Origin of the sequence: Pseudoalteromonas sp. SCSIO 43101 (assembly GCF_023650775.1) — a bacterium.
GTDB lineage: Bacteria > Pseudomonadota > Gammaproteobacteria > Enterobacterales > Alteromonadaceae > Pseudoalteromonas > Pseudoalteromonas apostichopi.
In genome coordinates, this window is sequence record NZ_CP072673.1 from 2,732,622 (window position 1) to 2,790,292 (window position 57,671).

Annotated in this window: 49 protein-coding genes and 1 tRNA gene (2 of these 50 cut by a window edge); 18 read left to right on the forward strand and 32 right to left on the reverse strand. The window is 41.2% G+C overall.

Features of this window, described 5'->3' with window-relative positions; all coding sequences use genetic code 11:
- A protein-coding gene (dsbC, locus tag J8Z25_RS12705) for a bifunctional protein-disulfide isomerase/oxidoreductase DsbC (protein ID WP_130050791.1) crosses the window boundary here: on the reverse strand, window positions 1–534 show its 5' portion. The gene continues 201 nt to the left of window position 1, outside the view; 534 of the gene's 735 nt are visible here — the first part of the coding sequence; its start codon is at window positions 532–534; its stop codon lies off the left edge, out of view.
- A 59-nt stretch (window positions 535–593) separates the two neighbouring features.
- A complete protein-coding gene (xerD, locus tag J8Z25_RS12710) occupies window positions 594–1,481 on the reverse strand; it encodes a site-specific tyrosine recombinase XerD (protein ID WP_233786810.1) in 888 nt (295 codons plus the stop codon).
- Window positions 1,482–1,609: 128 nt separating this feature from the next.
- Between xerD and fldB the strand changes: the two genes are divergently transcribed.
- Window positions 1,610–2,131 carry a flavodoxin FldB gene (fldB, locus tag J8Z25_RS12715; protein ID WP_130050789.1) on the forward strand — a complete coding sequence of 174 codons (522 nt, stop codon included), beginning with the start codon at window positions 1,610–1,612 and terminating at the stop codon, window positions 2,129–2,131.
- A 47-nt stretch (window positions 2,132–2,178) separates the two neighbouring features.
- Here fldB and J8Z25_RS12720 read toward each other — a convergent pair whose 3' ends face one another.
- Window positions 2,179–2,607 (reverse strand): DUF2147 domain-containing protein, encoded by a 429-nt coding sequence (locus J8Z25_RS12720; RefSeq protein WP_130050788.1) that lies wholly within the window; start codon window positions 2,605–2,607, stop codon window positions 2,179–2,181.
- 104 nt (window positions 2,608–2,711) lie between these two features.
- Between J8Z25_RS12720 and J8Z25_RS12725 the strand changes: the two genes are divergently transcribed.
- Window positions 2,712–3,149 carry a hypothetical protein gene (locus J8Z25_RS12725; protein WP_130050787.1) on the forward strand — a complete coding sequence of 146 codons (438 nt, stop codon included), beginning with the start codon at window positions 2,712–2,714 and terminating at the stop codon, window positions 3,147–3,149.
- Here J8Z25_RS12725 and J8Z25_RS12730 read toward each other — a convergent pair whose 3' ends face one another.
- A complete protein-coding gene (locus J8Z25_RS12730) occupies window positions 3,150–3,848 on the reverse strand; it encodes a tRNA1(Val) (adenine(37)-N6)-methyltransferase (protein ID WP_130050786.1) in 699 nt (232 codons plus the stop codon).
- 76 nt (window positions 3,849–3,924) lie between these two features.
- On the opposite strand from J8Z25_RS12730, the gene srmB reads away from it, so the two are divergent.
- Entirely contained in the window at window positions 3,925–5,157 is a 1,233-nt protein-coding gene (gene srmB, locus J8Z25_RS12735; RefSeq protein WP_250661157.1) for an ATP-dependent RNA helicase SrmB, read from the forward strand.
- 215 nt (window positions 5,158–5,372) lie between these two features.
- Window positions 5,373–5,711: a BON domain-containing protein gene (locus tag J8Z25_RS12740; RefSeq protein ID WP_250661158.1), complete on the forward strand. Its 339-nt coding sequence runs from the start codon at window positions 5,373–5,375 to the stop codon at window positions 5,709–5,711.
- A gap of 25 nt (window positions 5,712–5,736) precedes the next feature.
- On the opposite strand, the gene J8Z25_RS12745 is transcribed toward J8Z25_RS12740, so the two are convergent.
- Both J8Z25_RS12745 and radA read right to left on the reverse strand, forming a co-directional pair.
- Entirely contained in the window at window positions 5,737–6,669 is a 933-nt protein-coding gene (locus tag J8Z25_RS12745; RefSeq protein ID WP_130050783.1) for an aq_1923 C-terminal domain, read from the reverse strand.
- A gap of 50 nt (window positions 6,670–6,719) precedes the next feature.
- Window positions 6,720–8,105 (reverse strand): DNA repair protein RadA, encoded by a 1,386-nt coding sequence (gene radA, locus J8Z25_RS12750; RefSeq protein ID WP_167658776.1) that lies wholly within the window; start codon window positions 8,103–8,105, stop codon window positions 6,720–6,722.
- Between the two features lie 351 nt (window positions 8,106–8,456).
- Here radA and J8Z25_RS12755 point away from each other — a divergent pair, with 351 nt between their 5' ends.
- Window positions 8,457–10,937 carry a PilZ domain-containing protein gene (locus J8Z25_RS12755; RefSeq protein ID WP_250661159.1) on the forward strand — a complete coding sequence of 827 codons (2,481 nt, stop codon included), beginning with the start codon at window positions 8,457–8,459 and terminating at the stop codon, window positions 10,935–10,937.
- Here the strand turns inward: J8Z25_RS12755 and serB are convergent.
- Window positions 10,920–11,939, reverse strand: a complete 1,020-nt coding sequence (serB, locus tag J8Z25_RS12760; protein WP_250661160.1) for a phosphoserine phosphatase SerB — start codon at window positions 11,937–11,939, stop codon at window positions 10,920–10,922. The genes J8Z25_RS12755 and serB overlap by 18 nt on opposite strands.
- 125 nt (window positions 11,940–12,064) lie before the next feature.
- On the opposite strand from serB, the gene J8Z25_RS12765 reads away from it, so the two are divergent.
- Complete coding sequence (locus J8Z25_RS12765) at window positions 12,065–12,685, forward strand: AhpA/YtjB family protein (RefSeq protein WP_239976542.1); 621 nt, start codon at window positions 12,065–12,067, stop codon at window positions 12,683–12,685.
- Here the strand turns inward: J8Z25_RS12765 and J8Z25_RS12770 are convergent.
- The 4 genes from J8Z25_RS12770 to prfC all read right to left on the reverse strand — a co-directional run bounded on the left by J8Z25_RS12770 (window position 12,652) and on the right by prfC (window position 17,735).
- Window positions 12,652–13,425 carry a TatD family hydrolase gene (locus J8Z25_RS12770; protein WP_130050778.1) on the reverse strand — a complete coding sequence of 258 codons (774 nt, stop codon included), beginning with the start codon at window positions 13,423–13,425 and terminating at the stop codon, window positions 12,652–12,654. The two genes, J8Z25_RS12765 and J8Z25_RS12770, sit on opposite strands and share 34 nt — an antisense overlap.
- Complete coding sequence (gene pdxH, locus J8Z25_RS12775; RefSeq protein ID WP_130050777.1) at window positions 13,426–14,064, reverse strand: pyridoxamine 5'-phosphate oxidase; 639 nt, start codon at window positions 14,062–14,064, stop codon at window positions 13,426–13,428.
- Between the two features lie 283 nt (window positions 14,065–14,347).
- Window positions 14,348–16,090 carry an arginine--tRNA ligase gene (argS, locus tag J8Z25_RS12780; RefSeq protein ID WP_130050776.1) on the reverse strand — a complete coding sequence of 581 codons (1,743 nt, stop codon included), beginning with the start codon at window positions 16,088–16,090 and terminating at the stop codon, window positions 14,348–14,350.
- A 61-nt stretch (window positions 16,091–16,151) separates the two neighbouring features.
- Window positions 16,152–17,735: a peptide chain release factor 3 gene (prfC, locus tag J8Z25_RS12785; protein ID WP_178927336.1), complete on the reverse strand. Its 1,584-nt coding sequence runs from the start codon at window positions 17,733–17,735 to the stop codon at window positions 16,152–16,154.
- Window positions 17,736–17,986: 251 nt separating this feature from the next.
- On the opposite strand from prfC, the gene J8Z25_RS12790 reads away from it, so the two are divergent.
- A complete protein-coding gene (locus tag J8Z25_RS12790) occupies window positions 17,987–20,641 on the forward strand; it encodes a hybrid sensor histidine kinase/response regulator (protein WP_130050774.1) in 2,655 nt (884 codons plus the stop codon).
- Here the strand turns inward: J8Z25_RS12790 and rimI are convergent.
- The 5 genes from rimI to guaB all read right to left on the reverse strand — a co-directional run bounded on the left by rimI (window position 20,638) and on the right by guaB (window position 24,812).
- Window positions 20,638–21,084: a ribosomal protein S18-alanine N-acetyltransferase gene (rimI, locus tag J8Z25_RS12795; RefSeq protein WP_175580473.1), complete on the reverse strand. Its 447-nt coding sequence runs from the start codon at window positions 21,082–21,084 to the stop codon at window positions 20,638–20,640. The two genes, J8Z25_RS12790 and rimI, sit on opposite strands and share 4 nt — an antisense overlap.
- Window positions 21,071–21,373, reverse strand: coding sequence for a hypothetical protein (locus tag J8Z25_RS12800; protein WP_130050773.1), 303 nt, complete (start codon window positions 21,371–21,373; stop codon window positions 21,071–21,073). Before J8Z25_RS12800 ends, rimI begins: the two co-directional genes overlap by 14 nt.
- A gap of 68 nt (window positions 21,374–21,441) precedes the next feature.
- A tRNA-Trp gene (locus J8Z25_RS12805) sits at window positions 21,442–21,518 on the reverse strand.
- A gap of 146 nt (window positions 21,519–21,664) precedes the next feature.
- Window positions 21,665–23,242 (reverse strand): glutamine-hydrolyzing GMP synthase, encoded by a 1,578-nt coding sequence (gene guaA, locus J8Z25_RS12810; RefSeq protein WP_130050772.1) that lies wholly within the window; start codon window positions 23,240–23,242, stop codon window positions 21,665–21,667.
- Window positions 23,243–23,342: 100 nt separating this feature from the next.
- The gene (gene guaB, locus J8Z25_RS12815) at window positions 23,343–24,812 is read right to left on the reverse strand and encodes an IMP dehydrogenase (protein WP_054551225.1); all 1,470 of its coding nucleotides are present in this window, start codon (window positions 24,810–24,812) and stop codon (window positions 23,343–23,345) included.
- 134 nt (window positions 24,813–24,946) lie between these two features.
- On the opposite strand from guaB, the gene xseA reads away from it, so the two are divergent.
- Window positions 24,947–26,281, forward strand: a complete 1,335-nt coding sequence (gene xseA, locus J8Z25_RS12820) for an exodeoxyribonuclease VII large subunit (protein WP_178927337.1) — start codon at window positions 24,947–24,949, stop codon at window positions 26,279–26,281.
- A gap of 2 nt (window positions 26,282–26,283) precedes the next feature.
- Here xseA and J8Z25_RS12825 read toward each other — a convergent pair whose 3' ends face one another.
- On the reverse strand, window positions 26,284–26,871 hold the full coding sequence (locus tag J8Z25_RS12825) for a hypothetical protein (RefSeq protein WP_239976539.1): 588 nt from the start codon (window positions 26,869–26,871) through the stop codon (window positions 26,284–26,286).
- 86 nt (window positions 26,872–26,957) lie between these two features.
- Window positions 26,958–27,782 carry a serine O-acetyltransferase gene (cysE, locus tag J8Z25_RS12830; protein WP_167658768.1) on the reverse strand — a complete coding sequence of 275 codons (825 nt, stop codon included), beginning with the start codon at window positions 27,780–27,782 and terminating at the stop codon, window positions 26,958–26,960.
- A 338-nt stretch (window positions 27,783–28,120) separates the two neighbouring features.
- On the opposite strand from cysE, the gene J8Z25_RS12835 reads away from it, so the two are divergent.
- The 3 genes from J8Z25_RS12835 to J8Z25_RS12845 all read left to right on the forward strand — a co-directional run bounded on the left by J8Z25_RS12835 (window position 28,121) and on the right by J8Z25_RS12845 (window position 30,111).
- Window positions 28,121–28,525, forward strand: coding sequence for a hypothetical protein (locus tag J8Z25_RS12835; RefSeq protein WP_130050768.1), 405 nt, complete (start codon window positions 28,121–28,123; stop codon window positions 28,523–28,525).
- Between the two features lie 3 nt (window positions 28,526–28,528).
- On the forward strand, window positions 28,529–28,846 hold the full coding sequence (locus J8Z25_RS12840; RefSeq protein WP_130050767.1) for a helix-turn-helix transcriptional regulator: 318 nt from the start codon (window positions 28,529–28,531) through the stop codon (window positions 28,844–28,846).
- Window positions 28,847–29,169: 323 nt separating this feature from the next.
- A complete protein-coding gene (locus J8Z25_RS12845) occupies window positions 29,170–30,111 on the forward strand; it encodes a sensor domain-containing diguanylate cyclase (RefSeq protein WP_130050766.1) in 942 nt (313 codons plus the stop codon).
- Window positions 30,112–30,139: 28 nt separating this feature from the next.
- Here the strand turns inward: J8Z25_RS12845 and J8Z25_RS12850 are convergent, their stop codons facing one another.
- Entirely contained in the window at window positions 30,140–33,025 is a 2,886-nt protein-coding gene (locus tag J8Z25_RS12850; RefSeq protein ID WP_130050765.1) for a M16 family metallopeptidase, read from the reverse strand.
- A gap of 246 nt (window positions 33,026–33,271) precedes the next feature.
- On the opposite strand from J8Z25_RS12850, the gene J8Z25_RS12855 reads away from it, so the two are divergent.
- Window positions 33,272–34,228 carry a methylenetetrahydrofolate reductase gene (locus tag J8Z25_RS12855; RefSeq protein ID WP_130050764.1) on the forward strand — a complete coding sequence of 319 codons (957 nt, stop codon included), beginning with the start codon at window positions 33,272–33,274 and terminating at the stop codon, window positions 34,226–34,228.
- Here J8Z25_RS12855 and J8Z25_RS12860 read toward each other — a convergent pair.
- From J8Z25_RS12860 to J8Z25_RS12875, 4 genes are all read right to left on the reverse strand, one after another.
- Window positions 34,225–34,695 (reverse strand): GGDEF domain-containing protein, encoded by a 471-nt coding sequence (locus J8Z25_RS12860; RefSeq protein ID WP_250661161.1) that lies wholly within the window; start codon window positions 34,693–34,695, stop codon window positions 34,225–34,227. The two genes, J8Z25_RS12855 and J8Z25_RS12860, sit on opposite strands and share 4 nt — an antisense overlap.
- Window positions 34,696–34,701: 6 nt before the next feature.
- Complete coding sequence (locus J8Z25_RS12865) at window positions 34,702–35,193, reverse strand: GAF domain-containing protein (protein WP_250661162.1); 492 nt, start codon at window positions 35,191–35,193, stop codon at window positions 34,702–34,704.
- A 48-nt stretch (window positions 35,194–35,241) separates the two neighbouring features.
- A complete protein-coding gene (locus tag J8Z25_RS12870) occupies window positions 35,242–36,477 on the reverse strand; it encodes a DEAD/DEAH box helicase (RefSeq protein WP_167658765.1) in 1,236 nt (411 codons plus the stop codon).
- Between the two features lie 95 nt (window positions 36,478–36,572).
- On the reverse strand, window positions 36,573–37,274 hold the full coding sequence (locus tag J8Z25_RS12875; protein WP_250661163.1) for a DUF3581 domain-containing protein: 702 nt from the start codon (window positions 37,272–37,274) through the stop codon (window positions 36,573–36,575).
- Between the two features lie 538 nt (window positions 37,275–37,812).
- Here J8Z25_RS12875 and J8Z25_RS20860 point away from each other — a divergent pair.
- The 3 genes from J8Z25_RS20860 to J8Z25_RS12885 are packed head-to-tail and all read left to right on the forward strand — an operon-like array spanning window position 37,813 to window position 40,090.
- Window positions 37,813–38,214, forward strand: a complete 402-nt coding sequence (locus tag J8Z25_RS20860) for a DUF3019 domain-containing protein (RefSeq protein ID WP_130050760.1) — start codon at window positions 37,813–37,815, stop codon at window positions 38,212–38,214.
- Window positions 38,214–38,903, forward strand: a complete 690-nt coding sequence (locus J8Z25_RS12880; protein WP_130050759.1) for a response regulator transcription factor — start codon at window positions 38,214–38,216, stop codon at window positions 38,901–38,903. The genes J8Z25_RS20860 and J8Z25_RS12880 overlap by 1 nt, the downstream gene beginning before the upstream one ends.
- A complete protein-coding gene (locus J8Z25_RS12885) occupies window positions 38,900–40,090 on the forward strand; it encodes an ATP-binding protein (RefSeq protein ID WP_130050758.1) in 1,191 nt (396 codons plus the stop codon). The genes J8Z25_RS12880 and J8Z25_RS12885 overlap by 4 nt, the downstream gene beginning before the upstream one ends.
- Here J8Z25_RS12885 and J8Z25_RS12890 read toward each other — a convergent pair.
- The 6 genes from J8Z25_RS12890 to proB form a co-directional block, all read right to left on the reverse strand.
- Complete coding sequence (locus J8Z25_RS12890; RefSeq protein ID WP_167658762.1) at window positions 40,074–40,916, reverse strand: MipA/OmpV family protein; 843 nt, start codon at window positions 40,914–40,916, stop codon at window positions 40,074–40,076. The two genes, J8Z25_RS12885 and J8Z25_RS12890, sit on opposite strands and share 17 nt — an antisense overlap.
- Window positions 40,917–41,248: 332 nt before the next feature.
- On the reverse strand, window positions 41,249–46,570 hold the full coding sequence (locus J8Z25_RS20805) for a S8 family serine peptidase (protein ID WP_284693401.1): 5,322 nt from the start codon (window positions 46,568–46,570) through the stop codon (window positions 41,249–41,251).
- A 394-nt stretch (window positions 46,571–46,964) separates the two neighbouring features.
- Entirely contained in the window at window positions 46,965–48,449 is a 1,485-nt protein-coding gene (gene gltX / locus J8Z25_RS12905) for a glutamate--tRNA ligase (RefSeq protein ID WP_130050755.1), read from the reverse strand.
- An 80-nt stretch (window positions 48,450–48,529) separates the two neighbouring features.
- Window positions 48,530–48,889 (reverse strand): glutathione S-transferase N-terminal domain-containing protein, encoded by a 360-nt coding sequence (locus J8Z25_RS12910; protein WP_054560852.1) that lies wholly within the window; start codon window positions 48,887–48,889, stop codon window positions 48,530–48,532.
- A 66-nt stretch (window positions 48,890–48,955) separates the two neighbouring features.
- Window positions 48,956–49,930, reverse strand: coding sequence for a GGDEF domain-containing protein (locus tag J8Z25_RS12915; protein WP_178927344.1), 975 nt, complete (start codon window positions 49,928–49,930; stop codon window positions 48,956–48,958).
- 65 nt (window positions 49,931–49,995) lie between these two features.
- The gene (proB, locus tag J8Z25_RS12920; RefSeq protein ID WP_250661164.1) at window positions 49,996–51,099 is read right to left on the reverse strand and encodes a glutamate 5-kinase; all 1,104 of its coding nucleotides are present in this window, start codon (window positions 51,097–51,099) and stop codon (window positions 49,996–49,998) included.
- A gap of 125 nt (window positions 51,100–51,224) precedes the next feature.
- Here proB and J8Z25_RS12925 point away from each other — a divergent pair, with 125 nt between their 5' ends.
- Window positions 51,225–52,169 (forward strand): DMT family transporter, encoded by a 945-nt coding sequence (locus J8Z25_RS12925; protein ID WP_130050752.1) that lies wholly within the window; start codon window positions 51,225–51,227, stop codon window positions 52,167–52,169.
- On the opposite strand, the gene J8Z25_RS12930 is transcribed toward J8Z25_RS12925, so the two are convergent.
- Genes J8Z25_RS12930 through pdsO form a run of 3 tightly spaced genes read right to left on the reverse strand, consistent with a single transcriptional unit; the run spans window position 52,079 to window position 55,400 of the window.
- Window positions 52,079–52,663 carry a class GN sortase gene (locus tag J8Z25_RS12930; protein ID WP_250661165.1) on the reverse strand — a complete coding sequence of 195 codons (585 nt, stop codon included), beginning with the start codon at window positions 52,661–52,663 and terminating at the stop codon, window positions 52,079–52,081. The genes J8Z25_RS12925 and J8Z25_RS12930 overlap by 91 nt on opposite strands.
- Window positions 52,651–54,636, reverse strand: a complete 1,986-nt coding sequence (locus tag J8Z25_RS12935) for a marine proteobacterial sortase target protein (protein WP_250661166.1) — start codon at window positions 54,634–54,636, stop codon at window positions 52,651–52,653. The genes J8Z25_RS12930 and J8Z25_RS12935 overlap by 13 nt, the downstream gene beginning before the upstream one ends.
- A gap of 26 nt (window positions 54,637–54,662) precedes the next feature.
- Entirely contained in the window at window positions 54,663–55,400 is a 738-nt protein-coding gene (gene pdsO, locus J8Z25_RS12940) for a sortase-associated OmpA-like protein PdsO (RefSeq protein WP_250661167.1), read from the reverse strand.
- 219 nt (window positions 55,401–55,619) lie between these two features.
- On the opposite strand from pdsO, the gene pdsR reads away from it, so the two are divergent.
- Window positions 55,620–56,309, forward strand: coding sequence for a proteobacterial dedicated sortase system response regulator (gene pdsR, locus J8Z25_RS12945; protein ID WP_063527939.1), 690 nt, complete (start codon window positions 55,620–55,622; stop codon window positions 56,307–56,309).
- Window positions 56,309–57,671, forward strand: partial view of a proteobacterial dedicated sortase system histidine kinase gene (gene pdsS / locus J8Z25_RS12950; RefSeq protein WP_250661168.1) — the 5' portion only. 764 nt of this gene lie beyond the right edge of the window; only the first 1,363 of its 2,127 coding nucleotides appear in the window; its start codon is at window positions 56,309–56,311; the stop codon falls past the right edge of the window. The genes pdsR and pdsS overlap by 1 nt, the downstream gene beginning before the upstream one ends.

Sequence of the window (57,671 nt, forward strand, 5' to 3'; positions counted from 1 at the left end):
TAACGCTTCAGCTGGATCTTTAGCACACCATACATTCATTAAATCTTGATACCCTTTACCACGTAAACCACCACGTGGGAAAGCAAGGTATTTAACTGTGATACCCGCTTCTAAGAAATCATCAAGTTCACGGTGTAACTTACGGCAATAACCACAGCTAATATCAGTAAACACCGTGATTGAATGCTTTTCGTTTTTCGCTTTGTAAACGATCATCGAATCTTCGTATTCAGCTATACCTTCTTTACGTACATCGCTCAGTGCATGCTCTGTTAGGTTAACTCGGTTATTAAGGTCAATCAGTGTTCCTTGCATAAGAAATTGACCGTCAGGGCTTGCATACAGCACGCCTTTGTCAGTAATTAGTTCTTTAAGGCCTGCCACTGGGCTTGGATTGATTTGCTTAACGGTTACGCCTAATTCGGCAAACTTAGCAATAATTGGGGCATCAGCAGCGTCTGTTGTTGATACGCCATTGGCAAACACATTTAAGCTTGTGCCTAGTAGTGCTGTGGCTAAAACTAACTTTTTCATAAATATCCTATATCCTGATCATTTTTTATATAGACCGGTACATCTTTAAAAATCTTGCACTAAGCTCGTGGATGATGTTGCTCGTGTACCGACTTCAATCTTTCATTCGCTACATGGGTATAAATTTGTGTTGTTGATAAGTCACTGTGACCTAACATCATTTGCACGACTCTAAGGTCCGCCCCATGATTAAGCAAATGCGTTGCAAACGCGTGTCTGAGCGTATGCGGTGATAACGGCGATTCAACTGATGCCAAAATAGCATAGTGTTTGATGCGATGCCAAAAAGTTTGTCGCGTCATACCAATCCCACGCTTAGATGGGAACACAAAGTCAGTGGCATGCTTTATCATTTGCGAACGGCCCACTTTTAAGAATTGCTCAAGCCAATACATTGCTTCTTCACCCAAGGGAACTAAGCGCTCCTTATTACCCTTACCTTTTACAAAAACCACAGCTTGGCGCAAATTAATTTGCTCCATTCTGAGCCCCACCAGCTCAGTAACACGAAGCCCTGTAGCATATAAAAGCTCAAGCATGGCTTTATCGCGAAGTCCCATTGGGTCTTCTATGTCTGGGGCTGCAAGCAATGCTTCTACTTCGGCTTCGGATAGGGTTTTCGGTAATGATTGCCCAGCTTTTGGTTGAGCAATGTTTACCATGGGTGAATCTGCAATCACTTTTTCGCGCACAAAATACTGATAGAAACGTTTCAGTGCACTAATGCTACGTGCGGTGCTGCGCGACTTCAGTCCTAGATCGACGCGGTAAGCTAAATAAGCTTCGATATCATCTGAGCTAACGGCAAGAAGGTCTTTATCTTTTATAAATTGGCAAAACTTTTCAAGGTCACTGCGATAGGCCGCCAATGTATTTTCGCTGACGCCTTGCTCAAGATACAGAGTATCTAAAAATAACTCTAAATGTTCGGCGTTATTTGCTGTCATTACACCTTTTTGTGCTTGTGAATTATTATCAGCCACGCGTACTCTCATCCTTATCAAGGTATCAATTGATTATACCTTACGGTAAACTTAGGCCTATCATATCAGGCAAATACACAGTGATAAATACGATGCAGATTGGTTTATTTTATGGTTCTACAACCTGCTACACAGAAATAGCGGCAGAGAAAATTCGCGATATTATTGGCCACGACATAGTGAGCCTTCACAATATCAAAGATGAGCCATTAAAAAATGCAGAGCAATTTGATTTCGTTATCTTCGGCATCTCAACTTGGGACTTTGGTGAGCTGCAAGAAGATTGGGAATCAATCTGGGACGACATTAAAGATGTTAACTTAAACGGCAAAACCGTGGCTCTGTTTGGAATGGGTGATCAACAAGGTTATGGTCAATGGTTCCAAGATGCACTTGGCATGTTACACGATGAGATTTGTGATCAGAGTATTACCTTGCTCGGTAAATGGCCTAACGATACAAGTTATGAATTCGAAGCCTCAAAAGCGCTCACAGAAGATGGTAAACAGTTTGTAGGCTTAGCCCTTGATGAAGACAGCCAATACGAGCTGAGCGATGACCGTATTGCAACCTGGGTTGAGCAAGTAATGACTGAATACAGCGAAAGCTTGTAACATCCTGTTATTTATAAAAAGCCAAGCATTGCTTGGCTTTTTAATTTTTATTCAACACGTTGCCAATATTGATTACGGTAGAAAAAAGCAATATAGCCGCGCACTTCAAGTACCTTACCCTGTTCTTTTGGAGTCAATTTTAGGGTATAAGTTTTACCATTGTTTGGGTCCAGAATTTCACCATCTTGCCAGCTACCATCCCCAGCATCTTTAGCACCTTCAATAATTTGTAACCCAAGAATAGGCTGATTTTTCTTATCACCTTTACACTTTTCGCATATTGCATCTTGCTTGGCTGGGTTAAGTATTTTTTCTACACTGCCAATCAGCACGCCATCTTGCTCACTAATACGCACTAAAGATTTCGCTTCATTGGTTTCTTCGTCAATGGTTTTCCAAAGACCCACGGGTGTCAAAGCAGCAAAGCACAGCTTAGAAAATAATAAGGCAAATAAAACAATTGATAAACGGATCATAAAAAACTCGTATAAAACTTAAGACTTTGGCACTATATCAGGACTTAGTAAAACACACCATTTTGCTATTTTCAGAAATAGACAACACATTGCGAGGGAACACAATGAGTCAATTTACATTACTTACCGGTGATATTGTCAGTTATGACAGTAATCAGGTTACCAAAATTAACGCAGCAGGAGATATAATAATAAATCGCTTTGCTGAGCCATTGTTTATCCCTGATAGCGCTAAAGCCGCTCTTGAACTGGGTCGGCTTGACGATAACTTATTCAATTTAAATAAGTTAATGCGCTCAGGCTATGCCGATCCCTGCCCAACTACCCGCGTTCTTATCGAAACCACAAAACCTTTACCAGAAATTAAAGGCCTGTTGATCAAACGCCGCTTTAATATTATTGATTTTTGCAGCGCTGAAATAGAAAAATCACACAGTAAGTCGGTGTTAGATGCCTTATTAAAGCTTGAGTATGTTCAGCAAATTCAACTTGATGAGGTTATGCAATTACAGCCACCTTCCATGCAAAAACCACAGATATAATTACATTTTTAGGTAATAAGCTTTACATAGCTCTTTGTAATCTTGGCTGTAGCTACCATCAGCTGCGTGTATCGTTAACGACGTTGTTTCACATTCACACTTGCTTTGGCTGAATAACAAAAGGCTACGACTTGGTTGTTTTTTCTCGGTAGTGCGTACCAAGCAATGACGTGTTAAGTACCAGTCTGCTTGCTCTGCCACAGTAATAAATTGTTGCGCTTCGACGCAAGGCAAAATTACATTCAATACAGTTTTGCCGTGGCTAAGCCGAGTACAAGCCGCAATTAAATCACTAAAGCTAAGACCATCTGTGTGGCGAGCAGTATTGCGAGCATCGTTATCACCTTTTAAGCTCGCATTAAAATACGGCGGATTGGTAATGATTGCATCAAAAGGCTTTACTGCACTGAACGACTGCACCGCACCTTGAAAAAGACTAATATCAGGCCAAGGGCTATTGGCGAAATTTTCTCGAGCATCACTGCAAGCACCAGAATCAATTTCGATGGCACTGATATTTGCTTCAGGTGATCTTTGCTTTGCCATCAAAGCCAGTAGTCCTGTGCCAGTGCCTATATCTAAGATGCGTTCAGCCCTTTTCAGATTAGCCCACGCACCTAATAAAATACCGTCGGTTGAGACTTTCATCGCAGTGCGTGTTTGCGTTACTGTAAATTGTTTAAACACAAAGCCTGACATTTTTTCACCTTTTCATTCACCACAGCCGCGTTAACGCGTATAATTAGGCTTAATTGTCCTCTATTTATGTCACTCTATGCAATTTTCTGAATTTGATATTAATAACAAGCTGTTAAATGCCATTAATAAAATGGGTTTTGATACGCCAACCAGTATTCAACAACAAGCGATCCCTGAAGCACTTCAAGGTCGTGATATTTTGGCATCTGCCCCTACTGGTACGGGTAAAACAGCCGCGTTTTTGATCCCTGCAATTCAATACTTGCTCGATTTCCCGCGTCGTGAACCTGGTTTTGCACGTGTCTTGATCATGACACCAACCCGTGAGCTTGCGTATCAAATTCATGAGCAATGTGAATTACTTGCAGCACAAACTCATCTTAAAATTGGCGTTGTGACTGGAGGTATAAACTACGGGACCCACAAAGAAATTTTCGAAAGCAATAACGACATTCTAATTGCGACGCCAGGACGCTTAATGGAGTATCTCGAGACAGAGAACTTTCATGCCGAAAACGTTGAAGTGCTGATCCTTGATGAAGCAGACCGCATGTTAGACATGGGCTTTCGTAAAGAAATGCTTCGCATTTGTGATGAGGCGCGAAACCGCCGCCAATGTTTCTTATTTTCAGCCACCCTTGAAGGTGACAGCGTTGAGTTATTTGCAGAGCGTATCTTAAATGATCCTGCACTACTTGAAGCTGAATCATCACGAAAAGAGAAAGGCAAAATTCACCAGTGGGTTCACCTTGCAGATGACTACAACCACAAGCTGAAAATGCTAGTTGAAACGTTAAATGGTGATGACATTCAGAAAGCTATTGTGTTTGTTAAAACTCGTGAACGCCTAGAAACACTGATTGGTGAATTAAACAACGAAGGCATTCGTGTTGCTTGGTTACGCGGTGAAATGCCGCAAGACAAACGAATGAAGACAATGGAGAACTTCCACTCTGGGCGAAATAATATATTAGTTGCAACGGATGTTGCCGCACGTGGTATTGATGTTGCTGATATCAGTCACGTTATCAACTTTGATATGCCACGCACCGCAGATGTATATGTTCACCGTATTGGTCGTACCGCTCGCGCTGGCAAAAAAGGCATCGCGATTTCATTTGTTGAAGCCCATGACGTAGCAATTGTTGGTAAAGTTGAACGTTATATCGAACAAAAACTCAAACGCCGAGTTATCAAAGGGCTCGAGCCACAGCATAAAGAAGCTAAGCTCCCATCCAAAAAGAAGAAAGATCCAGAAAAAATGAAGGCAAAGAAAAAAGCCAAGTCTAAAACTAAGAAGAAAAAATAGTTTTACTGACACTGTTATAAAAATGCCGAGTTTGTCTCGGCATTTTTATGCCCTACCTTTTTTACTTATTAAGTGTGTAATTAGTTCACACTTTCTTACCCTCACATACTCAACACAAAAATAAAAGCATAAAAATCAATAAGTTAAATTTTGGAATAATAATTGTAACAGGTTCAGCAATAGTTCACAGCAGACTAGATTAACGAGGGAATTGTATGAGCCGCTTCAAATTAACCATAGCACTTACTTTATTAAGTTGTTTGTTTTTACTTGCTTGCGCAACTACTGTAAGCGCCAATACCAGCGTACTAACAACCAGCACATCGGCACAACCACGTCTACAGCAAATGGCATTGCAAAAATTAACGAGCAATCCAAATTTTCAACTTGAAAACCTACAAGTAATTGTTGATGGTGATACTGTTGAACTAAAAGGCATTACAGAAACAGGGTTTCAGCGAGCTTTGGCACAAAAGTTTTTAGAGCACAGCCAAGGTGTGATGCAGATAAAAAACAACCTTAAAGTGAGCAAGCTTAATCACTCATCACTTTAAGGCTAAGTTTACAAGTGGTGTGAGATTATTCGCCGCTTGCTTGTAAGTTAATAAATTTAGCAAGCTCTTCTGGTTGACCCATCAGCATTTGAATTTGCTGATTAATCTCCATCATGGTTTTACCTTCAGGTAATTTAGCAGACACAGAAAAAGACGATAAACCACTCACAAAATTGCTAATCGCTGTTGCAAGTTCTTCACTCACAGGCACTTGTTGTAACTGCATGGTAACGACTTGCTTAAATTGCTCATGAGTCATTCCTTGTGCAGTTAAAAAGCTTTCAAATACCGCTTTAAGCTCACCTTCGTCAGCAATCGACATATTTATGCTACGCGGTTCTAACTGAGTTAATGCTGCCATCATTTTCGATTGCTGTTGTAACTGCTGCTCTAATGTTAATTGACCGTCAGCTGCTTCATTTTGCATCTGGCTAACAGCCAAAGATGCTTCCATCAGTGCTGTGGTTTTAGCCAAGCCTAGATTAAAATTAACATCAGCCACCTCATTTGCAGTGACTTTAAGTGCAAAATCACTATCGCCTGAATCTTTATTGTAATCAAGAGATGAGTCAACGTTATAACTTGTTGATGCTAGCTTGTTATTTGAATTTTCAGGAAGCTGTGCCAAAAACTCATCGCTAAAACGAAAGTTTTTCATCACAAAACCTGTGTGCGGCGGTACAGCATCAACTTCGTAACCCGACACATCAATACTATCAATTGTCGCAACTTGCTCATTACTCAGGCTGTTCGAAACAGTGATTTCTGTTAACTGCATACTACTATCAAAAATACTGGCTGAGATATCGCTGTATTTAATATCTACACCGCTTTGTGTTGATAATGCACTGATTTGCTTATCAACCACCTTTTTCACTTCCTGTGTAGCTGCGTAATTTGCGTAAGCTACGCCACCGACAGCCGCAGCAACAACCGCTGCAATAATTAACTTCTTCATTATATTTCCTTTAATTGGTGTAAATTTTTTATCAGTGTATCAAATTGTATTTAGTTTATTAACGACAGTAATTCATGCACTGTTTTCACTGGCGTGATCTTAGCTCCAAGTCCTTCCATTGATTTATGGTAATTGCGATGCGGAATAAAAATTTCAGTAAAGCCGTGTTGGGCAGCTTCTTTAACTCTGGGTACTCCGCTGTCTATTGGTCTAACATCGCCATTAAGACTTAGCTCGCCCATAATACAAGTTGTGCGAGGCACAACAAACTCGTTCAAACTGCTTAATAACGCTGTTACTAATGCTAAATCGATACAGGTTTCTGATTCATCGATTTTTAAACCACCAACAATGTTAAAAAAGGTGTCATGAAAGATTTTTGTTTTTGTATGTTTGCGTAAAATTCCCGTAAGCATCTTGATACGGTTCATGTTTAAACCAACACACACCCGCTGCGGAAACTCAGCTTCTGTTTCTGTAGTTAAGCACTGGATTTCGAGAAGTAAATTACGGTTACCTTTACGAATACAAGTAATAGCAGATCCCGGAGACTCGGTACTAGAACCAGATAAAAAGATTTCACTCGGGTTATCAACACTCAGCATTCCGCGCTCACACATTCTGAAAATACCCACAGTGTCGATATCACCAAAACGGTTTTTATTAGCTCGTAGCGTTCTGATTTGCCCATCGTTAGTATCGATATGTAATAAAGCATCGACGATATGTACTAACGTTTGCGGCCCGGCAATTTCATTATTTTTGTTTACATGGGCAATGATGAACATAGTTACATCATTTTGCTTACAGTATTGAGTTAATGCTTGGGCTGCACTTTTTACCTGTGAAGGTGAACCTGGACTACCATTTGCCGTTTCTGTTACTACAGCCTGAATTGAGTCTATCACCGCAAACTTAATTTTATTTTTATCAAGCTCTTCAATAATAGCTTCAACGCTGGTTTCAGAAAGCAAATACAACTCTTCTTCGTTGTAATCTAAACGTAGGCGATTCACACGGTTTTTAAACTGCGATAAAGACTCTTCGGCTGTACAGTACAAAGACGGCATGAGCTTTGACATACGTGCAACCAAGTCTGACAACAAGGTGGTTTTACCTGCACCTGGGTCACCAGAAATAATATTGACTGAACCTGTGGTTACGCCACCACTTAATACTCTATCTAGCTCACCAATTTCAGTGAGACGTTTTTCAGCCTCTGCTGTGGCTACTTCATTTATTTTCTTTGAACCACCGCTTACGACACCGGCATAACCTGCCACAGCGGCGCGGCTTGCTGCTTGTTTTGATTGCCCTGCTGAGGGTTTAAACTCTGCGAGCGTATTCCACGCTCCACACTTACACTGTCCTTGCCAGCGCTGATAGTTCATGCCGCACTCAGTGCAGACAAATTCGATTTTTGCTGATTTTGCCATTCGGCCTTACCTATTTTGGTAGCTGATTTGTGACTATTTCTGTATTTTCAAGCATATAATAGCTAAAGTAAAACATACGACTCAGGCGATTTAATTAGAGCCAATTTATAGTCACAAATGATAACATGCTGTAACCTGCCCCTAAAAAGTACTTAATTTAGCTAAGCACTTATTTAAGAAATAGTTAAGGGCACAGTTTTTGCTTACAAATAAAACTTTACAGTGCTTGCCATTTAATTGGCGAATACATATAACAATAACTAATAAAATAAAGAAGTAGTCACACTGTTTTGGCTTTAAATAGCCCGCTAGTATACCTACTTTTTTAGATAGACGGTGATGGTTTTATAAATGGCTGAAGACATTCTGCTTAAATATGAAAGCCTAGTTGATGAACTAAAGGCACATTTAGGCACTCCCCAGTTCGATAAACTGTTTAAATCAAAGACAGCTAGCTTAACAAAGCCAGAGCAGTTTTTGATCAAAATGGAAATGTCGCGCTTATCTCAGCCTGTAGCTCGCTTTATTGATTTACGTGGTCAAGTAACCGGCCAAGTGAAACCTTACGAATATGACGGCAAGCAACACTTTATGGACGATACCGCCATTGAAGTGTTTGAAGATGCCATAAAACGCCACGGTGGTTACACGCTTGCCGTTTACGAAGCGGTGATGAACACTGAAAATAATCACCGAGTAATGCAAAAAAAGGCTGCAGAACAAGCTTTAACCAACGATAGTACAGCTGCAGAGCAGCCAGCCAAGGTCATTAAATTTGCATCTTACGAGAGTCGCCGCGAAGAGCGGATGAACTATTCAATTAAAATCACCGTTGAGCTTGATAAAGACCGCAAAGTTGCTGCATCAACCTCAGATATTTCTTTAAGCGGTGCCAAAATTAAGCTGGGGCCTCGTTACTCAGTTAAAAAAGGTCAATTAATTGGTTTACGTCTGGTTGGCCTAGAGCAAGACTTCGAACTGGGCCTAAAAAACGGTATTCAATACGAAGTGGTTGCGGTAGAAAAGGTCTCTCGTGAATACAATCATGTACGCTTAAAACGCACCTTTATTGAGAATAATGAAAAATTTGATGAGTTTTTAGAAAGCTTTATCCACGGCAACAAACGCCGCTATAAAGTTAATTTAGACAATACGCTAGATGCTGTTGTCTCAAAAGGCTACGAGCAATACTATATTCCACGCGTTACCTCGTTTTATGCTTTTTTAAGCTTACAAGGCGACAAACTTTACCCTAGCCTTGCATTAACCACTGAGAATAATATTTTTATTCAGCGCTATTTTTGTGATGAACGTAAGTTGTCATGTTTATACAGTATTATTAATCAGCAGCGTTTGGGTCACTTACTTAGCTCACCTGATGCAGTAAAAGAAGAATACCTTTATACTTTCACGCATACGGCTGCGGGCAAAATTTATTATTATTCCGCTACAAAAACTGAGCTTGAAAGCCAACCACACCTAAGAGATTTATTCCTCGGGTTTGGCAGCCAAAAAGACAGCTGGCAGTGCTTTAAGCTACAGTTGATGCCAAGCCATCCGGAAGACTCTTACATTCCATTGTCACTGCCAAGCAGTGCTGGCAAAAATATCGAAAAACTAAATAAACCACCTACACCACGAGTGCAGGGGTTGATCAAAGATGTTAAATATCTACTAATTTTAACTTCGGTTGGTACAAAGTTTGAACAACGAACATATCAACAACTTGATTACAGTAAAGATGCAGTAAACCAGCTCAAGCTTTTCGGTCACAGTAAGCACAAAACGCCCCCTCATTTAGAGCCTGTGGCGCTCGAATATGTAAACCTTAGAGCTCATAAACGCTACTTATACAAAACAGCTGTCAGCATTGAACACCATGAGCAAACTATTACAGGGCATACCCGAGACTTATCAGTGATGGGATTGCAAATTGAATGCGACCAACCAGTTGAGTTCAAAAAAGGCGATATCATTAAGTTAAACTTGCCTGATTTGCAAAAAATTACCAAAAAGCATGATTTGACGAATCTTGCCTATGAAGTGATGGCTGTGAGTAAATCACTGACAACAGTAAACTTAAAAGTCCATCGGATTGGTGACCTACCACATATGGCAATTAAGTTTTTCACTGTTTTAATCGATAACAACAAAGACAAATTACGTGTCTGCGAAGAAACGCCTAAGATTCCGGGGTTATCGACCGCACTCAGAAACATGGTGACCAAAAGTGTATGCCAATTTCCGTTTTATTTACATAAAGAAGCAGCTCACTTTAAAGCTGGCGCAATTGGTCAAGGTTTATATCCAAGCCCACTACATGTGTTACTGCAAAACTTTGCGTTATTAAATGAGACGACCAGCATCGATGGTTTCTTATCGACGGATCAAATTACAGAGGTGATCACCCCGTTAATAAAAGATCGTAGTCGCCAAGATCCGCCATTACCATTTACTTTATTTTTACGCTTTGATCCGCGCCAAGCCGAAATTAGCGATGCAATTACTAGTCGCTGTATCAGTGAAGATGACTACAAACCACAAACTTTATTTGTGAAAAAAGCGCTGAAAAACGATTTAGTATTTGTGTTTCGTTTATATGTTTCACGTACTGGTCGACCTGATATTGATTACTTAGCGAATGAGCTTAAATATATTAGTCAGTACGCATTGCACAAAGCAAAAGATTTAGAAGAAGCGCTGTGGGCAGTAGCTGGTGTAGGTGATTTAATTGATATAACCGAAGAAGCGCTTACCCATTTTGATATTGACCAAAAGCTGATCACGGAAATGAGTAAACGCAAAGCGACTTGGTTAAAGCGAGTAATCTAACGGTAGAGAGAGTAAGTAAGCAACTTGCAGTAATGAGCCTTCATTAATTGCAGTTTGTGCTTGCTCAACTACTTTAGGTTTACCATGCACAGCAACGCCAAGCCCTGCCGCAGCCATCATTTTCAAATCGTTAGCACCATCACCCATGGCAACTGTTTGACGATTATTTAAAGTCAGCTTTTGTTCGATTCGTTTAAGTACACGAGCCTTTTCTTCAGCATCAACAATAGTGCCAATGACTTTACCCGTTAAGCGATTATCTTTGAATTCAAGAGTATTGGCATGCACCTCATCTAAACCAAGCAGTGACTGCACTTGCTCTGCAAAAGGCACAAAGCCACCTGATGCGATTGCTAAATGCCAGTTATGCGCTTTTAGGTATTGGCATAATTCACTCACGCCCGGCATAAGCGGTAAACGCGCTTTTAAGCCGTCAATTAAATCTACATCGATGCCCTCAAGCTTCGCGACACGCTGCTTTAAGCTTTGTGCAAAGTCGAGCTGCCCGGCCATAGCTTGCGCGGTTACAGCGGCAACTTCGTCATACACATCGGCAAGGCGCGCAATTTCGTCGATACACTCAATAGTAATGGCTGTTGAGTCCATATCCATTAGTAATAAACCTGGCTCATTCACTGTCGGTGGATTAGTTAGTTGCACCAGTTGAATACCTAACTGTTTGGCAAACTCAACTAATACGAGTGGGCTCAGTAAAATTGTAGCATCGCTATGAAAGCTCCATGCCACAGGTATATCTGTAATTGGTTGATAACAACAAAGCGATAAATTACTTAACCCATGTGACGCTAAAAAATCACTAATAGTAAGCAGTTTCTCTGCATTAAGCTCATTACCAAAGGCAACACTAAACACGCCTTGGTTTGCTTTTGGCGTAAAGTCTGTTGTAATAAGGTGTTTGTTTTCAATTTTATACCAACAATTTAGACTGATTTGTTCTGCTAAATTTGCTGAAGGTGTAGCAGCTAAGCTAAGCTGTGACATAGTGGCTCCACATTAGACTTATGTCTGTCCTTGGTCGTGCATTTGGCACTCGCACACAAGGGGCTGTTAAAGTTATCATGTTGTACCATCAAAATTAAAAGCTGTCAGTAACGTATACGGTGACTATGAAAAATAACCAACTTAAAATTCCCTTTTCAGCCACTTATCGCCAGCGCTTTGTGCGCTTGAGTTTGGCTACAGCCTGCTTTGTGCTGTTAAGTTGGGTTGCCATGAATAGTAGCTTCCAAAGTCACCAATTACTTTACGATAGTGCTGATAGCACAGCAATAAGCTTAACCAAGTTTATGGCACTAAATGCAAAGACCCCACTGCAAGAGAAAAACAAACCAGAGTTAAATGAACTATGTAATCATATTGCTGAAGATGAGTATGTGTTAGCTGCAACTATTTACGATCAACAAGGAATTCAACTTGCTGCCAGCGATAATTGGCAAAGTCATCACACATTTGGTTTATTACCAGACTCAACACCTGGTATCAGTAAACTCAAAACGCCATTTGTTGAGCCGGTGATAAGTGATGATGAAAGACCTATTGGTTTTGTATCAATTACCTATTTAACACAGGCTTCCATTGCGACCAGCCACAGTAGTTTTCATGATTTAGGTCGCCAAGTGTTATTAATGTTAGTGATCACCTGTATTTTTACTTGGCAGCTAGGTCGCGGGTTAAAACTCTGGCAAATCAACCGTTACATCAAAAAAAGCGCAGAGCAAGAATCGTAAAGTTCAGCAGCGAGTTGCTGCTGTGCATCACCTGTCACGCCTTTGAGCTCACATAAATGAGCGAATACGTTGCGCACTTTAAGTGGCGTATTAACCTGCCCCTGAAAGCCTGCCAGCGGCATTGACGGCGAGTCGGTTTCTAACACTAAATGCTGTGGCTCAATTGAGCTTATAACTTTACGAGTTTTAGCAGCTCGCGGGTAACTGATAACGCCCCCCACTCCGAGCTTAAAATTTTGTTTTATATAACTTTGAGCTTGTTGTTCAGAGCCTGAAAAGGCATGGATAACACCACCATACTTTGGTTTACAGCGTTTAAATGAGCGAGTAATCAAATCATGGCTTTGTCTGTGATGAACAATCAGTGGTAAAGCGAGTTGGTTGGCAAGCTCTATCTGCCCTTCAAAAAGCCATGTTTGTTTATCGAGGTTGTCGATACTACGATCAAGCCCGCACTCGCCGATGGCAATAAATTTTCCTAAATGGGCTTTTGCTAACTGCTCTAACTCAGCAAGGTGATGATCTTGGTGATCAGATAAAAAATAAGGGTGTAGACCTAAAGCAACTGAGATACTAGGCTCTGATTTAGCAAAAGAAAAAAGTGCTGTAGATTGTGCCAAGCTCACACCCGGCACAATAAAATGTTCGATCCCTACTTGCTTACACTCTTTGATGAGCTCTGAACGAGTCTCATCAAACTCACTAAAATCAAGATGGCAGTGAGAATCGATGAAGTGCATTTACGGATTTAAACGACCAAACAGCCAACTGCCATCGGCATGGCGTTGATACATAAACCGGTCATGTAAGCGGTGTGCACCACCTTGCCAAAACTCAATTTTAGTAGGCTCAACGCAATAGCCCCCCCAAAAATCAGGCAATGGAATTTCACCATCAGAAAACTTTTGCTTCATTTTCGCAAATGTTTCCATTAATACCTTACGTGATGACACTGGACGGCTTTGCTGAGATGCCCAAGCTGCTAATTGGCTTTCTTTTGGACGCGATAAAAAGTACTTAGCCACAGCGGTTGTTGGTAATGGTTTTGCCTCACCATACACAATGACTTGTCGCTCCATATGATGCCAAGGAAAGTGCAAGGAAATTTTGTTATTACCTTTAAGTTCTTGCGCCTTGCGCGAGCCAGTATTAGTAAAAAACACAAAGCCATTTTCATCAAGATGCTTTAACAGCACGATACGCTGTGAAGGCTGGCCATGTTCATCAACCGTAGCAACCACCATCGCCGTAGGATCAGGTAAGTTAGTTGCAACAGCTTGTTCTAGCCATTTTTCAAACTGCTTAATTGGAGACGCATCAAGCATGTCTTCAGATAAACCATCCTGTAAATATTCACGGCGAATATCTTCAAGTTTCATAAAATTCCCTCTACGCTATCGGCTAAAGATTAATCAAGGTTATTGAGCTATCAATTTTGTTGGGTTTCGCTGCGCTCTACCCAACCTACGAAGCTATGAGCTCTTAAACGTTCTGCAAGTGTAGGAGTGCTTTCAAAGCGAACTACACGAGGCAGAGTTCACCTAAGTAGTTTAGCCTAAGACAAGGCGGAAAACCGACTTATCCCTATGAGCATACGTGTTTTGTATGTGATTAGGGTCAGTCGGTTTGACAACGCAGTATTAGGTTAAAATACGACGGTGATTACATTTGCTCCATTACTTCGATACCTAAAAGATCCAACCCTGATTTCAGGGTCTTCGCAACCAAATTACATAACACTAAACGGCTGTCACGTACATTTGGCTCTACGCCTTCTTTTAGGACTGGGCACGCCTCATAGAACGTCATGTATAGGCTTGCTAGTTCATATAGGTATCCACATAATACGTGCGGTGTTGCTTCGCTGATCATTAGATCAAGTACTTCTTCTAATTGTAGAAGTTTAAGTGCGAGTGCTTTTTCTTGTGGCTCGTTGATTGCAACGTCTGCTGTTAATGACGCAGCATCAATACCTGATTTACGGAAGATACTGCGAACGCGGGTGTATGCGTATTGAAGATAAGGCGCTGTAGCACCTTCAAAGCTCAGCATACTATCCCAGTTGAAGATATAGTCGCTAGTGCGGTGTTTAGAAAGATCCGCATATTTCACTGCGCCAATACCGACTTTACGGGCTATTTCGCTACGCTCTTCGTCGCTTAAGTCTGACTCACGCTCAGCAAGTTTAGCTGCAGCACGAGTGATTGACTCTTCTAGCAAGTCTGCAAGTTTAACTGTACCGCCAGTACGAGTTTTGAATGGCTTACCGTCGGCCCCCATCATGGTACCAAATGGGCAGAATTCATAACTTGTTTCATCACGTAATAAACCAGCTTTACGTGCTGTTAGCTCAACTTGATTGAAGTGCAAGCTTTGACGCGCATCAACGAAGATTAGGATACGATCCGCACCCAGTTTGTTTGAACGGTAATCACAGGCTGCTAGGTCAGTTGTGGCATATAAGAAACCACCACCTGATTTCTGTACGATAAATACTGAAGGCTCACCGTCTTTATTAGCAAGCTCATCTAAGAACACCACTTGTGCACCATTAGATTCAACCGCAATTTCTTTGCCTTTTAATAGCGCAATAATGTTTGCAAGTTCACTGTTATAAGCACTTTCAGCCATGATGTCATCGGATGTAAGCGTTACGTTTAGACGCTTATAAACTTCTTCAGAATGCTTCACAGAAGTCGCTATGAATAGCTTCCATAGTTTTTCACAGTGTGCGTCGCCACCTTGTAATTTAACAACGTAATCACGCGCTTTATCAGCAAAACCTTCTTCATCATCAAAGCGTTTTTTCGCATCACGATAGAAGGTCTCTAAATCAGCTAGTGCAACTTTGTCTAGATCAACACCTTGATTGATTTGATCTTCCAAGTGCGCGATTAACATACCAAACTGAGTACCCCAGTCACCCATGTGGTTTTGACGGATAACTTCATCGCCACGGAACTCAAGGGCACGAACAACCGCATCACCAATGATAGTCGAACGTAAATGACCTACATGCATTTCTTTAGCAAGGTTAGGTGATGAGTAATCAACAACCACTTTTTGCGCCGTTGCATGCGGTGCAACAGCCAGCTTTTCATCTTCATTTGCCGCTTTTAAGCTAGCTGATAAAAACGCAGGCTTTAAGTGAATATTGATAAAACCAGGGCCTGCAATTTCAGTTTTTTCTGCGATATCAGCAAGATCTAGGTTATCGATAATTTTTTGTGCTAGCTCACGCGGGTTCGATTTTAGTTTTTTTGCAGCCCCCATCGCGCCATTGATTTGGTAATCACCAAATTGCGGGCGTGTGCTTTGCGTTACCGCTGGGTTTGTGTCTTCTGGTAACCCTGCTGCAACCATCGCAGCAATTGCTTTTTCGATTAAAAGAGTACGAATATTCATTGTAATTTTTACCTTTATGGCCCGTAGTACGGGCCCTTAAATTTGAAGCAGTCTTAGCGTATTAGTTTTCGCGCGTGTGGTTAAACTTAATATCTGGATAGCGTTCCATCGACAAGTTTAGGTTTACACGGCTTGGCGCGATATAAGTAAGGTTATCGCCACCATCAAGCGCTAAGTTGCTTTCGCACTTACGCTTAAACTCTTCAAGCTTTTTGTTATCGTCTGAGCTTACCCAACGTGCAGTATTAACACTGACACCTTCGTAAATCGCATCAACGTTGTATTCTGCTTTTAAGCGAGCAACAACCACATCAAACTGTAGTACACCTACCGCACCAACGATAAGGTCGTTATTTATAAGCGGTCTAAATACTTGCACAGCACCTTCTTCAGATAACTGAACTAAGCCTTTTAGCAATTGCTTTTGTTTTAATGGATCTTTTAAGCGAATACGGCGGAATAATTCTGGTGCGAAGTTAGGAATACCACCAAACTTCATTTTTTCACCTTGCGTAAAAGTATCACCAATTTGAATTGTACCGTGGTTGTGTAAACCAATGATGTCACCCGCATAAGCATCTTGCGCTCGCTCACGGTCACCTGCCATGAAGGTTACCGCATCAGAAATACTCACTTGCTTACCAATACGCACATGGTTCATCTTCATACCTTGGCTGTATTTGCCCGATACAATTCGCATAAAGGCAATACGGTCACGGTGTTTAGGGTCCATGTTTGCTTGAATTTTAAATACGAAGCCAGAGAAGTTATCTTCAGTTGCCGCTACTTGGCGGTCTTCTGTTTCACGAGGTAGTGGCGCCGGAGCCCATTCAGTTAAGCCATCAAGAACATGGTCAACACCAAAGTTACCAAGTGCCGTACCAAAATACACAGGCGATAGCTCACCCGCTAAGAACAGATCTAAATCAAATTCGTGTGATGCACCAATCACAAGCTCTAGCTCTTCACGAAGCTGCTCCGCAAGTTCGCTACCAATTGCATCATCAAGTTCTGGGTTATCTAAACCTTTAATAACACGTACTTCTTGAATCGTGTGACCTTGGCCTGTGCTATACAAAATCGTTTCTTCACGATGAATGTGATACACACCTTTGAATTCTTTACCACACCCAATCGGCCAAGTAACAGGCGCACAGGCGATGTTAAGCTCAGTCTCAACTTCGTCTAATAACTCCATTGGGTCACGAATATCACGGTCACACTTATTCATGAAAGTTACGATAGGTGTAGTACGTAAGCGTGTTACTTCCATTAATTTACGAGTACGATCCTCAACACCTTTCGCCGCGTCGATTACCATTAGACACGAGTCAACCGCAGTCAATGTACGATAGGTATCTTCAGAGAAGTCTTCGTGTCCTGGAGTATCAAGTAAGTTAACTAGACGCTCATTGTAAGGAAATTGCATAACAGACGTGGTTACCGAGATACCACGTTCTTTTTCCATTTCCATCCAGTCTGATTTTGCGTGCTGGTTTGAGCCACGACCCTTTACGGTACCCGCTTTTTGAATAGCTTGTCCGAATAACAGAACTTTTTCTGTAATGGTGGTTTTACCCGCATCCGGGTGCGAGATGATCGCAAAGGTGCGTCGTTTATTAATTTCGGTAGTTAAATTAGACATGTAAGCTGCTTTTAGTCATAACAAAGCGCACTTGGCTGCCCTATAAATTATAAAGCTCGGTGCGCACTGTAAAAATAAAATAGAATTGCCGACTATTATACCTTGTTTGTCTTAGCCAAAAAAGCAACGATTGTAAGTAATTATTCACCATAGGCTGGGTATATGGGTTGTTCACTTTTTTGCTAAGCTTGTGTAATCAAGTTGTAACGCATACTATTGATAAATTGCACGGAGGGATATCAATTTAGGTCATGAAAACCAGTAAGCTCAGTATTCGATTATTATGGTATATCACACCTTTAGTGATCTTACCTTTGTTGTTTTTAGGTGGCTTTACGTTAACCAATGTGACCAATTCAACAAAAAAACAAGCAGAGCTTATTGTCAGTCGCTTTGTTGAGCAACAGCAACAAAAAATCTTCAATTACATTGACTCATTTCATTCGATTACCCGGTTACTTTCGACTTCTCCAGTATTGGCGGACTTTTTAGCCCGTGAACCCGAATCAAAAAACCAATACATTGAACGCCTTGGCGAGTTAATGAATGTATTTGCAAGTTATTCAGAAGCTTACCCTGATATAGTCAGCATTAACTATGTTGCCCCAGACGGCAAAAGTGATGCATTTTATTCAAGCCAATTAACCCCTGCGCCTAAAAGCTACCCGTTTTTTGATCAAGTACTGCAATCAAATTTGCGCCAGCAGCAATTTATGATCCCCAAAGAAGATGGCTCCACCAGTTTGTACTTTGTGCACCCTATTTACAATATCGATTACTACTTAAAACAGCCGCAACAGTTAGGATTTATTGTTGTACATGTAGAACCATCGATATTAAATGCCAGCATTTTAGAAGCGCCTTTTAATAACACCCTAAATTTGTTTTTGACAACTAAAGGACAAATTTTATTTAGCTCAGACTATGACTTACGGGGCAGCTACTTAAGTGAATACGAGCTTGAACAAATTAAGCATTTGGCCGATTACGGAAAACTAGCCAGCATTGAGCTTTCGAGTATCGATAAAGAAGAGCGTATCATCTATGCGGTGCAAATGACCGACGGCGATTACTTCATCTCGACCACCCCCAAAGATTTACTGTATCAGTCAGGTAAAGCCATCAGTTTAATTACTGCGTTAATTGTAATTATCTCTGTGATTTCACTACCTATTCTTATTTACATTGTGGTGCGTAATTTACTACTCACCCCAGTCGAGTTATTAGGCGCTGCAAGCCATCGCGTTGGTGATGGTGATTTATCTGTATATTTGCCTGCCCATACAAACGATGAAGTAGGCGTACTTTTTAACGACTTTAACCACATGGTGAACCAAATTCGTCATTACCAAGACGAACTCGAAGAATATAAACATCACCTAGAAGAAAAGGTTGAAAGCCGTACTAAAGCGCTCGAAGCAATGAATAGCAAGCTAGAAGTGGCAATCGCGCAAGCCGAACAAGCCAACCAACTAAAAAGCCGCTTTTTAGCAAATATGAGTCATGAAATTCGCACCCCACTTACCGCAATTATGGGTTTTACAGAGCAACTTCTGCACAACAAAGATGCGGTGAATGATGAACAACATTTAAGCACCATTTTACGTAACTCTAAGCACTTGCTTGAGCTCATCAATAACATTCTTGATTTATCAAAAATTGAAGCTGAAAAACTCGCTGTTGAGCGTGGGCCATGTAATGTAGTGCAGCTTATTCATGATATTGATTCGATTATTCGCCCACTGGCTAATGAGAAGCAACTGGCGTTTAATATCAACTACAAGCTACCAATCCCCAAAACCATTAATAGCGATACCACACGTTTAAAACAAATCTTGATCAATATTGCCAGTAATGCGGTTAAATTCACTGAGAAAGGCAGTATCTCGATTGATATTAGCTACAACAGCGAAAAACAAAATTTACAATTTGCGATTCAAGACACAGGTATTGGTATGTCAGAGCGCGAAGTTGAACGGGTATTTAAACCGTTTGAACAAGCTGATGCGACGACAACTCGCCGCTTTGGTGGTACAGGTCTTGGCTTGTGTATTTCGAAGAACTTAGCCCAGTTATTGGGTGGTGATGTGCAACTTATCAGTGAACCTGGAAACGGCAGTTGTTTTACTGTGCAAGTTGCAGCTCACTTAAATGCCGAGCAGCTTAAGTATGAGGCCTTTATTCATAACTATGAGCAGCTCTCGCCGAGTAAAGACGTACAGCTTTCATTCGCTGCTAATAGCTTTGATGCCAATATACTGGTGGCCGAAGATAACCCAGATAACCAGTTGCTGATCAAACTACTGTTACAAACTTGGGGACTTGAGCCTGACATCGCAAAAAATGGTGCTGAAGCGGTAGAAATGGCATTGGTTAATGATTATCAGTTGATCATCATGGATATGCAGATGCCTGTAATGGGCGGCTTAGAAGCGACGCAAATGTTACGTCATGCAGCCTACGATGGACCTATTATCGCGCTTACAGCCAATGTGATGAAAACCGATGTCGATACTTACATAGAAGCGGGCTGTGATGAAGCCCTTGCAAAACCAATCGATAAAGACGCATTAGAGCAAGTTCTCGTAAGCTACTTACACATTGAAAAAGATAGCCAAAACAAATGGGAAAATTTACTGAAAAGTGAAAAATTCCAACAAATTAACGACAACTATCGTTCAAAGCTGCCTGATTACTTAAGCCAGGTCGTGCAGTTGTATCGCACTAAAGAGTGGGAAGCGCTGCGCTCAGTAGCGCATAGCCTAAAAGGCAGTGCTGGGTGTTTTAGTTTTGAAGCAATTCATAAGACCGCTGGACAACTTGAAAATGCCTTACGTAGTAATCAAACTGAACAAATCGAGCAATGCTACAACGCGCTTATAAGCGCCCTTGAAGAGGCATCTTAAAGGCTAAAGCTCATGCCCATTAAAATAGCGTCTTCATTCCCTGTTGCGGTTGGGTAGTAGTTCTTGCGCACTGACATATGTGAAAAGCCAGCACTTTCGTACAAGCCAATAGCAGGTGCATTAGACTCACGCACTTCTAAGAAGAGGTTTTCAGCTTGGTGCTGTTCACCATGCTCAATAAAAGCATTTAACAACTGCTTAGCAATGCCCTGCCCTTGGTGCTTTGGCGCAACACAAATATCCATCAGGGTGTAATCTGGGCCCGCTTGCTCACCGATATAAAAACCTAGCATATCATCGCCATGAAAAGCAGCCAGGTTAAAGTAACGGCCCGCTAAACACGACAGCATGGTTTTCTCTGTCCACGGGTGACTATGGCACGCATTTTCAATAGCCATTAACTGGCTGATATAAGTTGCATCTACAGATTTAAAGCTTATCAAGTTGTTCACCGATTAAAGACCAAAGTTGTTTTTTCTGTTTACTATTAAGCTTATCGCTCGGTAAACCCAAGCACCCCTCTTGCCAGCTAATACTTGTTGTTTTAACGATTTCAGTAATAACTAACGGCGCAAATGCTTTTTCGAGGTCTTGGTGAAACTGTAACGGTAGCGTGAGTGTTTCTTGTTGAGTATTTGACATCTCTTCGCTAGAAACGTCAGGCACAGTTCGATAGTGTTGATTCAACTCTAAAGATTGTACAGAGAATATCGCAGCGTAACTTGGATTCATAACGACTCAATCATGATTAGGAGCAAGTAATATAGGGAGATTTGCGATTAAAGTAAAGAAGGAAGAAATGGCAGGGGCGGAGAGATTCGAACTCCCAACCGTCGGTTTTGGAGACCGCTGTTCTACCAATTGGAACTACGCCCCTGCAATGACGACGAATTATATAGAGCTTTTTTCAAAGGTAAAGTAAAAAAACACAGTTTTTAGTTTAACTGCTTTTTAAATAAACAAAACGGCGAATTAGCAAGCTAATCCGCCGTTTTTGAACCAATTCAGGTCAGAATAATAAAATTATTCCCACTCAATTGTTGCCGGTGGCTTACCTGAAATATCGTAAACAACACGTGAGATACCATCGATTTCGTTGATGATACGGTTTGAAACCACACCTAAGAATTCATAAGGTAAGTGTGACCAACGTGCCGTCATAAAGTCGATTGTCTCTACACAACGTAGTGATACAACCCAGTCGTATTTACGTGCATCACCCATTACACCTACCGATTTAACTGGTAAGAATACAGTGAATGCTTGGCTTACTTTATGGTATAGCTCAGCTTTGTGTAGCTCTTCGATGAAGATAGCATCTGCGCGACGTAGTAAATCACAGTACTCTTTCTTGATTTCACCAAGTACACGAACACCTAAACCAGGACCCGGGAATGGGTGACGGTAAAGCATGTCGTAAGGTAGGCCAAGCTCAAGACCAATTTTACGTACTTCATCTTTAAATAGCTCACGTAATGGCTCAACAAGACCCATTTTCATGTCGTCAGGTAAACCACCTACGTTGTGGTGAGACTTGATTACATGTGCTTTACCTGTTGCTGATGCAGCAGATTCGATTACGTCTGGGTAGATAGTACCTTGACCTAACCATTTAGCGTTTTTCAGCTTTTTAGCTTGCTCGTCGAATACTTTAATGAACGTATGACCAATCGCTTTACGCTTATCTTCAGGGTCAGACTTACCTGCTAAGTCTGCTAAGAATTGATCTTCAGCATCCACTTTAACAATGTTTAGGCCAAACTTGTTGCCAAACATGTCCATAACTTGCTGACCTTCGTTTAAACGAAGAAGACCGTTATCAACGAATACACATGTTAGCTTGTCGCCAATTGCACGGTGAATAAGCATAGCTACAACAGATGAATCAACACCACCTGATAAACCTAAGATAACTTCGTCATCACCTACCGTTTCTTTAATACGCTCAATAGCATCGTCGATGATTTTAGCGGGTGTCCATAGCTTTTCACAGCCACAGATATCAATCGCGAAGCGCTCTAGTAAGCGTAAACCTTGGTGAGTATGAGTTACTTCTGGGTGGAACTGTACGCCGTAAAAACGTTTTTCTTCCCAAGACATTGCAGCATGCGGACACGTTGATGTTTTAGCAGTTGTTTTGAAAGTCTCTGGTACTTCCATCACTTTATCGCCGTGGCTCATCCAAACGTCTAGTACGCCTGCACCGCCGTCAGTAATGTGGTCTTCGATAGCATCGAATAACGCACAGTTACCTACTTTTTCAACTTGCGCATAACCAAACTCTTTCTTATCAGAGCTGTGTACGCTACCACCTAGTTGCGTTGCCATTGTTTGCATGCCGTAACAGATACCAAGTACTGGAACGCCTGCGTTAAATACATACTCAGGAGCACGTGGGCTGTTTTCAAGTGTTGTAGACTCAGGACCACCCGACAAAATAATACCTTGTGGATTAAATTCGCGGATTTGCTCTTCAGTTACATCCCATGCCCATAGCTCACAGTAAACACCAATCTCACGTATACGACGTGCGATTAACTGTGTGTATTGCGAACCAAAATCTAAAATGAGAATTCGTGAATCGTGAATGTCTTTGCTCATGGAGTATCTCGTTAGTCAGGAACTGCTCTCCCAAAGGGAGATGATCAATAAATTAGGGCTAGCAAATGCTAGCCCATGTAATTTCAATACCTTAAGGTAATTAACCTAAGCGGTAGTTTGGCGCTTCTTTGGTAATTTGCACGTCGTGAACGTGTGACTCACCCATACCAGCTGAAGTAACGCGAACAAATTGAGGTTTAGTGTTTAACTCTTCAATTGTTGCACAGCCTGTTAAGCCCATTGCACTGCGAAGACCACCCACTTGTTGGTGAATGATTGTCGCGATAGGACCTTTATAAGCAACACGGCCTTCGATACCTTCAGGAACAAGCTTGTCTGCTTCGTTCGATTTTTGGAAGTAACGGTCTGATGAACCTTCTTTTTGGTCCATAGCACCAAGGCTACCCATACCGCGGTATGATTTGTAGTAACGGCCTTGATATAGCTCGACTTCACCCGGTGCTTCTTCAGTACCAGCTAACATTGAACCAACCATTACACATGATGCGCCCGCAACAAGTGCTTTTACGATGTCACCAGAGAAACGAATACCACCGTCAGCAATAACAGGAATATCACGGCCTTTTAAGCCTTCAACTGCGTCAGAAATAGCAGTAATTTGTGGAACACCACAACCTGTTACGATACGAGTAGTACAAATAGAACCAGGACCGATACCTACTTTAACAGCATCAACACCTGCATCAGCAAGGGCAATCGCGCCTTCAGCTGTTGCAACGTTACCCGCTACGATTTGTAAATCAGGGTATGCTTGACGTGTTTGTGCAACACGGTCGATAACACCTTGAGAGTGACCATGTGATGTATCGATAAGTAGTACATCAACACCTGCTTCAACAAGCGCTGCGATACGCTCATCGGTACCCGCGCCAACACCAACAGCTGCACCTACACGTAGACGACCTTGCTCGTCTTTACATGCATGCGGCTTGTCTTGTGCTTTTTGATAATCTTTTACAGTGATCATGCCTTTAAGTTTAAATGCATCATCAACTACGAGAATTTTTTCGATACGGTGCTCGTGCATTAGACCTAAGATTTCATCACGGTCTGCACCTTCTTTAACAGTCACTAACGATTCTTTTTTCGTCATTACTGTAGAAACAGGTTGCTCAAGCTTAGTTTCAAAACGCATATCACGGCTTGTAACAATACCAACAAGGTTATTGTCAGCGTCAGTTACAGGGAAACCTGAAAAACCTTTGTCTTCTGAAAGCGCGATAGCATCAGCAATTGTAAGATCCGCAGTCACAGTAACAGGGAAAGAAACAATGCCCGCTTCGTAAGTTTTTACTTTACGAACGTTTTTAGCTTGCTCTTCGATTGTCATGTTCTTGTGGATGAAACCTAAACCGCCCTCTTGCGCTAAAGCAATCGCTAAGCGTGCTTCTGTTACAGTATCCATAGATGCTGAAACTAACGGCAAGTTAAGATTGATACCACGCGTTAAGCGAGTTGAAATATTTGCCGTGTGTGGCAAAACAGTAGAATGACCTGGTACTAAAAGTACGTCGTCAAAGGTAAGAGCTTCTTTAGCGATTCTTAGCATAGTGCAACTTCTCACATGTGGATCTGAGTATAAGGAATTGCGGCCAAATTTTATCAGCGTTGTGAGCACGAGTAAATAAAATTATTCATTTATTTGTGTTAAAGTACACACAGAATTTTTTACTGGGGTTATTAATGGCTTTTACGCACTCAACACAGCCTGTTTACACGGTCTCGCGCCTAAATAAGGAAATTCGCCATGTTTTAGAACAAGGCTTCTCATCGCTTATCTTAAATGGTGAAATTTCTAACTTTATAGCCCCTGCATCTGGACACTGGTACTTCACTCTAAAAGACGACCGAGCACAGGTAAAAGCGGCGATGTGGCGCGGCAATAATCGCGGCCAAACTTTTCGCCCAAGCAATGGTGCACAAGTAACTGTGCGCGCCCGCGTATCCTTGTATGAACCCCGTGGTGATTATCAGCTGATTGTTGAGCACATGGCCCCTGCTGGTGAAGGTTTATTAAAACAAGAGTTTGATGCGCTTAAAATGCGCTTAGCTGCCGAAGGCCTATTTAGCTCAGCTCACAAAAAACCATTACCAACCAATATCAATCGTATTGGGGTGATTACCTCAGCCACTGGGGCAGCTATTCGCGATATTCTTACCGTACTAAAACGCCGTGCTCCGCAGCTTGAAGTCGTGATTTATCCAGCGATGGTACAAGGCGCAGATGCCCACAGCCAATTAATAGAAAAAATAAGCATCGCCAATCAGCGTAATGAAGTGGATGTACTTATATTAGGTCGCGGTGGTGGTTCACTCGAAGATTTGTGGTGCTTTAACCATGAGCAATTGGCTCGCGCCATTTTCGCAAGTCACTTACCAATCGTTAGTGCCGTTGGTCACGAAGTCGATACCACAATAAGTGACTATGTAGCCGATATTCGTGCCGCAACCCCTTCGGCTGCTGCTGAGCTAGTTAGCCCAAACACGGAAGAGCTACATAATAAAGTTACGCAGTTAGTTAGGCACTTAAATCATGCTTTTAAACATTCCTTGGCAGTAAAGCGCAGTACTGCAACACAATTTGAGCATCGCTTACAACTTTGCCATCCACGTAATCAACTAAATCAGCAAGCGCAAAAATTAGATGAGCTTAGTTTAGCCTTGCATGGTGCAATGAATAACAAAATTCAGCGATATGAGCGAGTACTTGCTAACTTAACACCACGCTTGATGCAACGTTCACCTGAAAATCAGCTCGCAAAAAGCGAGCATCAGCTCGCGCAACTACACGCCCGACTGAGACAAACGATGCAACAGCAACTTTCAAGTTCACGCAATCAGCTTTCTTTGCAAGCGAGCCGCTTAGATTCTGTAAGCCCACTCAGTGTATTAGCTCGTGGTTATAGCATTACCAAGAACCAGCAAGGCAAAGTGGTGAAATCAGTTAACGATGTAAGTTCAGGAGAGTTTATAACCACCGAACTTACCGATGGTCAGTTGCACTCGAAGGTCGTTTAACTTTACTCGGTACTAGCGATAACGGTTAGACTGCCATCACTCGAAGTGCTGGAAGTAAACTTAAACTGCTTCCACCAGCTTTGTTCCATCATTTTATCGCCTAAATCACGCCAATAACGGCTTGGTAAGTCATCTACACCCTCTGGTTGCAGTAGCTTAAACTGACAAACGGAGCTTTTGCACGTTGCGATTTTTAGCTCTGGTTGTACAGGTAAATCTGCCATGATTAAAAAATCGCTCATCGCAGTTTCAACTTGGTAAGCCCACGCTTCATCACGAGATTGCTCTTCTAACAAGGTATAAAGTTCTTCAAGATGTGAATCAATTTGCTGCGGGGGAATTGCACTTGAACGGTAGTTAGCAATCACAGCTTGTTGGCTTTCAACTTGTAGCTTTAGCTCAGCAATTTGTTGTTCAAGCTCACTTTTGCTAAGAGTTTCTGGTACGTCAGCTTTAGGTGCAGCGATTTTTTTAGCATTCACAGGGACTACCGACTTGGTTTGCTGTGGCGCCTCAACAGTTTGCGCTTCAATAAATTCTTGCTGGTGAGTTTGAGTCTGTTCTAGTGGATTAGACTGAAAGAGTGACATAGCAAGAGCGCCACAAAAAAATGACGCTATAACAGCTAACCCGAAGGATAATTTAGACAATTCCATTGCTCTTTATTGATGTAAAACTACAACATAGCACTGGTGTGTGAGGCATTACTAGCGGTAGTTGTGCCATCATCTAAAAAGTTTTGGTTCATGCTTTCGGCTGGACAGGGGCAGCTCGGTTTGCCGACCACTTTAGCAGGTACCCCAACCACAGTTGTGTGTGCAGGAACTGGACTTAACACCACTGAATTAGCACCAATACGCGCCCCCTCACCGACTTCGATGTTACCTAGTACTTTAGCACCTGCGCCAATCAATACACCGGCACGTATTTTAGGGTGGCGATCACCTTGTTCATTACCTGTACCACCTAAGGTTACAGATTGTAGAATCGAAACGTTATCTTCGATAACTGCAGTTTCACCAATTACAATCCCAGTTGCATGGTCAAACATAATACCATGACCAACTTTACAAGCAGGATGGATGTCAACGCCAAATACTTCTGAGGTTCTGCTCTGAATGAAACGAGCAAGCTCTTTTCGGTTTTGTTGCCATAAGCAATTTGCGAGTCGGTGTGCTTGTATTGCATGGAAGCCTTTAAGGTTCAAGATAACAGTTAAGTAACTATCGGCCGCAGGGTCGCGATCTTTAACTGCTTTTATGTCATGAGCCACATGTGTCAGCATGAGGTCACATTTAACAAAGGCTTGATCGAATAATTCACGGATAGTAAATGCTGATACCACCGCATCTGAGAGTTTATTCGCGACAATAAAGCTAAGCGCCGAACCTAAGCATTCATGATTTAACACACACGAATAAACGTGACTTGCTAAAAGCGGTTCACGGGAAACGACTTCGTTTGCTTCATCTCGAAGCTTTTGCCAAATTTCATGACGCATAATATTGCCTTTCTGGTTGTACCTAACTGCTAAGCCTTTAGTTTAACGGATTTGTAGCAAGATGTACTAACCCGTTATTTATTTGTTCTGGTTATATGTAATAACCAGAGTATCAAACCTTATTTTTGATCATTTGCAGGTGTTTTTAAATCAATCTCATATGACAGCTGCAAACTCTAATGACAGGCACGCGGTTTAATTAAAGTACTTATTTTTCAACAACAAAACAGATATGACATCTTATCTGTCATATGCCAAAATAGGAACTGGCGTATTACTGACGGCGTAAAAAACAAAAATAATCATTAAATTTACATCATCAACTTAACAAGGAAACGATGATGAAAAACGACGTACTAAACTCACACAAATTAGGTTATAAGTTCTACTTTCAAGATGGTGATAATCAAATCGCATGCTTTGGTCACATCATGAGTGGTAAAGAAAAAATATATGTAAACGATGAATTGGTTAGTGAAAAGCGCAGCTTCGGTTTTAAAAGTCACCACGACTTTAATTACCAAGAGAATGCTTATGCAGTCGAATTTGAGATGCAAAATATACTAACAGGTAAGCTTGAATGTTCGTTTTACAAAGCAGGTAAATTAGTTCAACAGAGTACACAGACTTCACTTACAGATAACCCAAAGCAAGTGGCTATGGTTACCTTAGGGTGTTTTATTGGTGGAGCAATTTTTGGTTTTGCCCTAATCACGTTAATTGAACCGTTCATTGGGAAGTAAGTAATGCAACTGAACCCTAATACAATTAAAGCATTGAGGCTTAAATTCGAGTGGACGCAGCAACAACTGGCCGATGCCTGTGATGTAAGCCTACGAACCATTCAACGAGTTGAAAAAGAAGGCGCTGCGTCAAAAGAAACTACCATGAGCTTATGCGCAGTGTTTGAAGTACGCCAAGGTGAACTCATCAAGCTCGATGACGAATCAACTAATGACAGCAAAGCACACGCAGTGAGTAAGCAAAACCTAGCTGTAATCGTAGCGACTTCTTCGTTTATTAGTTTCGCCCTTGGTATGGCAACAGTATTTGTTATTTTTTAGGAGTGAAATATGACCAAAGAACAACGCGGCTATGCCACACTTATCGGCTTTGTAATAGTAACCATGCTATTTGCGCTAGGTGTTAAAATTGGTTCTATACTTTAGCATTTCCTGATGCTTTACTTAGAGACTTAGGTCAACTGTCAGAACTGAACTTAAAATGCAGTACTGACAGCTGTTAACTACATGAGCTAAATAGGAGCTTTACACTACCCCTTCAGGACTCTAGCAAAACACTTTTATGAAAGCTTTAAGCGTAGCTTAGAGGAAAATTCGCCATTTATTGCTAACCTTAAATAACTAAGCACTGGCTAGGTTATAAAGTGGTTGAATCAAAAGAGTTTCTAAAGTTAATACTCGATACTATCTCTGAGCATATTGTGGTGATTAATGACTCGGGGGATATCACATTTGTAAATCGCAGCTGGCTATCATTCGGCGATGAGAATGGATGCGAGTGTAACACTCAGTGGGAAAGTCAAAACTATCTAGCTATTTGTAGATCAGCTGCGGCCCATGGCGATGAGTTTGGTGAAAAGGCCTACACCGGAATAAACCAAGTTATCAATCAGCAGCTCGCAGAGTTTTACTTGGAATATCCTTGTCATAGTGATACTGAAAGCCGCTGGTTTATGATGCGCGCAGTACCTTTAAAACTTGGCAAAACAGATTATGTTGTGATCAGCCACTTAAATATTACTGAACGTAAACTTGCCGAGCAGCAAGTTCGAGAGCTTGCTCGTATCGATGGTCTAACGCAAGTTGCTAACCGACGTCATTTTGATGATTTTTATTCGCAAGAATGGAGTCGCTGTGCACGCTTAAAACATCCCTTATCCATAGCGATGGTCGATCTTGATAACTTTAAGTCTCTTAACGATAACCTTGGTCATCTAGTTGGTGATAATTGCTTAAAAGAAGTGGCAAAACTATTGTCTGAATTTACTCGCAGGCCCAGTGACTTGTGCGCAAGATACGGCGGTGAAGAATTTGTTCTAGTACTTGGTAATACGCAAAGCCATAATGCTCAATTACTCGTAACACGTTTTATGACAAAACTTGCTACGCTAAAGTTGGCTGAACTGGCTGGCTACCCATTAACAGTAAGTGTCGGGTTAGCCACGCTATATCCTAGTAGTTGTGATGATGCCATGTTACTCATTGAAATGGCTGATAGCGCGCTTTATCAAGCAAAAGAAGCTGGCCGAAATCAACTTGTAGTTGCTGATAACATCGAGCCATTAAGCATAGAAAAATGCCCCTAAATAGGGGCATTGATTAGTTAATTAGTAATTATTGAAATACTTTTTCGACATCAAGTACTTTAATATTTTTCGCTGGTATTGCAAGTTTATAGTCTGCAATCACTTTATCTTCAGCAACAAGTTCTGCCGGTTTTTCAGCGTTATACACCATAGGTGATGTTTGCTCTGATGCTAAACGTTTTTGCATATCTTTGCCGTCACCGGTAATAAATACATAGTGAATATTCTCAGTTTGCAGGTTATCGCGAATAACGCGGTTAACATCATCAAGGGTTAGCTTTTCAAGCTTGCCGCGCACATAGTCTACAAAGCTCTCTGTGTTATAGAACTCACTATCAAGTGCATAGCCTAATTGACGATCTTGGCTTGCAACCATTTGCGGCACAAAGTTAATTAAGAAATTACGAGTCGCTTCAAAATCTTCCTTACTAATGCCATTTTTAATTAGCTTATCAAGCTCAAATAATGCCGTACGTGTTGCAAAGTGAGCATCGTTATTAGAACGCAGCGGGCGTAACCATACTTGGAAAATTTGCTCTGAACGACCTAAGTTAGCATCTGGTTTTGTTTGGAACATACCACGTGGGAAGTATTCGATGTATGCATAGTCGCCGTAGTTCATACCACGGGTTTGACGAATGCGTTGATATAAGAAGCTGTTTGAACTGCGGTGTTCACCAAAATAAGAGCGAACTAACCAAAGGGCTGTCCAATCATCGCTGCTACGAATTGTATCAATTGGGAAACCAAAGGACACTGCGGTAGATTGCGCTGATTTCTCAACAATAGTCGCATGATGACCTTTAAGTACTGGCGCATCAGGGATCATTAAACGGCTTTCTTTACCTTGTGGAAGTTGGGTTAAATCTTTCATCATTGTCGATTTAACATCACTTGGGATAGCACCAATTAGACCCACTGTTAGTTTAGATTGTGTAAACTGGCTATTATAAAACGCTTTGACGTCATCAAGTGTCAATGCTTCAAGATCTGATATGTCACCGTAGTTATAACTTTCGTAAGGATGACCTTTATAAAGCTGATGATAAAGCACTTCTTTACCTAGTTCCTCATCATTTGACGCTTTAAGGCCCGCTTTAATGCTATCTATAAGCTCTTTTTTCAGACGCTTGAAATCATCTTCTCTAAAGCCAGGGTTTAACAATTGATCGCTAACAAGCGCATACCATTTCGCAGCATTATCTTTGTGTACTCGACCACGAAGTGAAATCATCTCTTTATCAAGTTGATAACCAAAGCTTCCCGCCAAAGGATATAAGGCTTTCTTAATATCTTTATAGCTCATTGATTCTGAACCACCTTGCGCTAGCATCGCGGCTGTTAGCGCCGCTAAACCTTTTTTGCCTTGTGGATCAGCTGCCGCACCGGTATTGAATAACCAGTTTACATCAACCAGTGGTGAACTATTTGTTTTATCAAGTACTTTAAAATGACGTTCTGTTGGTGCTTGCTCGATACTTGCCACCGCTGCATTTAAATCAACTTCCTGCTCAAAACCAGTTACTTTATCAAGCGCCGACATTGTCACAGTGGTACGGCTTGAATCAACAAAATACTTGTTTGCTACTGCTTTGATATCTTCTGGAGTGATGCTATCAGCAGTGGCGTAAAGTTGGTTAATAACTTCAGGGTCGCGCTCAAAGTGCATGTAGCTTGCAAGCGTTGAGGCTATTGATTGCGATGAATCAAGACCATTGATAAAGCTGTATTTTAAGTTAGATTTTAAATCAGCTAACTTTTGCGCATCAACTAACTCAGTACGTGCTTGTGCATAAGTACGGTTAATCGCATCACGGGCTTTAGCAAGATCAGCTTCGTTTTCTACTTTTACAAAAACATGTAATAAACCGGGGTCTTTAGTATCTGGGTTATAGGTAAACATTTGACTGGCAATTTGTTTATCAACAACAAGTTCTTGATAAAGTGCCGAGTTATTTGAGAAATAAAGCTGCGAAATCAAATCAAGCGCAGCACGGTCTTTTTGAGTTGGATCCCATGCTGTGCCTTTGTAAGACACTAGTAACCAATGACCCGGTAAACCATCATATTTTTCATGAACGTACTTAGGTGCTTGTTGTTTCGGTTCAGTTGGAATGTCGGCTTGGTAATCACCTTTTTTCCAGTTACCCCAATGCTTTTTCACCATTGCCATAGTTTCTTGTGGATCAACATCACCAACAATGACTAAAGAGACATACTCAGGCTTATAAAACTTAGCGAAAAACTCTTTACCATATGCCATTTGATCAGGCATGGCTTCGATGTCTTCAAAAAAGCCCATCGTGGTGTGTTTATATGTGTGCTTCTCGAATGCTTCGTTACGAACGGCAGAAAGTAACTTACGAATTGGGCTAGCATTATTCTTTAAATATTCACCTTTTACAGTCAGTGCTTCAGTACGGAACTGCTCTTCGCTGTAAGTCAGGTTTTGGAAAATATCAGCTTCGATTTCGAGTACTTTATCTAAGTGCTCTTTTGAGAAATTTAAGTGATAGTTAGTGTAATCGTTGGTCGTATACGCGCGATTATCAACACCTGAGTTCTTTAAAATATCTGAATAGACATCTTGCGGGAATTTTTCAGAGCCTTTAAACATCATGTGCTCAAAGAAGTGTGCAAAACCGGTTTTACCTGCTTCAACCTCATTACGCGAACCAACCGATACCGGAATTTGCAGTGATACGACGTCTGGGTAGTCGGTTTTCACTACCATTACGCGAAGGCCGTTCTCAAGCTCTTCTAATAGGTAATCTTGGCTAAATACACGGTTATCATCTTGGCTTACTTGCTGCTCAATTTCGACTTCTTTAACCATATTTGACTGTGAGTTACTTGCGCAGCCACTCAGCGCAAGTGTTACAGCAAAACTGGTTGCTAATAATCTAAATTTCATAATGTTCCCTTGTTAGTTATTTTTCTCATAATGATTGCAGCCTGATTATGCATCAAAGCGCCAGAAAATATGAGGGTCAGGGCAATAATTTATGTAAACAGGTGTGTCAATTTCGTAGAACACCTCACATTCAACTTGAGTAAAATTCATAGTCATTGAAAAACTTTCATCAGAAAAATCTATCTAGACGTCTAAATGGCTGCTATATTGTTTACATAGACATTAGCACAAGCTGGAATGAGGATTATGGCTTTATCATTACAAGAGAAAATTGAAGACACCAATCAAGGCGTCTACCTTATCGGTACCACACCACCAAAATCAGGTACTGATAAAGCCATGCTTGAAACTATTGCCCAAAAGCTACTAGGTCGCTTGCACGAAATTGAATACGATGGTGTGATCATTTACGACATTCAAGATGAAAGCAGCCGAATTGCTAAACCGCGCCCTTTTCCGTTTAAAGAAACGGTTGATCCACGTGAATATAGTCAACTACTTCGCAGCCTCTCACAACTGGATGTAATCACTTATAAAAGTGTTGCCCAACGTGGTGAAGCTGAGTTTACCGAGTGGTTAAATGAAACTCGAAATGATTTTGAATTAAAGAACTTAGTGCTAGTAGGTAGTCCATCATCTCATGGTGACATCAAATTAAGCCTTTCTGATGCGTATAAAACGCTAGTAAAACAGAATAGCGATGTATTTTTAGGTGGCGTTACTATTGCAGAGCGTCACGCTAGCAAACGTAATGAACATGAGCGTTTAGTCGAAAAAACAGCGCAAGGCTGTAAGTTTTTCATCTCACAAGCCGTTTACAATGCCCAAGCGACTATTGATTTGATCACCAGCTATGCCCGCAGCTGTAAAGCACAAGGCACAACCCCAAAGCGTATTATTCTAACGTTTACTCCATGTGGCGGTGAAAAAACCTTAGAATTTATGGAGTGGTTAGGAATTTCGGTCCCAGAGGCGACTAAGTACCGTATGTTAGATTCGGCAAATACATTGAGTGAATCGGTGCGTATTTGCCGTGAGAATCTTGACTTAATTTTACAAAGCTGCGCGCATTTAGATGTACCGCTCGGTTTAAATATCGAAAGCTTAACTAATCGTAAAGAAGAAATTGATGCGTCAATTAACCTTTATCGTTTACTTAAAGCGACCATGGAGCTGAACCTAGCTGAGAAACAAATAGCTTAACGTGCTGCCTTCGAGGCTTGCTTTTTCTCATACATATCTTCATCTGCTCGTTTTAATAGCTCAGCAAAGTTTTCTTTTGGCTGAGCTATCACCCCAGAACCAATACTTAAACTCGTAACTGGAATGCCCCGCTTTGCTAAATTAGATTGATAGGTGGTGTTGAGCTTATCGGCTATGCTTTCTATGCAATCACCTGGCTGAACTTGCAATAAAGCAATAAACTCATCGCCCCCTAAGCGGCCAATAATATCGGTTTCACGAAGACACTCTTTCATAGTGTCAGCTAAACAAATAAGCGCGAGATCGCCAACTTCATGGCCGTAAGTATCGTTGAGCGGTTTAAAACTGTTTATATCAATAAACAAACAGCTAATGTCAAAGCCAAGACGTTTCGATATATTCAGTTTATGTTGGCAAAGTAGGTCTATTGCGCGGCGATTATAAATATTGGTAAGTGAATCGAGCATGGCAATTTAACGCATCTGCGTAAAATTATCTAACAAAGCAAGGTCGTCCTCAACCATATCGCGAAGTTGCTCTATTAATTCTAAAAAGCTCTGTTGATAGTGAGTCTGCTTAAAATCCATTACACAAAATGTGCCAAACGGTTCACCATTAGGCCAACTAATAGGTACACCAAGGTAAGATTCAAAACCATCTTTCACTAGTGGGCTATCATCCCACTGAGAGTCTTTACTTGCATGATCAACATAAAGTGGTGCCATATCTCGCACAACTTTTTTACAGAAGATATTATCGTCAGCATTTAATTCAGCCCCTGCTTCATAGGGGTTTTCTTGCTGCTCACTGGATACAATAATACGATAAACATTGTCAGTTTTATGGACGATAAAACCCGCAGGAGCAGAAAACAACTCAGTCATGAGATTAATTGTTTTCTGCCACTTTTCTAAGGAAAATTGTTTATCAGCGCGGCGAAAAACCCACTTATTTTCTTCTAACATACTAAACTCTCAACTTTAGCCTGAGGATAGTATAAATATATGCCAAATTTAGGAACGTCTCCTACTTTTTTGCCCTAAGATGCGTTTTTTATCACGCGAGCGCCGTGCTTTATTTGTATTTTTACGAACCTGTTTTGGCTCTTTGGTTAAATCAGGCTCATATCCTGGTAACCACTGTGGAGTAAGTCTCGTGTCGAGTAAGATATCTATTTCATCCAGTAACCATTGCTCATCAATACTAACCAGCGACATCGCCATCCCTTTCTCGCCAGCACGACCTGTACGACCAATACGGTGTACATAATCTTCGGCCACATAAGGCAGTTCGTAATTGATTACATACTTTAACGAAGCAATATCAAGGCCACGAGCAGCAACATCTGTCGCTACCAGTACTCTTGTTGCACCGGATTTAAAGTTATGTAGCGCTTTATCTCGTGCTCCTTGGCTTTTATCACCATGAATAGATTCAGTTTTTAAACCGTCTTTACACATTTCTTTTGCAAGCACATCAGCGGTTTGTTTAGTACGAGTGAATATTAGTACTTGCTGCCAATTCTTCATACCGATCATATGCGATACCAGTTCACGCTTACGATCTTCATCAACCGCATAAACTAGCTGCTCAACTTCAACCGCTGCTGAGTTGCGTTTATTTACTTCAACTAATTTAGGATCATTCAATAACTGCTTACTTAGCTTAAAGATGCTGTCGTCAAATGTTGCTGAAAACAGTAAGGTTTGACGATCTTTTGGCACGTGACGCAAGATACGATTGATCTCGTCAATAAAGCCCATATCAAGCATGCGATCAGCTTCATCGAATACCAAAGCATTAATACTAGAGAGCTTAATACTGCCCTTGATCACATGATCAAGTAAGCGCCCAGGTGTTGCGATGACAACCTGTGCAGCTTTTATGGCTTTAATTTGTGGGCCAATACTGGCGCCGCCATAAGCAAGCGCCGCTTTTATATCTGTGTGCGCAGCATAGCGCTCTACACTTGCAAATACTTGCTGAGCGAGCTCTCGGGTGGGCGTTAAAATAAGTACCTTAACAGCATCAGGGAGTACTTCAGCAGACATCAAGTTGTGCAGTAGTGGTAAAACAAAGGCGGCTGTTTTGCCCGTTCCGGTTTGTGCACTGCCCATTACATCAGCTCCCGCTAAAATGAGTGGGATGGTTTGCGCTTGAATTGCTGTGGGGGTGTGATAATTCTCTTCTTGCAAAGCACTTAGCAATGCAGGTGCAAGATTTAACTCTGAAAAGGTCGCTACTGACATATTCTGAAGTACATTTGGCTATAAAAACGCTATTGTACGCTGAACATCAGCAACAAAAAAGGCGCAATGAGCGCCCTTTATAGCAAATGTAGAGATTACTCTGGTTTAAGTGATTCTTTACGGTGATTATAAAAACTAATTAAGTCATCAACCGTTGCTTGGCAATAATCACGAATACCAGATACAAGCATGTGCTTTTCACCTGAGCCTACTTTCTTGCCGTTTTCTAAAAGGTTAAAGCGAAGCGTAATTTTTCCGCGCTTGCCAGTAAATTCAAAATCAGGTTCAGCAAATTGTAATTCAGGTGCGCTAATATCAAGACGATCTAGGTTAATCAGCATTGACTCGTAAATCACCATAGGGCGCGCAGGGTTGATCATCACGTCTTGCTTACCCATTAATGGGATGATGACATGCGGAAACGTAGTACCAGAAAACTCAACATAATTTTTAATTAAGCTATTCGTTAATTCTGGACACTGGCTAACAGCACCTTCTCGTTTAACTTTTAGCATTACTTTTTCGCCATCGGTAATCGCAAATTCATCAGCACCATCAGGGAAAGTTAGCTTTGAATTTTCATCAACCATACCAGCGAAAGTAAACTCCATTTTTTCACTTATGCCGTAACGGTTTAAAACCAGCGAAAAAAGTAAATCGCCCGGTACACAAAACTTTTTAGCGTCTTTATCGTGTAACGGATTGAAATCATCAGCCACTAATTTGGCGAAACGACAGCCTTGCTCACGTGAGATAGAAACGTAATCAGCATGCTGCTGATAATAAGGACTTAACATAATTGTTCACTGCTTAAACTACTTATAACCTGACTATACTACCAGAAAAATAGAAAATAGAGGTCGAATCTGTTAATTATAAATCACGAACTTAGGAGATGTTTAATGACATCAGCTAAAATATTGGTTTCGATAGGCTAAATCTAAATTGTATCAATTTGTACGAAAGGATTAACAAATAAAGCAGATTAGTAAACACTTAGACTCAGCTAAACATAATGAAAAACTATTAGCTAAAACTAAATATAAATTCAGTTTTCTTTTTAAAACAACAAACTAACTTTTTAAACATTAAGAAATATGCCAACAAGCTGAAAATACAGGCTTTGCATAGCACCTATTTGTAGCTACAACGATAAGTAAGGTATGATAGAACCGCTTTTTTATCGTGTAATCGCCGCTCATAGGCTGCATAAATAACAATTATAATAAGCGGCAAAAAAATGAGTACTCAAAGTGAGTTGAGCAGATTACATCAATTTTCGATGGTTATTGTTACTTTGAAGAAAAGACTATTAAAAAACAGAGACTTGGTTAGATGATATACCGATTAAGTTGGCTATTGCTGTTTTTTTGTCTTTGTTTTTCGTCGCTTTGCTTAAGTGATGACAATCCTGAGCAACCTTTTTTTAAAGTCTCTCCCACCGTGTGTGTGACAGATACGAAACAAAAGGTCTGTGAATTTAATATACAAATTCATTTTCGAATTGCTCCCTTTAAAGAGCTTTGTTTAGAAATAACTCAGCGTCCACAGTATACGCAGTGTTATAAACAAGGAGGTTTAATTAGCGAAAAGTTTAAGATTAAAACTGAGCACCCACTTACTGTGAAATTAATAAATCCATTGAGTAATCAGGTTGTTAAACAACAACTACTCTCAATAGCAAGCTATGAAGCTAAAGATTACCGAATAAAGCGGCGCTTTGGCTGGAGTTTATAATGCAGCATATTTTTATAATTGAAGATGATGTGAAATTAGCAAGCTTAATTCAAACATTTTTGTTAAAGCATGGCTATACAATTGATGTGTTTAATACTACAGAGGCTTACCGTAGCAGTGAAATCACCTTCATGCCTTCACTGATTATTTGTGATGTTATGCTACCGGATGGCAATGGCTTTGAGTTAATTTCCCAGTTGAAAGAAAAGTACAGTTGCCCTGTCATTTTTTTAACAGCGCTGGACTCAGTACAATCACAAATTAAAGGTTTGAACTTAGGCGCCTATGACTACCTTGTAAAACCCATTAAGCCTGAACTGTTATTAGCTAAGGTTAAAACAATTATCGCCCATACTGTTGGCCAAGATAACTTTTCACATCAAAGTGATATTTTGCGTATCGACACTAAAAAACGTGATATCTACTTTCATAATACCGCATTGAACCTCAATGAAAGTGAGTTTGAGATCATTGCCTATCTAGCTAAAAGCACACCCCAACCGGTTTCTCGAGAAGTATTATTTAAGCATGTTATTGGTCGTGAGTATGATGGACTTGACCGAGCTATTGATTTAAAAATTAGCCGTTTACGTAAAAAGCTTAAAGAAACCATTAGCAAACATAAGGAGTCGTTGGATATTAAGTCTGTTCGGGGTAAAGGATACAGCCTGGATATTTCAAAAATATGAAACAGCAATTTTTTAAGCTGTATTTAATTATCACTGTCAGCTTAATTGCCTTAGTTTTGGCTTTTGGTCAGCTTTATAATCAATTTTTCTCTGAGCAGATACCGAGTGTGCAAATCAGCGTCGCAGAACTTGCGCAAATCGCAGAGCAAAAAGCATCGAGGATCAGTACCTTTAACCAAAACGAACTTGTGTTACCCGATTCATTGCAAGCTAGTTTCAATAAAGATGGCATTATCAGCGTCACCGAGAATAATCAGCAGTATATATACCTGAAAGGAAGTTTCGGCAGCATTCAAAAAATAGGCCCTATTTCCTTGATTTCACAAGCAAAGACTGACTGGTTTGCATTTTTTGCCTTTTACTTTTTACTTGGTGCCATGATCTTGTTGTTCATTCGCCCTGTATTTCGTGATTTGAGTTTATTACAACGCGCAGCCTACCACTTTAGCAAAAAGCCTCAGCGGATAGAGCTAGATATAAAACCTAATTCATCTATCGCGCCATTGGCTAGCACGTTTACCCATATGTCTGAGCGCATTAATAAATTTGTGCAATTACATAACGATTTATCACGCATTATTTCTCATGAAATTCGTACGCCTCTTACCCGTATGCGATTTGCTTTATCGATTGCTGAGTTAGAATCACAAGAAAGTAGGCAAATAGAACGCGATATCGATGAAATTGAATTACGTTTAGAGCAATACTTATCGTTTGCTCGCTTAGAGCACCAGCAAAGCGTGTTTAATCAGGAGAAAGTTAACTTAACTAAACTTATCAATACGGAAGTAGCTAAATTCGATTTATACAAAGAACTCGAATTCATTTCAGCGCTTGAAGTAGATACTGCCTATTGTGAAGCAAGCTTTATGGCTATTGCAGTGCAAAATTTACTGATCAATGCCACTAAATACGCAAAAAACACTATCCATATAAGCAGTAAAGAACAAGCGGGCTATTACCTTATAAGTATTGCAGATGATGGACCTGGCTTACCAATTAATGCAGATGCGCTGATTGAGCCTTTTAAACAAGGTGAAGGAGATAAGTTGGCTAGTGGTTATGGATTAGGGCTTTATATAGTTCATCGTATTGCCAGTTGGCATGGCGGTAAAATAAGCTTAGCCAATTGCCCACAAACGGGCGGTGCACAAATCACAATACACTGGCCTAAAAGTGGTAGGTAATACCTGTAAAGCCTGAGAAGTATCCGTTTTTATTGATCATGTTTGAATTGGCTAAGTTGCTGTCTAGCCATGTATGTTTGAGTTTGAAATCAAGACTGAAACTATCGCTGATCGGATATTCATAGCTCACTTTCAAATAGTAGTTGGTGGCACTTTCTAAATTGTAGCTTAGTAAGCGGGTTTTACTTTCAGTTGGGTAAACTGTGTAATAATAGTCAATCAACTCTTCATTTTTGTAATTAATGCCCGCCTCAATACCAGCAGTACCAGAAAACAGCTCAAATATTTGGTAGCCGTTAAACAAGATTTCATAACCATTATGAACATTGGTCACATCGTTCACATAAGCTGCACTTAACCAGATGTCATCATAAACGTTTACAGCAGACGATAGCCCAGCCATATAAGAAAGGTCACGCTCTATGGGCGTTAGCTCAATGGGTGAAGCTGTTGGTAAAGTTGGTCTTCCTGAACTCGATCTTACAACACCTACCGCATAAAGTTTATCTACTCCATCAAGCTCAAAGAAAAAGCCATCGTCATTAAAGCGACCAAGTAAATCGACATAAAACTTTTCTGTTTCATATAAACTGTAGCCAACAGAAAAGTCATCGAAATACCAATTATCACTGTAATAAGCAAAGCTTGGCAGAATTGGCGAAGTGACGTCATCAGCATCAAGTACTGGGTTTTCAATACCCCCATAGCCAACTGTGATGCTGGCATGTATTGTCGACTTTTTAATTAATTGCGGCTGTATACCTTCAACCTGCGCAAATGCAGTTGATGCAGATAAACAACACACTAAGCCAAACAATTTCTTCATTAACCCAATTCACCTTTATGTCATAACAAATAATTATTATGACAACTTAATACTACTAAAAACTTTTTAGTCTTTACCCAATCGGGAACGATCATATCGTTTGCACGCATCTTTGTATAATTTTTTTACCATACAAAGTGCACAAGGCATCCCTTTTATACCTTATCTTTAAATTAACACACTGAAAAAAATATAAAACTGCCTGTACATTTTGCTACATAGGTTTTCAATTTTAGATATTCTTTTTGGTTATTAATAAATGCCCATTAGGTTTTACTAGACGCAAAAAAGGGCCCTAGGGCCCTTTGTCACATAACATACTTAGGGATTTATTAGTTTCGTTTTACACGGCGACGAACACCTGCAAAACCTGCTAATAACATAGTTAACCAAGCAAGTGAGCCACTTGATGATTTCGCTTTTTCTTCAGGAACCACAGTTGTTTCTTCTGCGGTTACCGTCACAGTTACACCAAGCTCCATCGCTTCAATACCATCACTTACCGTTACAGTAAACTGATGCTCACCAGCCGTTAAACCTGATACTTCAGTGATTGCTGATGCTGGGCTTGCTATTGCACCTGGGCCTTCCCATGAGAAAGTTAACTCATCGTTGTCTAAATCATGTGATGCAGATGCATCTAAGGTAATAACGCTGCCCTCAGTAACTTGCTGAGCACTTGCTTCAACAACTACAACTGGTGCGTCATTAACAGCTTCAACCGTTAACATGAAGGTTGTACTTGCAGCATCTGATGGATATTCGATATCAGACACCATTACAGTTACTTCTGTTTCACCAGAGAAGTTCTCGTTTGGTGTAATCGTTACTGTATCGCCATCAACTTCATAGGTAACATCATCAGAAATTACTGAGATTTCATTCTTCGAGTTCTTCTCATCAATGTGATGAACTTCAAAGCTAATTGGTGTTTCCTCAGTAGTTACCATGTCATCAAGTGCAACAACAGTGATATTACCCGGAATTGCCAGTGTCGCTGTTGAAATCATGTCATTAAGACCTGAGATAGCAGCTTTCGCTCCAACTTCAAGTGTTCGACCTGCTGCCGAAGGCATAACTTCAGCCCATGCAGTCACTTCAAACTGTGATGATTCTGGACCTATGTAATCCATACAAACAACATAATCATCGCTAATTACTTCATCTAGGTTGTTATAAGCAATTTGGATACCACGGTAATTTTCAAGTGGACCATACTCATACTGCGCACCACGGAAACCTTGTAAGCCGATACTACCTGCAGGACGAGTGCTGCCAAAATCTAAATTATCGTATGCGTAGTAAATTTCATGTTCACCTTTACCAAAACGAGTATTAGCATTGAATAACACTTGGAAGTCAAATGAGTTATCACGTTTTGTATAAGTGTATTTACCCGTAGAGCGATCATAAACAGGGTTGTCGTAGTCTGATGCGTTATCCCACTCAACGATACCCCAACCTGTTGTTGTGCTTGCAAGTGAAATACCTTCGTCAGACGATAAGCCAACCGACATTACAGAGCGTAATAAACCGTGGTCACTAAACTCCCAACCACGCCATAATGGACCCATGTTCTCATATGGGAATGAGTTATAAGGGAACGGATTATGCACAGGGTAGAAATAACGGCTGCCATTGGTGTTTACTGTACCCATACCACGAATTTGAATTATCGAGTTTTGGATATTAGTATTTTCAGCATTATTATAAAGGCTGAATGTGTCGTATGCGCCATTATAAAAACTAGCAATTGGGAGTGAATAACCCATGCGAGAGTTGTACAGGTTATCCTCATCAAAACCAGATAGCATAGGCATAATACCGAACTCTGCCAAGTCAACATAGCCACCTGGGTTTGAGTTACCAAAATCAGGCGTACGGCACATTTCATCAGTGATGTTATCGGTTACGATATAGTCAGGCTCAACATCGCGAGTATCCGCTTGTGTGCCAGTTACAATTACTTTGCCGTCAGCAATTTCAACATTGATTTCAGATGCTGTTGAAACCATTACGTTTTCTGCTTTGATATCAAGACCTGCAGGGATATCAAGTTCCAATGAGAACTCACGGTCTACACCTGAGTTATTCGCTAACACTTCAAACGTGTAAGGTACCATATCGCCTACTTTTGCACCTGTATATGGCGCATCAAGATGAGCAACGTCATTACCACGATTAAGCTTAAATGGAATAGAACCTAGGTTGCCATGGTTTACTGCCGACGTGCCTACATCAAGAAGTGAGTAGTACACACTGTCAGCATCAAGGTCCATATCCCAGTCAACAGTCATTTCAACAGTATTTTGACCATCACTTCCTGGAAGGCTCGCAGTCATACCTGAAGCAACTTGGTCTGAGACAACCGCTGTTGCAAGTTCAAAGGTTTCTTCAACTGCACCCACTGACGCTTTATTCGGACTATAAGCAACAACCCAATACTCGCCTTCTTCTGGGTTATTAATATTACAGAAGTTTTTATAAATCTTGTGGTTAGATGCACACAAAATTTCATCTTGTGGCTGAACAATCCCATCACCATTGTAGTCTTTACCTACATAAATAATAGGGTTTAATACGTTCAAGGTGCCTTCTAGTTCAGATTCAACAGCAACAGTTTCTGCAATAAAACGTTTTGAGTTAGCTGGTACTGTCACAAACTTAGTAAATGTTGCTTCATCTAAAATATCAGCTGTATCCACATCACCTGTGCGGTTCATCGTCCAAGGGAAGGTACGTTCATCATCTTTTGGTAAAGTCACCGTTGTGATATCTGCTTTTACTGGCTGATATGCACGTGCTACTGGCGCTTCTACATTTGGCAATACAATGCCCTTAGCAACATATGTTCCCTCATTAGAGTGAGCTGTCGTCTCTAATGATGATGGTAAGTTACCACGGTCATATTTGAACGCCACAGGCCAATGCGCATCTGGGATATCCGCTTCTTCGGCTTGGAAAACAAGGTTTGTATGAAGCTCAACTTCAGAGTTACTGAACCAATCTTGGGTATCCATGATTGATGCTTTAACAATGATTGTTTGTGTTTCACCTTTTTTCAGCGTGAAGGTTTTCGGGAAGATATCAATGTTCACACCGTTTTGAGCTGATTGTGAATTAACATCAAACGCCCAGTTTTCAACATCTTCATGACTTACAGTCCACGTGCCATCTTCAGTTGCCTTAATGGTACGAACCCACTGACACTCTGGCGCACATGAGAAGTTAACAAGGTTTGGTAAGTTTAATTTATGCGGCGTACCACCATTGTATGGATCTGCTGCTAAAAAGTTATCAGCAGTTTCATCCATAACAAAGCCAGCCTTTGCTGCTAATGCTACATTAATTCGACCAGCACCAGAGCGATAAGTTTTCGCATCTGCAACCACATCATTTTGGTCGTTTAAACGGTGATATTTAACAACATTCTCAGCTGTCATTGATAATGCTGATTGTACTTCAGCAGCAGTCCAATCAGGGTGAACCTGACGAAGTAATGCCATTGAACCGGCAACATGTGGTGATGCCATCGACGTGCCGCTGATTGCCGCATAATCTTGACCATGCGGCGTCACGAACGGATGCTCATCAGAGTAAGCTGCGTAAATATCTACACCTGGTGCAGCTAGAGTCGGCGCTAAAACTTCAACGTTTGAGTATGACGGACCACGTGATGAGAAAGTAGCTAGCCAATCCGCATCTTCAGCATCCACACGACGCTCAATTACGGTTGGTTTAATAGTAACCATGTGGCCTTTCTCTGAATTACTATCTACCCAGTCTTCTAAACCATCTTCTGGGTATACTCCATTCCATTGCTCATATGTAAAGTGAACGCCTGGTAATGAATAGCTTTGAGGAACAGTACCTTGATCACGGTCACGGTTAAACAGGATGAAACCATCTGCACCACCTGCTTTAACATGATCTACTTTTGCGGTTCGCGCGTTAGCTTCTGGGTCATTGGCATCATGGCGCTGACAGATAACAATAACATTCGTGCTACCATCGGCCGCACCTGCGATTTCAGTACCATCTTTGTAGAAGTTAAAAGTATTTTCTGGGTAATCTGCAGTACAGTAACCGTTGTAATCTTTAAAGCCATTTACGTCTTCGTAATCTTTAGCCCAAACAACCACACCAGTAATTTCTTCACTGTTGATTGACCCCCCAACAAGCCCCATTTCTGACCAGCTTGGTACTTCTGAACCCAAAGTTTCGTCCGCAAAGCCTGCAAACTCTACCGCAGTTTCAACAGCGACAGTACGACCATGAGTTGTTGCAGCAACTTGTGCAAGCCAAGGTGATGAGTTATCAAGATAACCAAAACATTCTGATGAACCACAAGCTTGACCACTGTTACCAGCCGCAGCTGCAACGTTGATACCCGCTTCTCGTGCTGCTAAGAATGCTAGTTGCACTGGATCTGCCCAAACATTTGAGTCTGCACCGCCGATTGAAAAGTTGATTACATCAACACCATCCGATATTGCATCTTCAATACCTGCAACAAGTGCCTCGCCGGGACAGCCAACGTATTCATCACTTGATGGGTAACATACTTGATAAGCAATAATATTTGCGTGCGGTGCCACACCTGAGATTTCAGGGAAAAGGTCTTCTTTTAAAATATTACCATCGGTATTTTCACCGTAGCTTGGAAGCATAAATGGTACGTTCTTAACCACGTTACCAGCAGCAGTTGATGCAACATGCGAACCGTGACCTTGATAATCTTCACCAATTGCTGGCCAACCAGGGATCATGGCATCAAACGAATCAGTGATCACATCATAAGAACGCACACCGATTAATTTATTATTACATTGAATTTCTTCAGGTTCTTCAACACAGTCACCTACATAAACGCCCGCACCAAATGGGTTTTCATGTTCGTAACCATCACCGCCAACGGCCGCAAATGATGGGTGATCTGAGTTAATACCTGTATCGATGATACCAACGATTTGACCTTCACCTTTGCCCTTGATGCCACTTGGAACGCTTGAACCATCCCAAACTTGATCTGCGCCAATGTGCTTAGGACCTTCATCTGAAAGCAAGTCATAGTTCTTAGAGCGCATCACAGAAACAACCGCACCAAGCTCAGCAACGCGCATTGCTTCTTGCTCTGTCATTTTTACAGAGAAACCATTTAATGCTTTAGTGAATTGACGACGCATCTCTGTACGACCAGTCACAGCTGTGACGCTTTGCATTACAGTGCTTTGTTTTGAAAGCAATTTATTTTGATAATCAGTTACGGCAGAGACTGCCGCTTGACCTTTTTCGAATACTTTTGAAACGCCTTGTGCTTGAAGTGATTGTGATAATGGCGAGGTTAAATCGCGTGCTTCTAGGGCAACAGCATTATCACGTAAACGAATGATGTAAATATGTTCGCCATCAATGCCTTCTTCTTTAAATTTATTAGCTTTGCTGTTTAGCTGAACATTAAGACCATCATTTTGCAACATGCTTGAAGAGTTACCTTGACTAAGCTCTTTGCTAAACGCTTTTACTTCTTCAAATGTAATATTAGGTGCTTTTAATTGGTGTTTGACTAGATTGTTATCAACACCTACTGCATGAGCAGCGCTGGCACTATAGAGAGCTGCGGCAACAGCAATCGAGAGTGTTTTCACTTGCATAAAGTATCCCCTGGATAGTTAATTTGAATAATTATTGAAGCACCATGAATATCCATCTCCGGCTTACAATTACAATATAACCACAGGGTGTTTTAAAACTGTTGCAAATTCGTGTAGCGCTTTGTACGCATTGTTAACATGGAAATTACTTTGAAAAGGGCAAATCTTTTTAAAATCCCCATTCCTATTGAATGTTATAGGAAAGCTGCACGCGAATAGTTTTATAAAAAACGAAGGAGGGTTGAGTAACCAACAACTATTTCCTTGTTACTGACAAGGGGTTCTTGCATTAAAATAGACCTCTTAATTAAGCATGTTGTTAAAAGTGTGAATTAGCTTGATTTCAAAAACAAAAAACCGAGCATAAGCTCGGTTTTTGCAACTAATTGTACGATTAAGCTTGTGGATAATCGCGATATGCACGCTCAATTTTTTTCGCTTGCTTTTTAGACACACCTAGGTGTGCTAGTGCAACACGTAAACGAGCACGTGATAAGTCAGAGCCTAAAATTTCCATTGCATCAAGTACTGATGTTGATGAAGTCTTACCTGTGATAGCCACAAAGATTGGCTCTAGGAAGTCTTTAATCTTCAGTTCATGGAAAGTCGCCACTTCTTTTGCGATTGCAAAAATCGCTGGTTTTTCCCAACTGCGTAAGCCTTCTAATTGCCAGATGAAGAACTGTAATGCTTGACGGATTACGTCTTCATCAGCTTTACCTGCTGTTAATAGTGCAGGATCATAGCTTGGAATACCACCCACAAAGTGACCGGCAAGATCAACCATGTCAGAAAGCGTATTAATACGCGTTTTTGCTTCTGGTAATACTTTCGCGAATAGCTCTGAATTAAATTTCCAATCAACAAAACGTTGCATTAGTTCTGCATCAGATAAGTTTTCACGGATCCACATACCGTTTAACCAGCTTAACTTATCAATATCAAAGATAGGACCACCAAGCGACACTCGTTTCATATCAAAGTGTTCTATCATCTCTGCTAACGTGAACTTTTCACGCTCGTCTGGCATTGACCAACCCATACGGCCTAAATAGTTTAATAGTGCCTCTGGTAGGTAACCCATTTCTTTGTAGTAATTGATTGAAGTTGGGTTTTTACGCTTAGATAGCTTTGATTTATCTGGGTTACGAAGTAACGGTAAGTGACCTAATACAGGCGCTTCCCAACCAAAATCTTCATATAATTTTAATAGCTTAGGCGCTGAGTTGATCCATTCTTCACCACGGAAAATATGGCTAATTTGCATGTGGTGATCATCAACAACGTTTGCAAGGAAGTAAGTTGGGAAACCATCAGCTTTAAGTAGCACTTGCATGTCTACATTTTCCCATGGGATCTCAATCTCGCCACGCAGATAATCGTTAAACTTAAACGTACCCTCGCTTGGGATCTTCATACGTATTACGTAAGGTTTACCAGCTTCAAGATTCGCTTTAATTTCATCTTCAGAAAGATTTAAACCACGACCGTCGTATTTTGGGCGTAGGCCTTCTGCCATTTGCTCTTCACGCATTTGGTCAAGTTCTTCGCTCGTTGCAAAACAGTAAAATGCTTTACCTTGCTCAACTAGCTGATGCGCAAATTTCTTATATAAATCGCTACGCTCAGATTGACGGTATGGACCAAACTCACCGCCTACATCTGGACCGTGATCCCAGTTCAAGCCTAACCATTTTAAGCTATCCATAATAGCTTGCTCTGATTCTGGTGTACTACGAACTTGGTCTGTATCTTCAATACGTAGCACAAACTCACCGCCTTGCTGCTTAGCAAAACAGTAATTAAATAATGCGATGTATGCAGTACCTAGGTGCGGGTCGCCAGTTGGTGACGGAGCAACACGGGTGCGAATTGTCATGGTAATATCTCTCAAAAGACAATTAAAAATTTGCCCAAATGCTAGCACAGCACGGACTATAATCGAAGTGAAAAGCCGCCTTAAGCAGCGACTTTATCTAAATAAGCAATGATATCGTTTGATTCATACAACCAAGTTACTTGGCCGTTTTCTTCAATACGTAAACATGGTACTTTAACTTTTCCGCCCTGCTCTAAAAGCTCTTGGCGAAACTGCTCGTTACCTTTTGCATCACGGGTTTCAACTGATAGACCTTGGCGTTTAATAGCACGACGTACTTTCACGCAAAATGGGCAGGCCTTAAATTGATATAGCTTAAATTGTGATGTTACTGAATCAAGCGCCGCTTGCTCAGCTGCCGGACGCTTTTTACTACGTGGTGTGAATACAAAATCAAAAAACAAAATGATGCGGCCTAATAACCAACGAACGAACTTCATCTCACCTTCTCATAGGGTTCTAAAAATAGTGGGCAATTTTAACACAGCAAGGCGCTCTGCAACACCTTAAAACAACTCTATTGAATCATCATCTAGAGGTTGGCTTTGTTGGATATCTAATTCGGAATAAGCAGTAACGCAATTTCGTCCACTATTTTTAGAATGGTATAGGGCTTGATCGGCTTTTTGTACAAGGCTTGCAACCATTTCAAACTCGTAAACCGGCATAAAACCACTACTCACAGTTAAATTACCAACCTGAGGAAATGGGTATTCTGCAACACAACCTCGAAAACGGTTAAGAGCATTTCGTGCATCTAACTCGTCACTTGCTTGAAATAACACGGCAAATTCTTCACCGCCATAACGAAAAACGTAATCTTCAATGCGAAAGTTATTTTTTAATAGTTGTGCCACTAACAAGATAACTTCATCACCAATAACGTGGCCATAATTATCATTCACACGTTTAAAGTGATCAATATCGACTATAGCCAGATACCAATGACGATACTTAGAGTCAAGCTCCTTGGTATGCAATGAGGCTTCTGAAGCTATTTCAATTACTTTTTTATCAAAGGTCTGTCTGTTAAGCAGTTCAGTTAAAGGATCTAATTGAGATTTATAAAGCAAAGATACCTGATTGGCATATATATTAAGCATGTAAATAGCTAACATACTTACACGCTCTGAAAGCTCTTTCTCTGACTCAATTACTAACACACCAATAACGTTACCCATGAAATAAATAGGCACATAGGTAGAAACATACCCATAGTTACGGCTAATACGAATTTTATTACGGCTGACTTTTTCGATGAGCTCATTGACTTCATGTTCGCTGAGCTCTTCGATAACAGAATCTCTATTTAAAAGTCGTGCTGGAAGGCCTGGTTTAAAGAACTTATTAATATAGATAGCAAAGCGAGAGAATCCTTCTAACTCAGTCACGGCATTAATTAGTGCCCGATCCAACCCTAATTCATCTTCTTGCTGCGTAATATCTACAACCCAGTCATGTCCGCAAGGGTTAGCTGCCATCTATTAAAGCCTCAAAAGCTGTTTCTCACTTTAGTTTAGTTAACTTTATCAGATTTACTAAAAAACTATAACAAAATCATATCATCTCGGTGAATTACTTCACTGCTTGATGCAAATGTAAGCAGCTCAGTAATTTGCGATGAATGACAACCTTTAATTTGATCAATTTCTTGATGGTCAAAGTTTACAAGTCCTTTAGCAATGTATTGCCCCTGACTCGACACGACGTCAATGAAATCACCGCGCTCAAAACAGCCACGTACAGTTTTGACTCCTTTCGCTAACAAACTTGCGCCACGCTCTTTAAGCGCAACGATCGCTCCATCGTCTATTACCAACTGGCCCGTACTTTTTGGCCCTGCAAGTAGCCATTTTTTACGGCCATCTTTTGGTGCCTTTAGTTTTAAAAAGCGTGTGCCTGGGAGCTCATCGGCCATGCAATTTAGAATCACATTTTTACCCGCGCCTTTGGCGATAATTACTTCTACACCAGCGCGACGTGCAATATCAGCAGCTTGCAGTTTGGTAGCCATACCACCGGTACCTAGGGTGGTGCCACTTCCACCAGCGAGTTCTCTTAGCTCATCATTAATGTGCTCAACTTCGTTGATAAGTGTTGCATTAGCATCAGAGCGAGGATCGCCTGTAAATAAGCCTTCTTGGTCAGTTAACAGTAACAGCTTTTCTGCATTCGCTAATATCGCGACTAAAGCAGATAAGTTATCGTTATCGCCCACTTTAATCTCAGCGGTTGCCACGGCGTCGTTCTCGTTAATAATTGGCACCACATTATGTGCAAGTAGCGCATTTAAGGTATCGCGGGCATTTAAGTAACGTTCACGGTCTTCTACATCTGCACGTGTAAGTAACATTTGCCCAACATTCACCCCATACAAAGCGAACAGACTTTGCCATATATGAATTAGCTGGCCTTGGCCGATAGCGGCAAGCATTTGTTTTTCAATCAAAGAACGACCACAGGGGGTAATTAGTTGCTCACGACCTGCAGCAACCGCGCCGCTTGATACTAAAACAACCTGATAACCCTGTTTTTTTAATTCGCAACATTGGCGAACAAGTTCAACCATGTGCGCTTTATCTAATTTGTCGGTACCGCCTGTCAGCACACTTGTGCCCAGCTTTACAACAACGACGTGTGGTCTTTGCATTTGATTCTTATATTCTGCATATTGAGGTAGTTTGGATATATATATACCAGCTAACAGTTTTTGAACAAGTTAAATAAATTCATGCTAGGATCGCGTTCTCGTTTTTTTACTCAATAGCGACACCTATGCCAGCCAGTTTATGCTTAATTATCGCGACCTTTTTATGGGGCAGCTCCTACATTGCTTTAAAGCACGCAATCAATATTTATGATCCTGTGTTAGTCATTTTTTTAAGAATGCTAACCACGTTATTGATTAGCTTATGTTTATGGCGCTACATAATCCGTTTTGAGTTTAAAAAAGGTGACTGGAAGTACTTAATTGGTATGTCACTAGCTGAGCCTTGCTTTTATTATTTATTTGAGGGCCATGCACTAGAATACACTTCTGCATCGCAAGCAGGGGTAATTGTCTCTTGCTTGCCAATTATTGTCGCTATTTTGGCGTTCTTAATATTAAAAGAGTACATCAGTAAAGCCATCGTCGTTGGTTTTACCTTGTGTATTGGTGGCAGTATTTTATTAACGCTATTATCACCAAGTACTGAACAAGCCCCTAATCCACTGCTTGGTAACTTTTTAGAGCTGATGGCGATGGTATGCGCCGCATTTTATACCGTGAGTGTAAAACACTTAGTAGCGCGTTACTCACCGCTGACCTTAATAGCAATTCAAGGGTTTAGTGGTAGCTTGTTCTTTGCGCCTTTTTTATTTTTTATCGAATTACCAAGCGAAAATCAGCACGATTTAAGTGCCCTATTGAGCATTTTATATTTAGGTTCTTGTGTCACTTTAGGTGGCTATGGCATGTACAATTACGCCATCAGTAAGGTGTCGGTGTTAACCGCTGCCGCATACTCAAACCTGATTCCAATTTTTGCGTTAATTTTGTCAGCCATTCTACTAGGCGAAGTACTAACCGTATGGCAATGGGTGAGTATTGCGGTGGTATTCGCCGGTGTTATTGTTAGTCAGCGCCATCAAGAACTCAAAGTTGACGTAGACGATAATTTATCAGCCGACACCAGTAGCCTAAACTCAGTTCCTGAAGCTAACGAGTCAAAAGGGTAACAGGTTAATAAATAAAGGCCTGATTGAGCTAAAAAGTCCTGTTCGCTTTGATGAATAATATCTATGCTGCGAACTTGATAGTGTTCAATCTGGCCATTTTGCAATTGCACACTGAACTGCTCACCCACTACAACATGTTTTAGAAATGCAAAGTGGGTGTCGTTATGGCCAGCTATTAACACCCCTTTTGAGCTGCCAAGTTCACCGCTTGGCAAAAAGTGCCCGGGGGCAAACGCGAGGTTTCGCCCCGATGCACCAGCAAATACTGTCAATTCTTGCTGCTGACTTGGCCAATTTATGTGTGCGGTGACATAACCATCGGCGTAAAACCATGGCCTTACTTGCTCATAAGGACTCAGCAAAGCTTGCTGCCAAGCCGACTCAATTAACACCTGAGCAAGCCAAGCCTTCGCCTGCATATATCCCCCATTAGCAAACAATGCGATACCTAGTAATGCGCAGCAAACTGGCAGCGCTTTTTTTAGCGTCGCCATTGCCATAACCACGAGGATGCAATCAACATCAACCCCAGTAGCATAAACATCCGGCTTTGTCCGTCGGTTTGCGGAAGTGTCATGCCGTTCGGTAGTTTGTTTCGTACTTGCATTGAACGCTCTGCAATCTCATTACCCGCATAGTTATCAACCGCAATAAAGGCTGTAAAAGGGCTGAGTAAATGATGCTGAAGTGCCAATGTTTCGACTTCTGCGCGTACCGCCTGTTTTTCGTTATATAGCAGCAGAGACTTAATTTTTTGTCTTGCCCAAAGCCTTGCTATACCTTCACCGCTTGCGGCATTATTCGTTGCTAAATTAATAGTCATTGGCCCTGAATTTGTTTGCCCCTTTAACGTTAAGTGCTGACTGCCATCAAGCTTTACTGCAACCAAAACAGGCTCAGAAAAATACAGGTCCGGTAACGGCGATGGCCAATATTCAAGTGCACCTTTATCGCCTTCAAGAGCAAGCTTTGTAACAGCGGGGTGTGCCAGCTTATTAAAAAGCAGTTGCATTTTTGGCTGTACTTGACTGGTACTACTAATAAAAGTGAAAGTACCACGGCCAATATCGGCAGCCCTAGTCATAAAAAAGCTATTAGGTGCGCTGCCGATACCGACAGTAAAGAGCCTACTGTCACCTAAACCCGTTTGAATTTGCTTAAATAGCTGCGTTTCATTACCAACACTGCCATCTGTTAAAAACACCACTTGGCGTACAAAACCATCATGCTGTTTACCATCAAGTACCTGAGTCAGTGCTTTTGCTATTTCGGTGCCACCATCTGCTTGTAAACCATAAATAAAGCGCTCTGCGCGGCGGATGTTAAAATCATTGGCAATCATAGGTGTATCACTTAATACCGACACTTCGTCATCAAAACCTATAATGTTAAAACTGTCATTTTCATCTAATAACGATAAGGCATAGAACAGGGCTTGTTTGGCCTGTTCCATAGATTGACCATGCATTGAGCCTGAGGTATCAATAACAAACACCATTTCACGCGAAAGGCGTGCCTGCGAGGTAAAGTGATCGCTTGGCGGTACTAACATCAGTAAGCCATATTCTTGCCCTGCTACTGTTTCGGTAAAAAATGCAGCTTGTGAATGGGCTTTATCAAGGGGTTTAAATTCGAGCTCAAAGTCTCTATCCATTGGAACATCACGATTAAGTGATAATTGGTACTGACCAAAGTTTGGATTATCGATTTGCATGCCCGCTAAATTAGCACTGATATCACTCAGTTCAAGGCCAATATCCATCGCAATAACAAGGTTTAAGCTCGCATCAGACTTTTGGCTTTTCGCACGGTAAAAAACAGGTTTTAACCAAGCTGATGCCACTTGCTCTGTGTCAGTTGTTGGCTCAAACTTTTTCTCTGTATTAACTGTTTGCTGAAGCGCTGCCGTCAAAGGTTCGTAACGCGGTGTAATCGTTGTAGGAAAACGCAATGAAAATACACCATCACGAAAACCGATGATCTCCTGATATTGCAAGGTGATTTCAATTTCTTCACCTGCTCCAAGGTTTGCCACATCGGTAGAGAAAATATTAGCACGTTGCTGACGCACTAACGCGGCATGTTTACCCTGCTTTTGAGCTTGCTCAAATTGCTGTTCAGCCTGCTGCTTAAGGGCAATATTGCCTGTGATAATACGCTCACCAATTTGCATTTGCATAGCATGAACAGCACTTTCATCAGGCAACGGAAACACATACCGGGCATTTACCGCAAATGGGTGCGGGTTTTGATAACGCTGTTTAACAACAACATGATTAATAAGCCCGGTGAGCTTCATAGTGACATCGTTTTTCACTAATAAACCCGACGACACTTGGCTATTTGAGTCATCATAAAAACGCAGTTCGGCACTGGCATTTTCAGCAAATGCTGGATTAACAGCATAGCCTAATAAGAGGATAAAAAGGCTCCCAAAAAGGAACCTTTTGGTACGGTTACTCAACATAATTTGTCACTCCATCGATAGATGAATTAGTGGTTACTTTGCGCTGTGCGTAAGCGACTTTGTGCCACAGGGCGTGTCGTTAAGGTTACGCGGCGATCAAACACGTTGTCTTCGTAGTTATTTGAATCAGCGACACTTTGCTGCTCACCAAAGGCGGTTGCGGTTAATCGGGTATGAGGCACGCCTTGCTTAATCAAATAACTTTGTACTGCATTTACACGCTGTTTCGAGAGCATTAAATTAGCTAGCTCATCACCGCGCTGATCAGCAAAACCACTTAAATCGATAGCAAGATTTGGCTGGGCTATGAGTAACTGCGCGACTTTGTCGAGTTGATTAGCAAAGTGCGGAGCTATTTCGCTAGAGCCGGTTTTAAACTGTACCGTCATAGCCAGTAAGGTGTTTAATTGGGCTTGTAGTAACTGCTCTTTTTCATCAGCTAATAATTCAAGTTGCTCACTAAGGGCTTCAATATCAGCAATCACTTGTTGGTAATCTGCGGTTTGCTCTTTCATTAAAACTAATGCGTGGGCTTGCTCATCAATGGTGTTTTCTGCCGCTTCTTTTTCGCCAATTAAGCCACCAGCAAACGCGCCAATAAATGCGCCAACTGGGCCTCCTACTATGCCACCTACAACTGCACCAGCACCTAGGCCAATGGCCGTTTCTTTCGGTGTCTCTTGTTTTGTTTTACTCGCAGCTTCTGCAAAAGGGGTTGCAGTTAGAGCTGATGTGATGACAGCGGCAATAATTAATTTTTTCATGGTTTAATCCTTTTTCTACTTAATTGCTTGGCAACATTGGTTGGTGTTGCGAACTTGGTATGGAGCTATTGAAACAAGTCGAAATGGCAATAAAAGGGATCAAAAAAGGCAAACTGCTGAGCAATTGTGGCAGAAAAATGGCAATCGCGTTTTTGCCAGTACGCAAGGCAAAAAATTAGGTATAGTTCGCTATAGAAAGAATTTAAGTAAGTATTAACAATGAAGAAAATAGCAATCGTTGAAGATGAAACAGCAATCCGCGAAAACTACACTGAAATGCTCAGTGCTCAGGGCTATCAAGTTGTAGGCTTTGCTGACAGAGCCAGTGCTGAACTGGCATTTAGTCAATCTTTACCAGATTTAGCCATTGTTGATATTGGCCTTGGCCATGAAGTGGATGGTGGGTTTTTACTTTGCCAAACATTACGCAGTCTATCTAAAACCTTACCGATTATATTTTTAACCGCCCGTGATAGCGAAATTGATACCGTATGCGGCCTGCGTATGGGAGCTGACGATTACTTAACCAAAGACATCAGTATGGCACATCTTGCTGCTCGCATTGGCGCATTGTTTAGGCGCCTTGATGCCTTCGACCAACCAGCTGATCAAACCGCTCTTTTGCATCGCGGTCCATTAAAGTTAGATACTCAGCGCATGCAGGTTTTTTGGCAAGAGCAACTGGTTGATTTAACTGTGACAGAATTTTGGATGGTGCATTCACTTGCACAGCGCCCAGGCCATGTAAAAAGCCGTAACGAATTAATGAGTGATGCGAAAATTTATGTTGATGACAGCACCATTACCTCGCACGTAAAACGCATTCGTAAAAAGTTTATTGCCTTAGATGATGCGTTTGACTGCATTGATACAGTGTACGGTATGGGTTACCGCTGGGAGCAAGCTTAATGCTGCGTTTTGGGCTTAGAACAAAGTTTATTTTCTTATCCTGCTTTTTGTTTTTATTGCCTTGGCTTGGCTATGAATATGTTTGGGAAATGGAAAAGTTCTTAAGACAAGGCCAAGAAAAAACCTTAGTTGGTACAACCCGCGCGCTAGCAACGGCATTACATGAGCGGCCCGCTTTATTTGACTCGCAAACCAATTTTTTAGATCAAGTTGTAAAAGGTCGAGATTTATATGCCTATAACCTAAATAACCCGATTCAACTTGATGGTAAATTGTCGGAGTGGCAACCTTATCAAAGTTTATTTTGGCATTATGACAAGCGCTACTTACAGGGGTTAAGTAACGATCATCAAGATAGTGATCTAAGTTTTGATCACATGGTAGGCAAATACGAAAACTACCTTTATGCAGCATTTAAAGTAACAGACAGTTCACTGGTGTATCGTGCTAAAAATGTGCTTAGCTTTACTCGCAATGATCACTTACAAATCATGTTAAAAACACCTGAAGGTGAATTTAAAAGTTATGTGGTGGCCGCCCGCCAAGATGGTTGGGTTAATGCCTTTGATGCTACAACACAAGAGCCTGTCACGAAAATCCAAGGCTATTTCAAAAGCACCGACACGGGTTACAATATAGAGCTGCGTTTTCCGCTTGCGATGCTAGGTAATAAGCTTGGTTTTGCGATTGAAGATTGGGATGAAGACAAGGTTGAGCCTCAGCTTATGTCGACCTCAAACCTACAAAACCCCAATGATATCGGCTCTGTTTTAGTGCCTTCGCCAGAAATTAACCGTATTTTGAAAGGCATGGGCCACAGTGGCAGTCGAATTTGGGTGGTCGATAACCATCATCGTGTACTTGCACAATCAGGCTCAATTCATCATGCCGATGGCGTTTGGGCAGACGGCCTAAAAGAGGAGTCCGCAACAACCTGGTGGCAAAGCTTTGAGCAAGATTACCTACATCCACTTTACTATAAAATTTTAACTCGCCCAGAGAATGAATTCATTGATACCTTACATGACGTAGCAGCGATGCAAGGCACACATATTGCGAGTGCCTTAAAAGGAAAACCCGCATCATCATGGCGCTTAACCCCAGATAACAAAGCCGTTATTCTATCGGCCGCCTACCCTATTTGGATCCAAGATAAAGTCATTGGTGCAGTAATCGCAGAAGAGACTACCAATGGCGTGCGTACATTACGTAACAAGTCACTAGAAAAGCTATTTAATGTCATTTTAGCGGTGATGCTTGTTGGCACTGTGACCCTGTTCTTTTTTGCTTCAAGAATTTCCAGCCGTATCCGCCGCTTACGTGATAATGCTGAACAAGCCATTGATGCCCAAGGGCGGATCA

What these genes read in the sequence shown, in the direction of transcription:
- xerD (WP_233786810.1), bottom strand. Translation starts at nt 1,481, where the DNA reads ATGACAGCAAATAACGCCGAACATTTAGAGTTATTTTTAGATACTCTG.
- fldB (WP_130050789.1), top strand. Translation starts at nt 1,610, where the DNA reads ATGCAGATTGGTTTATTTTATGGTTCTACAACCTGCTACACAGAAATA.
- J8Z25_RS12720 (WP_130050788.1), bottom strand. Translation starts at nt 2,607, where the DNA reads ATGATCCGTTTATCAATTGTTTTATTTGCCTTATTATTTTCTAAGCTG.
- J8Z25_RS12725 (WP_130050787.1), top strand. Translation starts at nt 2,712, where the DNA reads ATGAGTCAATTTACATTACTTACCGGTGATATTGTCAGTTATGACAGT.
- J8Z25_RS12730 (WP_130050786.1), bottom strand. Translation starts at nt 3,848, where the DNA reads ATGTCAGGCTTTGTGTTTAAACAATTTACAGTAACGCAAACACGCACT.
- srmB (WP_250661157.1), top strand. Translation starts at nt 3,925, where the DNA reads ATGCAATTTTCTGAATTTGATATTAATAACAAGCTGTTAAATGCCATT.
- J8Z25_RS12740 (WP_250661158.1), top strand. Translation starts at nt 5,373, where the DNA reads ATGAGCCGCTTCAAATTAACCATAGCACTTACTTTATTAAGTTGTTTG.
- J8Z25_RS12745 (WP_130050783.1), bottom strand. Translation starts at nt 6,669, where the DNA reads ATGAAGAAGTTAATTATTGCAGCGGTTGTTGCTGCGGCTGTCGGTGGC.
- radA (WP_167658776.1), bottom strand. Translation starts at nt 8,105, where the DNA reads ATGGCAAAATCAGCAAAAATCGAATTTGTCTGCACTGAGTGCGGCATG.
- J8Z25_RS12755 (WP_250661159.1), top strand. Translation starts at nt 8,457, where the DNA reads ATGGCTGAAGACATTCTGCTTAAATATGAAAGCCTAGTTGATGAACTA.
- serB (WP_250661160.1), bottom strand. Translation starts at nt 11,939, where the DNA reads ATGTCACAGCTTAGCTTAGCTGCTACACCTTCAGCAAATTTAGCAGAA.
- J8Z25_RS12765 (WP_239976542.1), top strand. Translation starts at nt 12,065, where the DNA reads ATGAAAAATAACCAACTTAAAATTCCCTTTTCAGCCACTTATCGCCAG.
- J8Z25_RS12770 (WP_130050778.1), bottom strand. Translation starts at nt 13,425, where the DNA reads ATGCACTTCATCGATTCTCACTGCCATCTTGATTTTAGTGAGTTTGAT.
- pdxH (WP_130050777.1), bottom strand. Translation starts at nt 14,064, where the DNA reads ATGAAACTTGAAGATATTCGCCGTGAATATTTACAGGATGGTTTATCT.
- argS (WP_130050776.1), bottom strand. Translation starts at nt 16,090, where the DNA reads ATGAATATTCGTACTCTTTTAATCGAAAAAGCAATTGCTGCGATGGTT.
- prfC (WP_178927336.1), bottom strand. Translation starts at nt 17,735, where the DNA reads ATGTCTAATTTAACTACCGAAATTAATAAACGACGCACCTTTGCGATC.
- J8Z25_RS12790 (WP_130050774.1), top strand. Translation starts at nt 17,987, where the DNA reads ATGAAAACCAGTAAGCTCAGTATTCGATTATTATGGTATATCACACCT.
- J8Z25_RS12800 (WP_130050773.1), bottom strand. Translation starts at nt 21,373, where the DNA reads ATGAATCCAAGTTACGCTGCGATATTCTCTGTACAATCTTTAGAGTTG.
- guaA (WP_130050772.1), bottom strand. Translation starts at nt 23,242, where the DNA reads ATGAGCAAAGACATTCACGATTCACGAATTCTCATTTTAGATTTTGGT.
- guaB (WP_054551225.1), bottom strand. Translation starts at nt 24,812, where the DNA reads ATGCTAAGAATCGCTAAAGAAGCTCTTACCTTTGACGACGTACTTTTA.
- xseA (WP_178927337.1), top strand. Translation starts at nt 24,947, where the DNA reads ATGGCTTTTACGCACTCAACACAGCCTGTTTACACGGTCTCGCGCCTA.
- J8Z25_RS12825 (WP_239976539.1), bottom strand. Translation starts at nt 26,871, where the DNA reads ATGTCACTCTTTCAGTCTAATCCACTAGAACAGACTCAAACTCACCAG.
- cysE (WP_167658768.1), bottom strand. Translation starts at nt 27,782, where the DNA reads ATGCGTCATGAAATTTGGCAAAAGCTTCGAGATGAAGCAAACGAAGTC.
- J8Z25_RS12835 (WP_130050768.1), top strand. Translation starts at nt 28,121, where the DNA reads ATGATGAAAAACGACGTACTAAACTCACACAAATTAGGTTATAAGTTC.
- J8Z25_RS12840 (WP_130050767.1), top strand. Translation starts at nt 28,529, where the DNA reads ATGCAACTGAACCCTAATACAATTAAAGCATTGAGGCTTAAATTCGAG.
- J8Z25_RS12850 (WP_130050765.1), bottom strand. Translation starts at nt 33,025, where the DNA reads ATGAAATTTAGATTATTAGCAACCAGTTTTGCTGTAACACTTGCGCTG.
- J8Z25_RS12855 (WP_130050764.1), top strand. Translation starts at nt 33,272, where the DNA reads ATGGCTTTATCATTACAAGAGAAAATTGAAGACACCAATCAAGGCGTC.
- J8Z25_RS12860 (WP_250661161.1), bottom strand. Translation starts at nt 34,695, where the DNA reads ATGCTCGATTCACTTACCAATATTTATAATCGCCGCGCAATAGACCTA.
- J8Z25_RS12865 (WP_250661162.1), bottom strand. Translation starts at nt 35,193, where the DNA reads ATGTTAGAAGAAAATAAGTGGGTTTTTCGCCGCGCTGATAAACAATTT.
- J8Z25_RS12870 (WP_167658765.1), bottom strand. Translation starts at nt 36,477, where the DNA reads ATGTCAGTAGCGACCTTTTCAGAGTTAAATCTTGCACCTGCATTGCTA.
- J8Z25_RS12875 (WP_250661163.1), bottom strand. Translation starts at nt 37,274, where the DNA reads ATGTTAAGTCCTTATTATCAGCAGCATGCTGATTACGTTTCTATCTCA.
- J8Z25_RS20860 (WP_130050760.1), top strand. Translation starts at nt 37,813, where the DNA reads ATGATATACCGATTAAGTTGGCTATTGCTGTTTTTTTGTCTTTGTTTT.
- J8Z25_RS12880 (WP_130050759.1), top strand. Translation starts at nt 38,214, where the DNA reads ATGCAGCATATTTTTATAATTGAAGATGATGTGAAATTAGCAAGCTTA.
- J8Z25_RS12885 (WP_130050758.1), top strand. Translation starts at nt 38,900, where the DNA reads ATGAAACAGCAATTTTTTAAGCTGTATTTAATTATCACTGTCAGCTTA.
- J8Z25_RS12890 (WP_167658762.1), bottom strand. Translation starts at nt 40,916, where the DNA reads ATGAAGAAATTGTTTGGCTTAGTGTGTTGTTTATCTGCATCAACTGCA.
- J8Z25_RS20805 (WP_284693401.1), bottom strand. Translation starts at nt 46,570, where the DNA reads ATGCAAGTGAAAACACTCTCGATTGCTGTTGCCGCAGCTCTCTATAGT.
- gltX (WP_130050755.1), bottom strand. Translation starts at nt 48,449, where the DNA reads ATGACAATTCGCACCCGTGTTGCTCCGTCACCAACTGGCGACCCGCAC.
- J8Z25_RS12910 (WP_054560852.1), bottom strand. Translation starts at nt 48,889, where the DNA reads ATGAAGTTCGTTCGTTGGTTATTAGGCCGCATCATTTTGTTTTTTGAT.
- J8Z25_RS12915 (WP_178927344.1), bottom strand. Translation starts at nt 49,930, where the DNA reads ATGGCAGCTAACCCTTGCGGACATGACTGGGTTGTAGATATTACGCAG.
- proB (WP_250661164.1), bottom strand. Translation starts at nt 51,099, where the DNA reads ATGCAAAGACCACACGTCGTTGTTGTAAAGCTGGGCACAAGTGTGCTG.
- J8Z25_RS12925 (WP_130050752.1), top strand. Translation starts at nt 51,225, where the DNA reads ATGCCAGCCAGTTTATGCTTAATTATCGCGACCTTTTTATGGGGCAGC.
- J8Z25_RS12930 (WP_250661165.1), bottom strand. Translation starts at nt 52,663, where the DNA reads ATGGCGACGCTAAAAAAAGCGCTGCCAGTTTGCTGCGCATTACTAGGT.
- J8Z25_RS12935 (WP_250661166.1), bottom strand. Translation starts at nt 54,636, where the DNA reads ATGTTGAGTAACCGTACCAAAAGGTTCCTTTTTGGGAGCCTTTTTATC.
- pdsO (WP_250661167.1), bottom strand. Translation starts at nt 55,400, where the DNA reads ATGAAAAAATTAATTATTGCCGCTGTCATCACATCAGCTCTAACTGCA.
- pdsR (WP_063527939.1), top strand. Translation starts at nt 55,620, where the DNA reads ATGAAGAAAATAGCAATCGTTGAAGATGAAACAGCAATCCGCGAAAAC.